Below are 54,630 nucleotides of genomic sequence, written 5' to 3' on the forward strand. Positions count from 1 at the left end.
TGTCCCGTTAGAAGAGAAGTTGGATTAGCTGCCAGTTCTGAATATGGGGCTGCGAGAATTGAGATTGAATTGCAAGTTGGGGGAACACCATATAGCCATCTACAATCTGTCGTAAACCCTATCCCGCCAGTCAATCCTTGCAACCAGAACTGTCATTTCCTTAAAATCAATTTCAATAATAAGCCTGATTTTCCTCCCCGCTTTTACTCGATAAATGTTGCCCTTAATCTTCTTTATATCCAGTGAAAATGGGTCGTCCAGCTTCTCAATCGTTTTAAAAACCCTCTCAAGGTCTTTCTTACCGAATTTTTTTAAATCTTTAACAGCTCTTTCAGAAAGCTCAACTTTAAAACTCATTCAAGACCCAGCTCCCTCTTTGCCTCCTCGAGAGTGTAAACCTTCATCTTTCCGGTTTTGCATGCCTCAATAATCTCCTCTACCTCCCTGATCTCCTCATTAGTCATCTCATCACCCAGCAATTCATCTTCAAGTCTGCTCAGCCTCTTATCCATGATTTCGAGCTTCTCTTTTATCTCTTTGAGTAGTTCAACAACACCCATGATCTTACGTATTCTCAAAAAAATAAATATCTTACCTATTGGGCTTTCAAAAACTCATCCTTTCTACATACTCCTTTATCGCCTCCATCACCCTTTCCCTCGGTAGCATATACATCAAAATCTCTCAGATCCTCTATCCCGATTTTTGGGATGCCAAAACACTCCCACTCATAAAGAAACGAAGTAATGCCACACAAAACGGCAAATTAATTATCTAAAGCTCACAGCCCTTCCAGCGCATCCTTCAGCTTTCTAACATACTCCCAGGTCTCATCTACGCCCTTCTCAGTTATTTCGACCACTGTCCTCGGCCTGTCGGCTATCACCTTTTTTATTCCAATCATCCCGGCCTTCTCCAGCGTTTTAAGGTGGGAGTCGAGGTTTCCGGGCGTCAGCTCCAGAACTCGCTGGATTTCGCTGAACGCCGCCCTCCCCCTCGAAAGAAGATACAGCATGATTCCAAGCCGTACGGGATTTCCGAGGATTTCATGTCTGAGCCCGCTGAGAGGCTCCATTCAATCACCAATTATTCTGAATGCGCTGTAAAGATAAAGCAGCATCGTAACAGAGAACGCTGTTACAATCACGAAGCCCGCCCAGACAGACAGATCCTCTGCGGACGTGAATGCGACCACTGCTCCGATTGCTGTGATCAGGAATGACGGAACCATTTCCAGCTCGAGACCTCCTGAGTATGACAGCACAGCCCACATTCCGAACAGAGAGATTGAGAGGAAGCTCAGAAGTGCAGCGCCGAAACCGGCTGACAGAGTTGCGGGAAGCACCAGGAATCCAAGTATGGCTCCAGCCACCCATGACAGAAATATGAATGCTGCCACGGTCCTGCTCCCTCTCTTTTCGCCACTCCTCTTAGCTATGCGCATGATCCGTCTGAAAAGGATTCCAGACACTGCAACACCTGCAATCATCGCCACAACCCAGTAAACTGCCGAGATCGTGCTGGATGGTCTGAAAAAAGCGAGAATGACGTAAAACACGCTCATGACCATCAGCCAGTAGGCGAAGTTAATCGCAGAGTATATTTTCCCGACAGCGACAATTTTCCTCTCGATCTTTTCCAGAATTTTCCGGAGTTCTTCTGCGTCTTCCATGGTAAACGGTGTACTTCAAACTATTTATATGATGGACAAATTCTGAAATGCAGAGGAAGTTAGGTGAACCCCCGTCAAGGGAACCCCTCCTCACCGCTCGCAAGGCTTCAAAGCTTGGAGGGGCAAGGGCAGGAATATGTGTTCATTTTTGATTAAAAAGAATTTCTAAAACGGTGTTGGTTATATCTCCGAAGCTTAAGTCGAAGGAAAGTTTGTGCAGGGTTAAACTCAGCAGAAAAGCACAGAAAGCGAATACCTAAGGTGCTGCAAAGATTGAACAATCCTCTCAGGCCATACATAGAGAGTTGAAGGTGCTGAGTCTTGTGAAACCAGAGTTGGCAGGTTTAGAGCTGCATTTTACACTGGCAGGGACAATAACCTAACTGTTTCTGGAATTGACGAGCGAGAAAGCTACGATCGCTTATGACTTCATGAGAACAAACTTGGCTACATGCTGTGAGTGCTTCGTGGTTTTATGCTGTCCAGATGACGTATTCGTCCCGGCCTGGGTAGTTCCTTGTTGGTGTGTCTGGGCCATCGGATGGCTATTTTTGGTTTTTCTGGTAGTGGCCCGCTGGTGTATCCTCCTGCTTGTTCTGCTTTTTGCCAGTCTTTTCTGGCTGCTTTTTTGGAGAGGAATGGTCCGGCGGGCCAGCCCGATGGCGAGGTCGTCTCCGTACTTGTCCCGGAGGATTCTGGCGACGTGTGGCTCTTGAGTATTTTTCAAGCATGGAAAACCACACCGGGAAAATTTTGGAAAGGTGTGGTTTGATTTTTGAAATGGTTTTCTGTTTTTTGTGAGTGAGGGTGTTCTTCACAGATTGAGGTTGAATAAAAGAGTCATCAGTCGTAGTGCCTTGCGCTCAGGGTTATCTCCTCACCTCCAAACTCCCTGTAGCCCAGGTGATCTCTTATCACTATGTATGCCATTTCAGGTGGAATTGCGCCGATCTCGGTTATTATCAGGTCTATGTAGTCCCTTGGCGTCACATCGAAAGCCGGGTTTCTGACCGTCACATTCGGATGCTCAAGCAAATCGCCATCAATGACCTCCCTCACATCCCTCTCCTCTATGACGACCAGCTCTCCGAGCAGGGTCTTGGGGCTGAACTTGTAGGTTTCAGCGGCAACCATGAACGGCACCCTCGCCTCCTTGGCTGCGAGAGCGATCTGCGATGTGCCTATCTTGTTTATGAGTGCCCCATTAACCGTGATCGTGTCAGCGCCAACGACAACCACATCCACTTCCTTCATGAAGTACCTGACGGCCGAATCAACTATCAGCGTGACATCTATACCATAATCCGCAAGCTCCCTTGTCGTCAGATAGCCCTGATGCCTCGGCCTTGACTCCGTTGCGAATACTCTGATGTCCTTCCCCTCGTCGAAGGCGTGCTTTATCACCGATAGTGCAGCTGAGGAGTTGCAGTGGGTCATTATCGTCGAACCGTCCATTATCCTCTTTGCTCCTATCCTGCCTATCTTCTCCCTCGCCGTGTCCACCCACTCGATGAACTCTTCAGCCCGCCTTATCAGACTCTCCCTCTTCTCCTGGTCGCTCTCGCCGGAATAGTTCATCACGTAGTTGATGGCGTTGAAAAGGCTCACAGCCGTGGGCCTTGTGTTCATCAGTCTTTCGCTCGCTTTCCGCATCTCCTCGTCGAAGTTTGTCTTCACGTTCTCTGCATACTCCCTGAGGGTTTCAGCAGCAAACCTCGCAATCCTCGCAGCCCCTCTAACCTCCATGCTCTCTATCTTCCTCGCCGCTTCCTCAATCAGATTCATTCTCCACCACCTGCCAGAATCGCTGCTCCCTTCGCAACTGCGAGAGCATCCTTTATAACCCTTATCTCCGGCCTGAACTCCGGAGGGAGAAAATCGTATATCTGCCGGAAATCCTCCGGCTCGAGCAATGCGGAGATTCGTCCCCCGAAGACAACAGCTTCTGGATCGAGGATGAGGACGGCCTTTGCAATTTCTGCACACAGCACCTTGAAGCCATCCAGTCTGAGAAGCTCCTCCCTGCTCAGCTCTCTGCCGAACCTCTTCTTTATCACCCATCCGCTGAAAAAGGTTTCAAGATGGCCGATCCCACCACAAACGCACCTCTCTTTCCCGCCAACAAAGGCATGCCCAATCTCGGAAGCAAGACCATTGCCCCTGTAAAGCTTCGAGTCTGCGATTATCGCGGAGCCTATCCCGGTGCCGAGCGTTACTGCAAAAATGCTGCTGAAGCCGGTAACGTGACGGGCGTAGATTGCAAAGCAGTTGGCGTCGTTCTCCACCCTCCTGCCCTCGAAAAGCTTTGCATCGAAGCCGGGGATGTTTGGCGTTCTGATAACCCTTCCTTCTCTAACCCACCCGGCTATCGCAAAGACGGCATTGCTGCATTCCCCAACCATGCAGGGATTTTTCAGAAACTCCGAGGTTTTAAGGGTCTGGACGTGGGTGAACTCCCGCCCCTCAAATGAAACGATGTCGGTGAATGTTCCTCCAACGTCTATGCCTGTGTTCATCATTCTGCATCCTGCGGGAAAAGGTATTAATGTTTCCATATTCAAGAAGTGCACCGGTTGTTTTCAGGAGATGGTTTTGCCTCTGCACGATCCCGATACCGCGACTTGGCGCACGCAAAACAATCCCTGCAGTCCTACAGGGATTTTCATCGTCAGATACTTGGCTGGCAAAAAGGAGCAAATCCTTACAAAGGAAGACATAAAGGAGTACCTGGCTTTGGCTTTAATTTCAATAACCCTGATCGTAATAGCCGCTTGGATCGAAGCGAACGTAACCCTTAAAATTGCCAAAGCCATGCTCAATTCGACAAAAGGTATTTGAATTTTCGAATCTAATTTAACACCAATGGCAAAGGTTATCGAAGTCATATATGAAGATGGTGTGTTCAGACCGGCAAGGAAGGTAACCTTACCGGAAAAGACTAAGGGAAAGGTGATAGTAGAAGAGAATGTGATGGGCGACGTTGAAGAGTTCTCGGAGAAGATCGACGAAATTTTAGAAGAAACAAAAATCGATGAGGATCCCTTAGAAGTCTTGCTCAAAATGAGGAAGAGAGCATGGGATTGACAATCGACACATCTATTTTGGTCGATTTCTTCACGAAAAGAAACGCTTAAAGGTATGAGAAATCAAAGGAGTTCCTGAAATCGACTAAAGGCAAACCGGTATACTGCCCAAGGTTAATTTTGGCTGAGATACTTGGTGTTCTCGTTAGATACAGTGTCGAATTGGCAAATCTTGGTTATGATTTCGTTCTTAAAAACTTCAATTTGATTGAGGAGGACGATATATTTGATGAGATTCTTAAGGTTTGTAAAAATACAGGGTCAAGAGCTGTTGATGGATATTTTATTGCAACTGCAAAGCTTTCAAACTCAATTCTAATCACTAATGATAAAATCATGGCAAGCAATGCCAAAAAAGCTGGTGTTGAAGCCTATTATTTGATTGAAGAGTTTGACAGAGCGGTAGAACGGTTAAAAGAAGTGAAGTAACAAGATCCGGTTTATTGCCGGCAGTGTGAATTCTTGTTCTGGAGTTTTCAAACGATCATATACGATCACAAAACTTTTGACAGATGTCTCTTCGAATTCCACAACAGTATTTCCAATTGAAACGCAAGAAAAACAATAAATCCTCTCGCCCAGATATGTATCTCAATGAGATTGCTAACCTCTGAGGAGGGTGAGAAAGCCGTTAGACTTGCAAGGAGAGCGATCGAAACGCACCTCTCGAAAAAAGAGATTATTAAGGACAGGTTTGAAGGTGTTTTTGCCGAGAAGAGGGGGGTTTTCACGACCCTGACCAAGCACGGAGAGCTCAGGGGGTGCATCGGCTTTCCGTATCCGATAAAAAGGCTGGACGAGGCGATAATCGATTCAGCCATTTCCGCTGCAACTCAGGATCCGCGCTTCCCCCCCGTCAAACTTGAGGAGATGGACGAGATCGAGGTTGAGGTCACCGTGCTGACCCCACCTGAGAAGCTCAGCGTTCCGCCAGAGGAGAGGGCAAGGGCGATAGAGGTTGGCAGGCACGGATTGATGGTCGTCTACGGACCTTACAGCGGTTTGCTTTTACCACAGGTAGCTGTTGAGTACGGGATGGACGAGGAGGAATTTTTAACCCACACCTGCCTGAAAGCTGGCCTGCCACCAGACTGCTGGCTGATGGAGGGGGTGGAGGTTTACACCTTCGAGGGACAGATTTTCAGGGAGACTGAGCCGAGGGGAAAGGTTGTTGAAGCTGACATGAGATCATGCGGTATCTGAGCTGTGCAGGTTGATCCAATGCTTGAAGACTTGGTAATTCCGTTTACTGTAGTAGGACTTGCAGAGCTGGGCGATAAGACTCAGTTATCTGTGTTGCTGTTATCTTCAAGGACTGAGAACAGGTTACGGCTGATTCTGGGGGTATTGCTTGCATTTATGGTTGTGGATGGTGCAGCCATCGTCGTGGGAGACCTGGCAGGAAACGCAATTCCTGAAAATCTGATGAGGGGCATTTCTGCTGTGCTGTTCGTGGCGTTTGGTGTCTTAATTTTACTGAAAGGAAATGAAGACGAGACTGAAGCGAAATCACTTTCGAATCCCTTCTACTCTGGATTTGCGCTCGTCTTTTTCGCTGAATGGGGTGATAAGACACAGATAGCTTCGGGGATTCTTGCAACCAGGTATGATCCCCTGCTCGTCTTTACGGGAGTTATGCTGTCTCTTGGTCTTTTGACTGTTGTTGCAGTGTATGCTGGAAAGGCAATCTCTGAAAGAGTCGAGAGGAGAATAATATCCGCGATCTCCGGAGTGATTTTTATCGCTCTTGGCATCGGCTTCGCATTCTTATGATTCAGAAAAACCTCGATGCAAATGTTTCGGGTTTTGTGTTGCATTCTTCCGAGTATTCACAGATTTCGCATCTTTGGCTTTCCTTTCTCTCTGGTAGAAAACCCTTCTCGATTTTTCTCAGTTTTTCGAGTATCCTCAGGAGGTTGTATCTGTCTTTTCTTGTCTCCTTAAACTCTGCGAGAACTCCATCGTATGCGTAGTAAACGAATCCTTCTTTTATTCCTGAAATCGCAGATATGGCGCTCATCCTCATTCTCTCTTTGAATGTGAATCTGTCGGAATTCTTTTTCAGCATAACCACAAGGAAGCGTCCACTCTCTGTTATTTCGTCCACCACACCCCTGAGTCTCAGCCTCTCTGATTCGAAGTAAACCTCCCATGCTTTGGGTCTTATCTTTTCAAGTTCCTCTGAATATCTGAACTTTGAGGCTGCGAGAGTAAAGGTCTCCTTCGAATCGGGGTACAGTGTGGAGAACCTTTCGTATGCCCATTCATAATCATAGCCCTTTCTCAGACTGAGAAATATCTCTCTTACAGCGTGATACTCGTTTGCAATCCCCTTTTCGTGATGCATTCTGAAGTAGGCAAGTCTGGGGCATGATACAAAACTTGTTATGTCACCAATTTTTATCACGAATCAGGTTTATGACTTTCAGATAAATAAATTTCGTCATTTATCAGCATCAGAAGATGTAGTGAATTTTTTGAATTGAAACGACCAAAAATTGGAGCGGGGGTGAACTTGAACGTAATTGTTCTCGGTCCAGCGGGCAGTGGAAAGAGCGTTCTAACAGAACGTTTTCTCACATATCTGAGGGATCGGGGCTACAGTAGCGTTGCCGTGAACCTGGATCCTGCGTCCCCTCCAAGGTATGAGGCTTTTCGGGACATCCGGGATTTCGTGAAAACAGAGGAGGTTATGGATAGATTTCAGCTTGGGATAAATGGTGCCCTGCTTAAATCGGTGGAAATTGCAGGCAGTTATGTGGGCAGACTTACCGTTTCTGGATACGATTTCGTTCTTTATGACACTCCCGGACAGCTTGAACTTTTTCTGTTTTCGGACTTCGGAATTGATTTAATTGAAAGGCTTGAGGGATTTACAGCGGGACTGTTCATCGTGGACTCATCAAGAATTAAGGATGCCGCAAGGTTCTCGGCAATGGTCTCTCAGTCTGCAACCGTGTCTCTGATGCTGGAAATCCCCACCCTCACGGTTTTCAACAAAGTGGACCTCCACGTCCCAGGGAGTATTGAGGAATATAGAAGCGCCCTTGAGAGTGAAGGAGTTCTCGGGGAGTTTTTTGAAAGCCTGCTGAGGTTTGTTGAGGCGACGAGTATGGTCTACCGCCCTGTTCTCATTTCAGCCAGAAACGGATACCGCTTTGATGACCTCTTTTCAGCTTTGAATGAACTTTTCTGCACATGCGGAGATTTGAGCTGAAGGTAAATGTTTAAATAATTCCACAAGAACATTTTTTGATGAACATCATTCCGGGGACCAATGGGGAGCTGGCCTTGAAGATATCCAGGTTTTTTGATGTGTCTCCTTCTTACATTCAGGTTGAAAAGCTTCCCTACGGGGAGAAATATGTGCGAATCCCGTTTGAACCTGAGGGGAAGGTATATGTTGTTAATACCTTTTTTCCGTATCCCGATGAGATTTTGTTTGAGAGCCGGTTGATCGGAGATATTTTGAGAGAGAGGGGAGCTGAGGAGCTCATTCTGATCGCCCCATATTTATCCTATTCAAGAGGCATCGCTTCGATATTTGGTGAGGCGAAAACGTTTGAAACGCTCATGAACATTCTTGATGTCTATGACAGAATAATTGCTGTGGACTTTTACGGCAACACTGAAAAAGTCGAGAGCGTTTCAGCAATGCCACTCCTTGCAGAGTACATAAGTGAGGAGTGCGACCTTGTTGATCCTGTTGTTCTCGGTCCCGATGAGATTTCTAAGGAATGGATAAGGTATTTTGCAAACATTATTGAGTCAGATTACGGATTCATTTCCAAGATCAGGGTTGATGCTCAGAATGTTGTAGTCAGCAGGGTCAATGCAGATGTGAAGGACAGAGATGTGATAATAGCGGACGATATTGTTGCGACTGGCTCGACAGTTGTACAGTCTGCAAAGAAGCTTAAGAGCCTTGGCGCGAGAAAAATCTATGTTGCTGCAACACATGCACTTTTCAGCAGGCAGGTTTATGCAGATATACTGAAAGCAGGTGTTGAAGATGTCATATCCACAGATACGGTTCTCAACTTCACTTCGAGGGTATCTGTGTCAGAAATCATGGCAGACAGGGTGAAATTCTGACCCCTTTATTTCCACTGGAAATCATAAATAAAATTTTTTCAGGTCCTTTAGTCTGATTGGACGGATTATTTAAGTTTTTCCAGCACAATTGCTGGACAGACTCTTTTTACTCCCTCGATCTTCCCTATGACATCTGAAATTATTCTGGTAAGCTCGTCTCCATCTTTTGCCCATATCTCGACCATTATCATGTGATCTCCGGTGGTGATGAACACGTTCCTTGCAAAATCGTACTCCTTCATCTTACTTGCGACATCAAGGAGTTTTTCCGGCTCTGTATCTATTCCAGTTAGAGAAACGGTATTGTACCCGAGAGCGGAGGGGTTGACCAGAGCAGTATAACCGGTGATTATGTTTTTTTCCTCAAGATTTTTCAGCCTTTTTCTTACAGCTGCCTCAGTGATTCCTAGTTTTTTTGCAATCTTTGTGAGAGGGGTTCTGGCGTCTTTTGTGAGCATGTCGACTATTACTCTGTCCTTATCGTCCATACGTTTATTTTATTGGCTTAGTATAAAATCTTTTCCCGTAGATACATTGTGAGAAAAACATTTTTAACATCTTCGAACCAGTTCTGTATGGTGGTTTATGTGAGGGGAATGACAGAGAAATTCCTGAATGATGCCTTTGCAGGTGAAAGTCAGGCCCATATGAAATACCTGATTTTTGCAAACAGAGCAAGAAAAGAGGGTTTTGAAAATGTTGCAAGACTTTTTGAAGCAATAGCTTTTGCGGAGTTCGTGCATGCAAGGAACCATTTTGAAGCGCTTGGCAATGTAAAGGATACGGCAGAAAATCTGCAGGTTGCAGTGGATGGAGAGGACTGGGAGAGTGAGGAAATGTATCCTGCATACCGGGCCGTTGCAGAGCTTCAGAATGAAAGCAGGGCAATAAGAAGTATTGATTTCGCACTCCAGGCGGAAAAAATTCACTCGGAATTTTATGCACAGGCTAAGCGAGCAGTTGAGAGTGGCAGGGACATTGAGATCGGGGAAATATACATTTGCGAGATTTGCGGCTACACAGCAGATTCGAAGGTGGAGAGGTGTCCAATTTGCGGTGCAGGCTCTGAAAGGTTCAGGAGATTCTGACTCTGGTGGTCTCATCTGTCACTCGCTGAAAGGGTTTTTATTACGCATAACTGATTTAATCTCATGCAGGATGCTCTCTATCTCTCAATTGCCAGCACAATCCTTGTAAGTCTGCTTTCACTTGTGGGAATTTTCACACTGATTCTTAAGAGAGATTCATTCTGGAACCTTGTTTTTCTTCTTGTAAGTTTTGCAGCAGGAGTTCTGATCGGGGCATCCTTTCTCCATCTGCTGCCAGAGGCGATAGAGCTTTCTGGAGTGGAAAGTGCGATAGATTATTTCCTTGTCGGGTTTGTATCTTTTTATCTTCTTGAGAGGGTGCTTAGGTGGAGGCACTGTCATGAGGATGAATGCAATGTTCATCCCATGTCCCATCTTGCCCTTTTTGGAGACAGCATTCACAATTTTATTGATGGTGTTGTTATAGCTGTGGCCTATGTTACCGATATAAATCTCGGGATACTGACCACGATTGCAGTCATATCACACGAAATACCTCAGGAACTTGGGGATTTTGGAATACTCGTTTTTGGTGGATTTTCGGTAAGAAAAGCGCTTGTTTATAATTTTCTCACGGCTCTTACAGCGGTGCTGGGAGCCATATTTGGATACTTTGCTGTGGCGGAGAAATTTCTTCCGATTGTAGTAGCTTTCGCTGCCGGGAACTTCACATACATTGCAACAAGCGATCTGATTCCTGAACTGCACAAGGAAACTGACTCTGGAAAATCTCTGCTCAGCTTTGTTATATTCATCGCAGGACTTCTGCTCGTTTATGCCATGGGAAATCTCCATGCACACTGAAAACTTTTCTGAGATCTCTGCACACTTGCCCGAATTTTTCTTTTTAATCTTCCTGGCAATTCTGGTAAAGCGAGGGTGTTATTTTATTGCTTACAAGTCTGACTGAGCAGATGCTGTTTTAAAGCATAATTTTTCCAGCAGAAGCGAGCATGTTGGAGTCCACGAGTTTTCCACTGTTCTTTAGATTTTCAGCAACTCTGATCGCTCTTTCAAGCATTTTCAGAATCCTTTCCCTGTCCTCTGGCAGTCTTCCTGAAACACCTGTGTAAAAGGGTGGTCCGTTTTCACTCCAGAGATAGTTTGATACGTGGTCTGAGAACAGCAGTGTCTCACACTCAATATTCTCGATCAGGAGCTTCACCTCTTTCAGCCTCAGTACTGGATCAAGAGGCTCGTAAATTCCTTTTTTCATTCTGTTCCAGAGGATCGTGTTGGGTATGACTGTGATGCTTCTCAATCTGACGAAATCCGGGCCTATTTTGTTGATCGCTTTGGCACTGTTCAGTGCATGCTGTTCCCATTTCCCAGTTATGCCGGACAGAATATAGAGAGATATCTCAAATCCAGCCTTTTTTGCCTTCTTTCCTCCCTCTATAGCTTCTTTCGAGCTAATGCCTTTCTTTATCATCTCGAGAGTCCCATCATCTCCGGATTCAAGGCCGAAATGGAGTCTTGTCAAACCAGAGTCCCTTATTTCTCTGAGATCCTTCAGGCTCATCGAGTTTGCCGTTTTCAGCCTTGCGTAGCTTGTAATTCTTTCCGGATTCAGCTTTTCAACAGCGAATTTTGTGATTTCAATGAGGTCGGGATGAACAAGGTTATCGGAATCCCCAAAAAATACTGTTCTCGACTTTGAAAACTCTGAAGCTACGGTTATGTCTCTTTTTATCTCCTCTGTGTCTCTTATAATGAATCTCTCGGTTTTGTACATCCCGCAGAATGCACACCTGTTCCAGGGACAGCCACGGGTAACCCTTATGAGTGTGCTGTTCGCCTCGCTGGGCGGCCTGTATGGTGGAAAGTCTATCATTGGTTGTAAGTTTTGTAATGGGAGTATTTTAATCTAAGGTGGTTTACTGTACGGGATTATCGGTCAGTTGGAAAATGAATGAGTCCCTTTATGAATCACCTTAAAACAGAAGGCTTGTTTGTTCAGTGCAAAAACAAAATTACTCAGTGCGCGGGCCGGGATTTGAACCCGGGCTAACGCCTCGGAAGGGCGTTGTCCTACCACTAGACTACCCGCGCAGCAGCAAAATCCCTTTCAGCGATTTGCTTAAAAAAAGTTTCGGTCTCAGAGTCCTGTTGTCTTTTCCCGAAATTATTTCCCACTTCAACAAACCCCCATGTGAAACTTGACGAGAAAGCGATAAAATGGATTATCAGAGAGAAAGAGAAGGGTACACCGACAAAGGAGATAGCAGAGATCGAAAACATAACACCAAGAAGAGTAAATCAGATCTACAAGCAATACAAAGATACTGGAGAAATACCAAAGCCAAAGAAACCAGGTAGACCTAAAAAAGAACTATCAGAAGAAGAAATAGAAGCCATAAAAGAAGCCTATGAAGAGTACAGGTGTAATGCAGTAGTTCTCCAAACAATCTTAAAGGAAAGAGGTTACAGAATAAGCAAGAACAAAATACACGAAGTGTTGAGAATGAACGGCTATGCTAAGGAGGAGAAGAACAAGAAAAAGCGTAAAAAGTGGATAAGGTATGAGAGAAAGCACTCTATGGAATTATGGCATGCAGACTGGTTTTTCTATAACGGGAAGTGGATAATTGCTTATCTGGACGATGCTTCCCGTCTGATTACTGGTTACGGAGTATTTGATAAAGCAACATCTGAGAATGCCATAAAAGTGCTAAAAGAAGCCATGGATGATTATGGCAGGCCGGAATCAATCCTGACGGATAGAGGTACTCAGTTCTACGCATCTGCAGGGGAGAAGAAGGCTAAAGGAGTATCTAAATTTGAGAAATTCCTTGCAGAGAATGAAATTAAGCATATTGTGGGTAGGGTGAATCACCCACAAACGAATGGAAAGATAGAGAGGTTCTATGGAACGCTGGAAGCTAAAATCAAGTATTTCGATACAGTAGATGAATTCATGGAGTGGTACAATCACAAAAGACCCCACATGAGTCTCAACTTAGATGAACTGGAGACTCCCTATAAAGCATTTTTGAGAAAGTTGACTCCTGAGAGAATATTGAGTTATTCGTGGAGGTGGTTTGATGGTGGGAAATGATTTTAGGAAACTACAGTCTCAGAGTCCTGTCCTTTTTTGATCGCAGCTGTTAGCACATGGTCGAAAGCTGCTTTATATTTGGCACCAATTAATGATTAATAGTTGCAGAAACATAGTATACCTGAGAAAGTTTGTGGGGAAGGGAAAATGAATCTGAAGAAGGTAATCTTAAGGCTCTGGCATCCAGATTGCTGGTCAATTGAATCGACAAAAGATCATCCGGGAATATGTCTGGTAACAAAGGGCGTATTCAAGCTTGAGAGAGAGGTGAGGGCAAACTTTCACCTCAGTGCGGAGAGTTATGATGTTCTGAAAAGCTACATGAAGGATATGGAGAATTACAGAAAATACGCGAAGGAGATTTACGTTATAGGTAAAAGCGATCTGGAGGCCGACATACATGCCCGTTTTCCTGCACACACCACATTCTACGACAAGGTGTTCTCTCTCGAATTCATGCCAATGCGAGTTTCGATATCTGGCGGGTTTGAGTACTGGACGATACTCATAGACGAAGAAAGGTTGAGCGACACACTCAACCGACTTCTGGAGATTGAGGGAATTAAGGTGGATGTGCTGAGCATTTCGAATCTCAAATCCTTTGAAGATGAGGAGGAAGAGGACATTGTGGGGCAAATCTCGAGAAAGCTTTCAATGAAACAGAAAAGGGTGCTTGTTGAGGCTTTCAGAAAGGGATATTTTGAGTGGCCGAGAAAAACGAGTGTTGATGAGCTGGCCAAAAGCTTCGGAATAGCAAAATCCACATGTCTTCATCATCTCAGAATTGCGGAGTCCAAAATTGTGAAAAGATTTGTGGAGGAACTCAGAGACAGGGAACCGCATCTTGCTGACAGGGCTTCTGCAGCAAAACATCTTTTTTAATATTTTTTTAAAAATAAAACCGGATATTAAAAACTATCATGATTTATTGTTATGTTATATAGGTATGGGCACAGAGATAATAATGTGATGGGATATGCAGGAAGATGATGAGGTGGTGGAAGGAGTACGGTGGGAAATCCGTTTTCATGGAAGAGGTGGTCAGGGAGCAGTAACTGCATCTCTACTCCTTGCAGAAGCTGCATTTCGGTGCGGATACTATTCTCAATCCATTCCGTTTTTCGGGGCTGAGAGAAGGGGTGCTCCGGTGCTTGCCTTTACGAGGATATCTGAAGAAGAGGTACTTGAGAGGAGCCAGATATACTCTCCTGATTGCGTCATTGTACTTGATCCGGTACTGCCAGGTACTGTGGATGTTTTCAGCGGGTTGAAGAATGGAGGGATTGCAGTAATTAACACCGCAGATGCCCCGGAGAAGTTTGAATTCCATCAAAATGCTCTGACGATATGCACCGTTGATGCCGTGGATATTGCAATTCGAAATAATCTGGTGGTTTCAGGCACGCCTGTTGTTAACATACCTCTGCTCGGCGCTTTTTTGAGGGTGTTTTCCCGGATTCCACCAGAGATTACCGAGGATGTGGTAAGAGAAAGGTTCAGAAGAAACTGGAAGGCCAATGTCAGGGCCATGTGGGAGGGATACGAAAATGCTGTAGTCAGGAAGGTGAGAGGGTCTGGAAAAATGATGGACCGGGAGAGTAAAGGCAGTATTGCAGTTCGGATTCCTGTTTCAAAACCGGTAAAAGGTGTGGCAGGCAGGACATTGATATGGAGAGATTTTGTGCCTGAGATCGACTTCAGCAGATGTACTGGTTGCCTGAACTGCTGGCTTCACTGTCCGGAAAGCGCAATTCTGAGGGATGGGAGGGAAGTGAGGATAGACTATGATTTCTGCAAAGGGTGTCTTGTGTGCAGTTCAGTCTGCCCGAAGACTGCAATAAGCGTTGCAAGGGAGGTGATAAGGTGATGGAAAGGAAACTGATTACCGGGAACCAGGCTGCAGCACTCGCTGCAAGAGATTCCGGTGTTGAGGTTGTGGCCGCATACCCAATCACTCCCTCAACACCGGTTGTGGAGGAGATTGCCAGGATGGTGGAGTCAGGGGAGATGGATGCAAGGCTGATCCTGGTTGAATCGGAACATTCGGCAATGGCAGCCTGTATAGGCGCTTCCGCTTCAGGTTCACGTGTATTCACAGCCACCTCAAGTCATGGGCTGGCATACATGCACGAACTTCTGCATTATGCAGCAAATGCCAGAACTCCCGTTGTTATGGCTGTTGCAAATCGAGCCATTGGGCCGGGATGGAATATATGGGCGGATCTTGGTGATACAATGTCCCAGAGAGATACGGGCTGGATTCAGTTCTATTGCAGTAACAACCAGGAGATATATGATACAGTAGTTATGGCCTACCGGGTGGCAGAGGACAGGCGAGTCCTTCTCCCGGCCATGGTGTGCTATGATGGCTTCGTCCTGTCCCACACCGCAATGCCTGTGGTAACGGGAATAGGCAAATTTCTGGAAGAATACAGAGCGCCCTGGAAGATGGATTTCGATGAGCCTGAAACATTCGGAAACATACTTTCTTCAGATTACTACATGGAACTCAGAAAGGACATCTTTGAATCGCACATAAGGGCGATCAAGGTCATTAAAAAAACCGAAGAGGCGTTCGAGTCTCTTACAGGGAGACACACACCTCTTCTGCTGGAAAAGTACATGCTTGATGATGCTGAGGTGGCAATAGTGGCCATCGGAGCAATAGCTTCAGAGTCAAAAATTGCGGTTAAACGATTGAGACGGGAGGGTAAGAAGGTTGGGCTGCTCAGAATCAGGTGTTTCAGGCCTTTTCCCTCGACTGATGTTGTTGAAGCCCTTGAGGGTGTTGATACAGCGGTGGTTGTTGACAGGTCAATAAGCCCGGGACATGAAGGACAGCTTTTTTCTGAAATAAAGTCTGCCCTGTACAATTCCAGGAAGCGCCCGGAGATTCTTGGAAAGGTTGCTGGCCTGGGAGGGAGAGATGTAACATTTCGGGCTATTGAAAAGGCTGTGTGTGGGGGATTCCGTGATGGGTGGATTACCGAGGTGGTGGTATGAAGATATCCGATATTCCCGAGAGAGAATATCTTCTCCCTGGAAATGCTGCGTGTCATGGATGTGCTTCCTCGATGTGCCTTCGTACGGTCTTGAAGGCTGTTGGAAAAAGAACCGTGCTTGTTGTTCCAGCAAGCTGCACATCAGTCTATCAGGGCATGTTTCCCGGGTCTGCAATTGACGTTCCTGTATTTAACACAGTCTTCGCCGCCTCAGCGTCAACCGCTTCTGGAATTAAAGCTTCTCTTGAGAAAAAAGGCGTTGATGCTACAGTGGTTGTCTGGGCTGGCGATGGCGGAACGTATGATATCGGTCTCCAGGCTCTATCTGCTGCTGCGGAGAGAAATGAGGACATCCTGTATGTGTGTTACAACAATGAGATGTATTCCAACACTGGAGTTCAGAGGAGCGGTGCCACACCTTACGGAGCCTGGACGACCACAACATGGAGCGGAAAAAGGGAGCATAGAAAAGATGTTGCCGAAATGATGGTCGCACATGATATACCCTACGTCGCAACCGCATCTGCAGGATATCTTACAGACCTCTACAAAAAAGTCAGAAAGGCAAAGAATGTGGAAGGTTTCAGGTATATTGAAATCCTGGCCCCCTGCCCTCCGGGGTGGAAATATCCGATGGACAGGACTGTCGAGATTGGTAGAATGGCTGTCGAAACGGGCATGTGGATTCTTTACGAGTACGAAAACGGGGAATTCAGGTTAACGGGATTGAGCAAAGCAATTGCAGAGGGTAAAAGGGAGCTGAGGGATGTGGAGGAATATCTGTCCGCTCAGGGCAGGTTTGCCCATCTAAGCCGGAAGGATATCGAGGCAATTAGAGAATATGTGGAAAGAAAGTGGACCAGCCTTGCAAAACTGGCAGGTGGTGTGCATGCAGCTTCAGCAGAATTCTATGTTTGAGATGATGGAGAGGGAAGATTTTGAGCAGATAGTATTTTTCCAGGACTCACATTCGGGGCTAAAGGCAATCGTCGTCATTCATGACACAACTCTCGGTCCCGCTCTCGGAGGGACGAGAATGTGGAACTACAGAAATGAGATCGAGGCGCTGAGGGATGTTATGAGACTTGCAAGAGCAATGACGTTCAAGGCTGCTGCAGCCGGACTGAATTTTGGAGGAGGAAAGGGAGTCATAATAGGCGATCCCAAACGAGACAAAAATGAAGTTCTACTGCGAAGTTACGGCAGGTTTGTGCAGTCTCTCGGGGGAAGGTACATAACAGCGGAAGATGCTGGAACGACTCTGGAAGATATGCGGGTTCTGATGAGTGAGACAGAGTATGTTACCGGTGTTAACCTGGACCCGTCTCCATTTACTGCGTATGGGGTTTACTGTGGAATTAAAGCCTGCCTGGAATATGTCTTTGGAGATGGGAATGTTGAGGGTGTTCACGTTGCAGTTCAGGGAGTGGGCAAGGTTGGCAGCGAGCTGGTCAAACTCCTGCTTGAGAACGGAGCCAAGGTAACGGTAACCGATGTGGATACTGAGAGGGTAAAGGAGGCAGTTAATCAGGGTGCAGAGTATGTAGATCCGGGGAAAATATACTCTGTAGAGTGCGATGTTTTCTCTCCCTGTGCGCTTGGAGGGATTATAAATGACAGCACAATCCGAAGGTTAAGGTGCAGCATTGTTGCCGGGGCCGCAAACAATCAGCTTGAGAACGAGAGTATGGGTGAGATGCTTTCGAGTCTCGGAATTCTATACGCTCCCGATTACATCATAAATGCAGGAGGTCTTATAACTGTGGCCCGTGAATATGAGTGTGCCAGGAGGTGTGAAACACTTAAAGAGCATGAGATATACAGGGAGGTCAGGAAAATAGGTGAACGGCTGAGAGAAATATTCAGGCTCAGCGAAGAAATCATTAACAGCTCGGGAAAGAGGGTCTCAACTGTGAAAGCAGCGGATATTTTTGCTATGCGCAGGATAGACGGGATAAGGTGTCTGAGAAGAATATATCTGCCACATTGATCGGTTCTTTTTATTTTTATCCTTAATCAATATTGTCAGAACCTCTCGAAAGCGTCGGGCATACTTTTTTAAACTTTGCCAGAATAAAAAAGAGTGGGAGGTGATGAGATGGACAGGGAGCAGCTTGAAAATCTTATAAGGTTTGATTATGAGGTTGTGAATGCTGATGACACAATATCAAAAGTATTCCCACTTCTCGATAAGCTTGACCCCGACAAGGCCAGTGCGCTTGTCGTAAAGGAAGGTGATAAGATAATCGGCGTCATAAGAGAGAGGGATCTTATCAGGGGAAGCGCAATGACCAATCCACACGAAACAAAGGTTAAGAACTTTGTCATAAGAACAGGAATAGTTAATTTTTCTGATCTGAGTGTGGAGAGGGTTGTGAGGAGATTTATCGAAGATTCCACCCCATTCGTGATAGTCCGGAAGGATGGAGATTATGGGGTGATATACATCCACGACTTTCTGATTTCCCTGAAAGATGAACTCTCCGGCGTGAAAGTGAGGGGTGTCATGAATCCGGATGTTGTTACAATTAATGCCCACGATTCTGCTGGAAAAGCACTTTCTCTGATGAGGACTCACGGCGTTGACAGGCTTATTGTGGTTGACGACAGGCACAGGGTTGTGGGTGTTGTTACCGGCAAGGACATTGTCGACAGGATAATAGCTCCCAGAAAGAGAGCCAGAATGGGGGATGCAAAGGGAGAGAAGGATAAAACTCTGGCAATAATGGTCGAAAGCATCATGAGCTATCCGCCTGTGACGTGTTTCGAAAATGATAGTGTTGCTGAGGTCATTGAACAGATGATTGAGCACAAGGTTTCGAGTGTCGTTGTTGTTGACGATGATCAGACACCCGAGGGAATCGTAACAAAGAAGGATCTGCTTGAGAAACTGTATTCTGAGGTTAAACCGAAAGGAGAATTGAGAATAGAACTGATTCTGAGAGGGATTGAGCCCGATGAGTTTGATATGACAGCTCTTCAGAAGGATATCGAGAAATTCATGAGAAAGTTCGAGAACTTCATAAGCGATGCCGTGCTGTTTGTCTATATCAAGCAGCATAAGGAGAGGTTCAGAGGGTTGCCACTGATTCATGTCAGATTGAAGATGTCAAGTGACAGAGGCACGTTCTTTGCAACCGGTGAAGGATGGGGCATAGAATTCGCAATCCACGCAACACTGAAGAAACTCGAAAGGGAAATTCTCAAGGAAAAAGAACTTCTGATGGATTCAAAGATGGTCAGGAGGTTCTATGAGGAAGTATTTGAATTTTAATTCTTTTTGAGGTGAACTTTATGGAATACAGGATTGGTGAAGCTCTGGTCGGGACGGGAAATGAGGTGGCACACATAGACCTCATGATAGGGACGAAGGACAGCCCTGTTGGTGAGGCTTTTGCAAATGCTCTGTCTCAGCTCTCAGCCGGTCACACTCCGCTGCTTGCAGTATTGAGGCCCAACCTAATAACCAAGCCACCGGCCGTAATCATACCCAAGGTTACGGTAAAGGACATGTTTCAGGCAGAACTGATTTTCGGGCCAGCGCAAATGGCTGTTGCAAAGGCCATATCCGATGCGGTTGAGGAGGGAATAATTCCGAAAGATATGGTAGAGGATTATCTTGTCATTGTGAGCGTGTTCATCCATCCGAAGGCCAGGAACAAGGAGAAGGTGTTTTACTACAATTACAGCGCAACCAAGCTTGCAATAAAAAGGGCCATGTCCAGCTTCCCTGACGTGGACACCGTGCTTTATGAAAAGGACAGGAGCTTCCACCCCTTTGCGGGAAGGAAGCTTACAAAGCTCTGGGACCCACCATATCTCCAGATTGCAATCGACATCCCAGACCTGAACGAGGTGCAGAGGGTGCTCAGGTACATTCCGGACAGCGACCACATAATCTTCGAGGTTGGAACTCCGCTGGCCAAGAGACATGGAGCCGAGGTCATCCTCAAGCTGAGGGAAGAGAGACCTGATGCGTTCTTCGTCCTTGATCTCAAGACCCTTGACACCGGCAACCTCGAGGCGAGGATGGCTGTCGATGCCACAGCAAATGCTGTTGTAATCTCAGGCCTTGCCCCAATAAACACGATAAAGAAGGCGATAAATGAAGCCCAGAAGCTCGGAATCTACTGTGTTGTGGACATGCTGAACGTGGAAGACCCCGTCAGCAGGCTTGACAGGATTGTGGAGGCAGGCGTGAAGCCGGATGTTGTTGAACTGCACAGGGCAATCGATTCAGAACATGAAGAACCACCATGGAAATTTGCTAAGCCCATAAAAGAGAGGCACAACGTGCTTGTTGCTGTCGCGGGTGGTATAAGGCCTGAGAATGTTGAAGCTGCCATAAGCGGTGGTGCTGACATACTTGTCGTGGGTAGAGCCATAACGAGAGCGAGAGATATAGAGGGGGCAGCAAGGAGATTCCTTGCAAGCATGAAGCCCGATACTGACCAGTTCAGAGTCATGACTGACTTCTGAGGGTCGGGCCATGGCGACGATAATCATCAACTTCAAGGCGTACAGAGAAGGGAGTGGTGAGAGGGCAGTAGCCCTCGCAAAAGCCGTCAGAGAGGTCGCAGAAAAGGTAGACTTTTACATGGCCATCGCCCCGAACTTTCTTGACGTCTCGAGCATTCTCAGGAATGTGGAAATTGATGTGTTCGCTCAGCACGCAGATGCTGTTGGTTATGGAAGCAACACCGGAAGGATTCCTCCAGAAATGCTGAAGGAGATTGGCGTTAGAGGCAGTCTGATTAACCACAGTGAGAGAAGATTGAAACTTGCGGACATAGAATTTCTTGTTTCAAGATTCAGAGAGCTCGGGCTTACATCGGTTGTATGCACGAACAACGTGGCAACGACACAGGCTGCAGCAGCCCTTTCTCCAGATTATGTAGCAATTGAACCCCCTGAGCTGATAGGGAGTGGAATACCTGTAAGCAAAGCTGAGCCTGAGGTCGTTGAAAACTCTGTCAAAGCAGCAAAGAAAATGGACTCCGGGATACGTGTACTTTGTGGTGCAGGAATAGCAACCTATGAGGATGTTGTGGCTGCTATGGACCTCGGAGCGGATGGGGTCCTTCTTGCAAGTGGCGTTGTTAAGGCAAAGGATCAGAAAAAGGCTTTGGAGGAGCTTGTAGGCCTGAGATGAAAATTCAGTAAACTTTATATTTTATCAAATTTACTTGATTTATGGGATGTGTGGAATGCAAGTTTTACGAGTACGATGGCAGGTACTCATGCAGGTGGTTTGAGGCGAGGATCTCGAGGATTTTTCCAAGATGGGCTGATGATTTCAGGAAAGGAGAGCTGAGGTTCAAGAAGTGCGGCTATTTCAGGAGCAAAAAGTGACTACAGGTTATTGTTTGTTAACTGTTTTTCCAGCCTACTCCCTTTTTTGGCTTTCAAACTATGAAACGTGTAAAAAACCGTAATGACTTTGGAGTTGGATAGCTTGAAGACCTCAAAAACTATTGTTAATTTCTCCGCCAAAAGGTTGATATTCTTATTTTAGAGACCTATCGTGAAACTCAGTTCGTGAATGCACAGCAAAGTAGAATAACTTCTGACGCTAATGGGGGTAATGGATGATGAAATATCAAAAACTCTGGGATAAGGATGAAGAGATGAGGTTCTTCGAAAAAGCTCTTGAGATTGCCACTCCAGAGCAGCTCTTTTACGTTACCGATGATGGCAGATATCTTGCATACTGGCCCAAGAACTATAAGGGTAGAAAAACAACACTTCAGAGCAGAAACACCTTTGTGGGCAGTTATACTGAGAAGTGGGTGACAGAACTTGTCAAACCAATTGCAGAAAAGTTTGATGCATATTCGGTGCATAAGATTGTCTGTGAGGAGATCGGGATTGGTGAGCGTTCTCCGGCAGACGTGGCCATTGTAAAGACCCCTGAGAGATATCAAAAGCCGGAAAACATCCTAATGCTTATCGAGGTCAAGATGTCTGTTGTCTGGAACTGGGAATATGACCCTGAAACCGGGGAGCTAAAATGCATTGGAGATTACAGAACTCACCAGGGCAATCCAGGACTTCTTAGGTCAGATACTATGCTTAAAGCAATTGGCAAAAGTATAAACATAAGGGTTTCAAGAAACATGGCCTCGAAAATACCCATCATCGTTATTGGCAATACACCGATAACAAAAACATACTATGAAAAGGTTGATCATCTTAAAACTGCCGGGATAGTTCAGGGATTCTATTCGGTCAACCCGGACCCATTGGATGGTGACAGCGATGAAAATATAAAAAACACTCCTGAAAGAGGATTTTTGAGGATAGACGATTTTTCAGAACTGGAGGGAATGTTGTCGGAGTTAGTTGAGGATGAAAGGGAATTTTTCTCCTCAATGCTTCCAAAAGAGAAGCTTGGAAGAATCATTGAAATTGCGAGCAGAGAGCCAACATACGTCAAAAAAGCTGAAAAATTCCTTGAGCTGCTGAGGGGTGTTTGAGGTGAGCAAAAAAAGAAGAAATGGAACAAAAACCAGTAAATTTGGTGTGCCTGGAAGAATCAGCCATGACTCAACTGAGTTTTACTCCAGCAGACTCTATGATGAGTTTCCAAAAGAAAAGAAGGTTGAGTATGTCGAAAACAGAATCACTGAAAACCATCTTGATAGAATATTCTGCAAGTCCAGCGAATGCATGGAGGAGCTCCCGGACTGCAGTGTTCATCTCATGGTGACCTCTCCCCCCTACAATGTTGGCAAGGAATATGACAGAGATATGACGTTTTCAGAATATCGGGAGTTCCTGAAACGCGTGTGGAAGGAGACGTACAGAGTACTTGTTCCAGGGGGAAGAGTGTGCATAAATATTGCAAATCTCGGAAGAAAGCCTTACATCCCTCTTCATGCATTTATCATTCAGGACATGCTCGAAATAGGATTTTTGATGAGAGGCGAAATTATATGGAACAAGGACTCCAGTGCAAGTCCATCAACTGCCTGGGGAAGCTGGCTTTCTGCCAAAAACCCAACGCTGAGGGACATTCATGAGTACATCCTGGTTTTCTCGAAAGATACCTTCAAAAGAGAGAACCCGGATAACAGAGAAAGTACAATAAAAAGGGAAGAGTTTCTTGAATTCACCAAAAGTGTATGGACGTTCCCGGCAGTTTCGGCCAGAAAAATAGGACATCCGGCACCGTTTCCGGTGGAGTTGCCGTACAGGTGCATTCAGCTTTACACGTTCAGGGGGGATGTCGTTCTTGATCCATTTATGGGGAGCGGGCAGACTGCAATTGCTGCCATAAAAACCGGGAGACATTATGTGGGATATGAGATAAGCGAAGAGTATGTTGAGCTTGCAAACAGGAGAATAAGGGAATTTATCTCAGAATTTAAGGCTCCGAAGCTTGCCGATTACTTTTGACCGAAACCTACTCCAGCACGAACCTCCTCATGTGTTCCGGCACAAAGCTTTCCGCATCTACTCCACAGGCTCTGCTGAACTGATAAACCATAACGTAGCCTGCAAGGTGGAAAGGAGCTTCTTTTATCTCAGCATCCCTTTCCATGCTCGCCAGGCAGGGGTAGGCACACTGATGCTGATGAATCTCCTTCCAGAATTCTCTCAGGTCTGATATCTCATATCCCTGCATTCTTCTGGCGACATAGTATGCATTACCGCATGGATCGCTTTTCACGACCTCCACCCTCTCGATGACATTGCCATTCATCTCAACTCTGAATTCCGGTTTTCCGAAACCCAGATTTGTCAGAGGGGTATTTGATGAACAAAAAGGTTTTGGGGTGTAAAACTTAATTCCAGCTTCCTCGCACTTTCTTCTGACCTGTTCCCTTAAGCCAACTGAAAGCCATGCTGGGTGCTCCACCGGGATGATTATTGATCGCACATCTGCAATTCCGGGAAGCTCGGCAATTATATCCGGGTGAAGGTTTATTGCTACGAGGATTTCACATTCGACTTTGCCAACGATCTCTTCCGGTTTTTCTATATAAATTCCGTAAGATGCGGGTTCATCTAATTCCCTGACAAGAACGATCCTGTCTGAAAAGTCGTAGGCCTTGCAATGGTCGCATTCATCTATTCCGCAGGCTCCAAAGTGGGGACAGCTGTCAGGATAGGCAAGGTTTGAAACAAAGCGTTTTCCGAACTCTCCAGAGTAAAGGACTCCAATCTCCATGCCATCTCAACCTTTGCTCTCAGGTTTATCTGCCATTCGTTTTCAGTTGAGTTTGCATTTATCACGATGAATGGCAAACATCCCCCCATGTCCGGAGATTATGTAGTCTGCAGCGGACTCGATCTTCCTGACACTCTCTATTGCCTCTTTCTCTGAGTAAAAGTCCTGATTGTGCCGCCACACCCTCCCAAGCAAATAGTAGCTTTCCGAAACCACTGCATCTCCAGCAATCGCAATTTTGACATTGCCTATACCCACGATCTGACCCCCGAAGCCGGCTTTTTCTGTATATCTCAATCTTTCAGTCTCGAGAATCAGTGATGCGTGATCTATGGTGTGTCCTGGTGTGTACATAACCCAAACCCCGTCAGCGATATGCTTTCCATCCCTCACTCCGGTGAGATCCAGTCCATGTCTTTCGACAGCCAGTTTTGACGTTATAATCTCGCTGCTCTCGAACAGCCTGAAGTTTCCGTAGTGATCCCGGTGCCAGTGCGTTATGAACACGATGTCTATGTCTTCTGGCTTCAAACCAAAATTTTCGAGTGCAAGAGACAGCATTTTTTCATTTTTCCTGATATTGTCTTTACTTGGATTCCACTCGCAGTCAAATCCGGTATCTACGAGAATTTTTGCATCGGATTCTATTAGTGTTACAGTCGAGCCCCCTCCAACGCCTGAAAGCTTTTTCAACGCCGGTGCTTTTTGCAGGTCTTCAAACGCCTCAACAATCACCGTTCCCTGTTTTATTATCTTCACGGTTTTTACAGCCATATATATCTCCCTCACCCGAAATACTTAAAAAACCACTTCACCGAACACGTGTTCGATGAGGGCTGTGGAATTTGCTGCAGTAATTCTGGCAATGCTGGTGCCATTTGTGGCTATAAAGAGCCACGACCTTGCAGCGTACATCTACTGGACTGCCGTCGTTTCGGTGTATCTTGCGTACATATCCTACAGGAGGTGGGAGGTTGAATAGCTTCATAGCACTTGTGCTTTTTTACGCAGCTACCGGAACAGCCATCGCCGTTTATGCAAGGAAGCGCGGATTTAAAGACGATGCTGACTACTACATAGCCGGCAGGAATGTTGGTGGAATTATATCAGCATTAACGTATGCGGCAACGACCTATTCGGCATTCATGATGGTTGGACTTGTCGGGCTGAGCTATGCGAGTGGTGTTGGAGCTTACGGTTTTGAGATGTTCTATCTCGTTGGCACCTTAATGCTTCTTTCATATTATGCTCCAAAAATATGGAGGATGTCGAGGGAATACAATGCAGTGTCACCTGCGGAACTTGTTGGAAAGAGATTCGGTGAGAAAACGGCCATGGCAATCGCCATAGTATCTCTAATCGCTCTCATCCCGTACACATCGTCTCAATTGATTGGTGTCTCCCTAATACTTGAAAAAATGGCCGGAATAAGCTTTTACACAGGTCTTGCCATCTCGGCGATATTGATTGCCCTCTGGGCATTCATAGGCGGCCTTAGAGGGGTGGCGTGGACCGACGCTCTTCAGGGGGTGATCATGCTCCTTGCGGCCTTCATGGCGATAGGTTATGTCTTTTCGCTCAATCCGGGATTTGCTGGAGAGGTGGCGGAGCTTGGCGACTTGATGCAGGTGCCGAACAAAATCTGGTCGCCCCAGCTCTTCATAAAGCTCACTGTTCCCTGGTTCTTCTTTGCCCTGACCAATCCACAGGTGTTTCAGAGGCTGTTCATACCGAAAGACGAGAGAGCTTTGAAAAGGATGGTTGTTTATTTCGGCGTCTTTGGATTGATTTACACAATTGTTGTTACGCTGATAGGCCTCAATCTGAGGGTTATGGCTGTAAAAGGCATGTTTCCGCTAATAAAAGACAGAGATATGGTGATGCCTGCCCTGCTTTCAATAATGCCTGAGTGGATGGCGCTCATAATAGCGCTGAGCATCCTTGCGGCAGCGATAACCACCGCAAACTCAATAATTCTGAGCCTCTCGTCAATGGTTTCGAGAGACATGTTCAAAAATCAATTTGCGGGCAGAGCATCAATCGTTGTGCTTACGATAGCTGTTGCCCTTTTTGCATCCACAAGGCCGAGCTACATTGTTGAGCTATCCGTGATGTCCTCCTCTCTGCTGCTGTCCACTCTCCCCCTCGTGATTGCCCTTGTGCACACAGAGTACAGGAGGGGGATTGAGGCACTGGTTGCAGGGTTCATTGTTGCAGTGGCTGCCAGCAAAGCGGGGCTGTGGTATGGTGGAGTTTTGACTCTGGTAACTGGATTTGCTGTGTTAATTGCGGTGAATAAACTAAAAAGAATTTAAACAATTTTTTCAACTTTTTTTAAGTCGTTGAGGAATGGGTACTGTTTTCTGCAATTTTCAACATCTTCAAGGTCGATTTTTGCGAAAATAAGCTCCTGCAGTTCACCGGCTTCATTCAGAACTCTCCCGTATGGATCAATTATTGCAGAATGCCCGTTGTAGTTCTTTTCGAAATCAACCGAGTTTGCTGCAAGCACGTACACCTGATTCTCTATAGCCCTTGCTCTTATGAGCGTTTTCCAGTGTTCTATTCTGGCTGAAGGAAACTCTGCGGGAACTGCAATGATTTCTGCACCCATTTTTGCGAGTTTTCTCGCAAGCTCTGGAAACCTTATCTCGTAGCACACAAGAATCCCTATTTTCCCGAAAGGCGTTTCAAAAACCTTTAGTTCTTTTCCGGGGGTGAAGTGGTCTTTCTCGTGCGTGAGGGGAAACGGGAGGATTTTTCTGTACTTTCCTGTGATCTCTCCCCTGTGTATCAGGCAGACCGAATTATAGAGCTTTCCGTTTTCCCTCTCAACCACTCCTGCTATTATCAGGATATCTTTTTTTTCTGAGAGTTTGAGAACTGTATCCAGCTCTTCCTCGGCGGTTTTGACGCCTTCGTAATTTTCCGGGAACAGTCCGGTGTTTGAAGCCTCTGGCAGCACAATGATTCTGGCGTTCACCTGCACGGCCCTCTTTATAAGGCTCAGTCCCTTTGATTTATTCGTCCTGATGTCTCTGATGATTCTTTGCTGTCCACATGCAGCTGTCAGCTCCATGGCATCACCTTTAAATGGACTTTCAGATACCTGATTATAAATCCTTTGAATTGCAGGGTGTTTAAGGTTCTGCTTCTAAAATTTAATAAATCCGGTACTAAAGACGTCGCTACTGATCAATGTACTCCACTACGCTTCCTTCTTTTGTGATCCTTATTTCTTGGGCATCTCTTTCGATGCAAAATCCCCACTCCAGAAGCTGGAGATGGTACTCGAAGTCCCTTTCATCGAGATTTAATTCAGTTCTTATTTCTTCCTGGCTTTTTCCATTATGCAACAGCTTGAGAATTTTTCTTCTCAGTGGATGGTTTACGGCTATCTGATATCGCCTGTGGAATTCTCTGCTTTTCTCGATTGAGCCGCTGTACTCACTCCAGCTTTCTTTCATAGCTCTATTGATTCGTATTCTCCGTTCTGGACTGCCAGTATCATCAGATACATGAGGTAGCTCAGCTTGTTGAGCCATTCCACGAGCAGATACTCCACCACTCCATTCCTGTAAAGCGTCACAGCTCTTCTCTCTGCCCTTCTGACAATGCTTCTTGCGATGCTCAGCAGGGCTGAAATCTCGTCTTTTTCGAGAATTATGAAGCTGTCAGGCATTTTGACGACTTTCTGGAGGTCATTTATGGTATCCAGCAGGTATTTGAGATCTCCCTCAGATATCTTAACGTCTCCTCCGACACACTGTGAACCTGCTTTGAACATCATTATCTGAACGTCCGTGAGAATTCCTCTGAGCTTTTTATCTTTGATTCTGGTCTTTGCAAGCCCGATAAACGCATTTGCCTCGTCTATGCTTCCAACCGTCTCTATTCTGAGGTCATCTTTTTCTACCAGCTCGAGATTAAAAAGATGAGTCTTGTTGGCCTTTTTCATCTGCATCCCAGCCTGAGAAGTTCCTCCACTATATCTTCTGCGGTGGAGTGTGGGTCTATTTCGCCCTTCACAACTCTTTCTATGTGGTTCCTGAAGTCGATTCTGTCATTTCCTGCCAGGATCTGTCTGATCTCGTCCATAATCAGATCAAAAACTTCTCTGCTGAGCCTCCTGACCCTTCTTTCCATGAGTTTGCCTGTGTTTTTGAGGTACTCGAAATGCCCCTCTATTGAACTGACAAGCTCCCCGATCCCCTCGCCTTTATCAGCCACCGTAACAACAACGGGCGGTATCCAGTCCTTTCCCTTTTTCATTCTCTCGAAGATTTCCCCGCTTTCCACTCTCACCTCGTCAGCATGGCTTGTTTTGCTGAGAATCTCCACTGCCTCCTGATCCATCATGATCATCGACTTCAGCCACTTCACTGTTTTCTCTGCACCGCCGAGGTCAGCTTTATTGACGACATATATGTCTCCAATCTCCAGTATTCCGGCCTTGTTGATCTGGATTTCGTCTCCCATTTCCGGCATCATTACCACGATGGTCGTATCCGCAACTTCAACAATGTCAACCTCACTCTGTCCCGCACCGACCGTCTCTACGATTATGACGTCAAAGCCAAAAGCGTCCAAAAGCCTGGTAACGTCTCCCGTTTTTGCTGCAAGTCCACCAGCCTTCCCCCTTGAACTCATGCTCCTGAAAAATACGCCCGGATCGACCCACAGGTTCTTGCTGACGTCATATCCCTCCATCCTCAGCCTGTCCCCCAGCAATGCACCGCCTGTGAATGGTGAACCAGGGTCTACAGCCACCACTCCGACTTTTTTACCCTTTTCTCTGAATTTCTGAATTAGCTTGCTCACTGTGGTTGATTTCCCCACTCCGGGGAAGCCGGTGATACCTATGACGTGTGCGTTCCCGGTTCTGTGGTAAATCTTTTTCATTATCTCTTTGCCTTCAGGGTATTCGTTTTCGACATAGGTTATCGCTCTTGCCAGTGCTCTCTTGTTCCCCTTCTCAATTCCCTTTACTATATCTTCCACGTTCATGATTATACCTTCTCTCCGGTTCTCTTCTTTTCGGGAACCTTCGCCTTGATGTAATCTATTATCTTCTCTATAGGCGTTCCCGGAATGAATACCTCATCCACTCCCATCTCCTTGAGTTTGTCAATATCGTCTGCCGGTACAATTCCTCCGACAATCACGACAAGTTCGTTCAGATCTCCGCCGAACTCCTCAATATACTTCATGACCTTGGGTACGAGGGTCAGGTGGGCGCCGCTGTGGAGTGAAATTCCCACGACATCAACGTCCTCCTGCACGGCAGCCATCGCAACCTCTTCAGGGGTTCTGTGCAGGCCGGTGTATATCACTTCAAAGCCCGCATCCCTCAGAAATCTTGCGACAACCTTTGCGCCTCTGTCATGACCGTCCAGCCCGACCTTCGCAACAAGAACCCTAATTTTTCTGTCCAAGGTTATCACCCCCGGAAAAAATTTAGATGATTATTGGCTTCCTGTAGGTTCCGTAAACCTCCTTCAGGACTCCCATTATCTCTCCCACAGATGCGTAAGCCTTCACAGCTTCAAGAATTGGCGGCATAACGTTTTCATTGTTCTCTGCAGCACTTCTCAGCCACTCAAGAGCTTCTCTGACTGCATCGTTATCTCTCTCTGCCTTTATCTTTCTCAGTCTCTCGACCTGTCTTCTTTGTGCCTCTTCATCAACCTTGAGGATCGGGATGTTGAGGTCCTCTTCTATTGCGAATTTATTAACGCCGACTATTGTCCTCCTACCTTCTTCAACGTCTCTCTGGTATTCTGCTGCTGCTCTGCTTATCTCTTTGACGAAGAATCCGTTTTCAATGCCCGTCAGTACGCCCCTCAGCATGCTACCTTCTCCCATCTTTCTTATCTGCTCAATGTATTTCCAGGCGAGTTTTTCCATCTTGTCTGTGAGCCATTCCACGTAGTATGATCCTGCGAGCGGATCAATCGTGTCCGGGATTCCGCTCTCGTATGCAATGATTTGCTGGGTTCTCAGGGCAACTCTAACAGCCTCTTCACTCGGCAGAGCCCATGCCTCGTCAAAGCTGTTGGTGTGCAGACTCTGTGTGCCTCCGAGCACTGCCGCCATTGCCTGGATGGTTGTCCTCACGATGTTGTTCAGGGGCTGCTGGGCGGTGAGGGAGCAGCCTGCCGTCTGCGTGTGGAACTTGAGCCACCAGGACCTTGGATTCTTGGCGTCATATTCTTCTCTCATTATTTTGGCCCACATTCTCCTTGCAGCCCTGAATTTGGCAATCTCCTCGAAGAAGTTGTTGTGTGAGTTGAAGAAGAAGCTGAGCTGTGGTGCGAGCCTGTCGATGTCGATTCCTCTTTCAATTGCAGCCTCAACGTAGGCCATTCCGTCTGCTATTGTAAACGCAAGCTCCTGAACGGCTGTTGAGCCAGCCTCTCTTATGTGGTATCCTGAAATACTGATCAGGTTGAATTTCGGGACGTTCTCTACACCCCACTCGAATATGTCTGTGATTACCTTGACTGACGGCTCAGGAGGAAGAACGAGTGTATTCTGGGCGTGAAATTCTTTGAGCATGTCATTTTGAATTGTTCCTCTGAGCTGTTCTCTCGGAACTCCCTGGAGATCTCCAATTGCAACGTACATCGCCAGAATTATTGCTGCAGGAGGGTTTATTGTGAATGATGTCGAAACCTTGTCAAGAGGGATGCCGTCAAACAGAACCTCAAAATCCTTGAGGGTGTCGATAGCAACACCCACCTTTCCAACCTCGCCATCAGCAAGGGGATCATCGCTGTCCACACCCATCAGCGTTGGGAAATCAAAGGCCGTGCTGAGTCCCGTCTGCCCCTCCCTCAGAAGCATCTTCCACCTTGCATTGGTGTCCTCTGCAGTCCCAAACCCTGAAAACTGCCTCATTGTCCACAGTCTCCCGCGGTACATTGTGGGATATACTCCTCTCGTATACGGATATTCGCCAGGATAGTTGAGGTCTTTCATGTAGTCCAAATGGGCAATATCTGTAGGATCATAAACTCTTTTCACTTTTATTCCCGAAAGAGTCTCGAACATTTCATCTCTTTCGCCATACTTCTCGAGGTAAGGGTTCAGGCAGGATTTCTCCCAGCCTTCTCGTTTTCTTTTCAACTCTTCAAGTTTTTTCTCGTCGAACATTCTGATCACCGTCCCTTCAGCAGGTAAAAATTTGATAAAACTGATTAGAACTTTCCTAAGAGGCCTTTGGCAACAGTATTGAGCTGAACCTCCTTTGTCCCCTCGTAGATCTCAGTAATCTTGGCATCCCTGTAATATCTCTCGACGTCGTTTTCCGCAACGTACCCATATCCTCCGTGCATCTGTATCGCTTCATCGCAGATCTGGACCGCAAGTTTGCCTGCGAGGTACTTTGCCATGCTGGTGAGTGTGGGGTCTATGCCGTTTTTGTCGTAATTCCAGGCTGCCTTGTAAATGAGAAGCCTTGTTGCTTCAAGCATGGTGCCAAGATGAGCTATTCTGTGCTGTAAAGCCTGAAAAGCACCTATTGCCTGACCAAACTGTTTTCTCTGCTTGACATAGTCGAGTGTTTTATCAAAAGCACCCTGAGCGATACCAAGAGCCTGAGCGGCAATCTCAATTCTGCTCTCGTCGAAGAACTCAAGGACCTGATAGAATCCTCTGTTGACCTGGCCGATAACATCCTCCTCGCTGACTCTGACATTCTTGAAAACGACCTCTGCGGTTGGAGATGACCTGATGCCCATCTTGCCATCTATCTTGTTTGTCTGCAACCCCTCTGCATCCTTTCTAACAAGAAACGTGCTGAATCCCCTGTATCTGGGCTGGGCGTCTGGATCTGTGACTGCAAGCACCACGTAGTAATCCGCAATGGTTCCATTCGTTATGAACGTCTTTGATCCGTTTATCACCCACTCGTTGCCATCCTTTTCGGCTCTGGTTTTTATCGCTGTGAGATCACTTCCCGCTTCAGGCTCCGTGTAGCATCCTGCGGTGATTGCCTTTCCTCCGGCCACCTTTGGAAGAACCTCTTCCTTCTGCGCCTCACTGCCGAACCTCATTATAACCTCAGATGAGAAGTCTGAAAGAATCAGGGCGCTTCCAATTGTGCTGTCTGCTCTGCAGAATTCCTCAACTATGAGAATATTTTCGAGGATTCCCAGCCCAGCTCCGCCGTATTCTTCGGGAAAATGGACACCTATAAATCCAAGTTCACATGCCTTTTTCCATAAATCAAATGGAAATTCTTCCTTCTGGTCGTAGTGTCTTCCTCTCTCAGCAGTGAACTCGTTCTGTGCGAACTCTCTCGCAGCCTTCTGAATATCCTTCTGATCCTGAGTCAGTTCAAAATTCATTTACCAACACCTCCAGTTAATGTTAAGTTTTCGAGTCATTAAGTTTAAATTGTTTTCGTAATTTATCAGAATTAATCGACTCTGCTTCAGAAAATTTTTAATTTAAGCCTGCTAAAATAAAAATTCAATGAAAGCAGTAATTCTTTCGGGTGGAAAAGGTACCAGGCTTTTTCCATTGAGCAGAGGAAAGTATCCCAAGCAGTACCTCAAAATCTTTGATTCAAGGTCTCTGTTTCAGATGACAGTTGAGAGGGCGGAGTCTTTTGCTGATGGTATTGTTGTGATTACGAATGAAGATCAGAAATTCATCGTAATGGACCAGCTTGATGAAATTGGGTGTGAAGCTGAAGTTATTGTAGAACCGGTTTCAAAAAACACTTTTGCTGCCGTGCTTATGGCGTCGGTTGTTGCTGATGGGGATTTTGTCGTGATGCCGTCAGATCACTTCATGAGGGGTGATTTTTCAAAATATGTCCGAATTGCCGAAAAATATGTTCGCGATTATGTGATTACGTTTGGCGTAAAGCCCTCAAAACCTCACACCGGCTATGGCTACATAAAACCCGGGGAACAGCATGGAGAGATTTTCAGGGTTGAGAAGTTCACGGAAAAACCCGATTACGACACAGCAAAGGAATACATCGCTCAGGGATATTTATGGAACAGCGGCATATTTGCAATGAGCAGCGAAGTCCTGAAAAGCGAGGTGGAGAGGCTGTATCCTGGCCTGTATGGGCTGTTTGAGAGTGATGCTGAAAAGGGATATGAAAAATGTCCTGAAACGAGCTTTGATTATGCGGTGATGGAGAAAACAGGTAAGGCTGGAGTTATTGAGCTTGACATCTTCTGGAACGATCTGGGAAGTTTTGACTCCATTTACGAAATTCTTGAGAAGGATGAAAATGGTAATGCTGTTAGAGGGGAGGTCTTCCAGATCGATTCAGGGAACAATCTGATAGTATCCGAAAGATTTGTGTCATCCATAGGGCTCAGGGACTACCTGGTTGTTGATACAAGGGATGCCCTGTTAATCTGCAAAAGGGGCGAGGCACAGAAGGTGAGGGACGTTGTGAAATATCTCAGGGAAAGGGGTGATGAGAGGGCAGATTTTCACACCACAGTTCACAGGCCCTGGGGTAGCTTCACTCTGCTTGAAAGAGGTGAGAATTACTGGATAAAGGTCATAACCGTTAAACCGGGAAGAAAACTCAGCTTTCAGAGGCACATGCACAGGAGTGAGCACTGGATTGTGGTGAGAGGTATGGCGAAGGTTATAAGAGACGGAGAAGAATACTTTTTAAGGCCGGGAGAAAGCACTTTCGTACCGGCTGGCGTGAAGCACAGGCTTGAAAATCCCGGTAAAATAGAGCTTGAAATGATCGAGGTTGCGATAGGAGATTATCTGGCAGAGGATGATATTGAGAGGTTTGATGATGAATACGGAAGAAATGGAGCTTAAATGTCCCGTTTGCAGAAAAACGCATGTGGTTGAGAAGAAGGTGGACGTTATTGTGTGCAGGAGTAGAATGGTTGCTGTCGTCAGGGACAGGCATGGGTGGAGGTTGATGGAAGTCAACACGATCTCGGAAAAACAGGATTCCGAGCTTGACAGGCAGTGGGGATACCATGAGGGGTGAAGTTGGCAAAATTTTTGGAGAAACCTCGGCTTACGAATTCGAATTCGTGATATTCAATCCGAGAGACGTGAGAAGGGGAGATTACATCAAGGTCTGGAATGACGTTGAGGGATGGGTTGTAGCTTACGTTACAGACATCAGGGCAAAATCCGATATGAGCGGGGAAGATGTCATCAAGGGCAGAAACGTCGATTCCGAAATTTATGTGGGGAAAGCAGTTGTCATCGGAAAGAGAGAGAACGGGGTGCTGAAAGCACCGAGAACTCCGTTTGTGCCGGGGGAGAAGGTATTTATTGCTGAGGAGGAGATTGTCTCTGAAGTTCTGGGAATGAGCAGCGATGGTGCATATCTCGGTCTTCTCGGAGATACATCAATAAAGGTAAAGCTGGACGTGAACAGTCTGGTTCAGAAACACGTATGCATTCTCGCTAAAACTGGGAGCGGGAAGAGCTACACTGCAGGAGTTATTATCGAGGAGCTTATTGAAAAGGGCGTCCCTCTGCTCATAATCGATCCCCATGGCGAGTATGCTTCGCTGAAACATCCGAATGATGTGAGGGACGAGATTGAAAAGATGGAAGAGTTCGGTATAAAACCGAAAGGTTACGGCAACATAAGGATTTACGTTCCACCGGGTTCACCCTTTGCAGACAGAGCTGATGGTATTTTCTATCTCGACGGCAGAAATCTTGAAGCGGAGGAAGTTATAGAGCTTGGCAACATAACAAGCCCTGCAGCTCAGGCTCTTCTCTACCAGGTTATACGGGAACTTGAGGGAGATTACACGATAGATGACATAATCTCCAAGGTGGAAGAGATTAAGAACAGCTCCAAACCCGTTCTGCTCGGAGCGCTCATAAAAATCCAGAAATCAGGTCTGTTTTCGGATAGCCCGACACCAATGCACATCCTTCTGCAGAAAGGCAGAGCGGTAATTCTCGACATGCGCGGCGTGGATCCGTCCTATCAGGACCTGATAGTGGCGAGAGTGTGCAGTGAGCTTTTCGAAATGAGGAAGAGGGAAGAAATCCCTCCGGGAATGATTGTTCTTGAAGAGGCGCACAACTTCATTCCTGAAAGAGGCTATGGCAAGGCAGTGTCAACCCAGGTTCTGAGAACAATAGCGAGTGAGGGCAGGAAGTTCGGTCTGGGATTGATGGTAATCAGCCAGAGACCTGCCAGAGTGGATAAGAACGTGATAAGCCAGTGCAACACCCAGATTATACTGCGGCTGACAAACCCGAACGACATCAATGCCATAAAGAAGGGTGTTGAGGGACTTACTGCAGAGATGGTAGAGGATGTTAAACGTCTCCCTCCCGGAAATGCTATTGTGGTCAGTCCGGAGCTGGAAAGACCTGTGATTGTGCGAGTAAGGGTTAGAAAAAGCAGACATGGCCATGCTGTTGAGATATTCGAGACAAAATCAGGAAAATCTGCAAAAAGGGGAAAAAAAAGAGATTCTGGTGAGAAAAAGAGCGATGGTGGTCTTTTGAAGAAAATATTTGGTGGTTGACATGCCGGACTATCTTGTTGTCCTTCAGGGCGCATGGGTTGTGAGAAAGGCGAAAAGCGTAACCGACGCCATGAACATTGCTGTTGCGGAGGCCGGAAAGAGGCTCACGCCAGATCTGGACTTTGTGGAGATTGATGTTGGGGATACCGAGTGTCCGCAGTGCAGCAGTCCGCTGAAAAGCGTTTTCATGGTGGCAGGAATGGCCCTCGTAGGGCTGATTTTTGAAATGAAGGTTTTCAATGCTCAGAGCGAAGAGCATGCTGCAAAGATTGCAAAATCCGAGATTGGAAAAAGGCTTCAGAGGGTTCCGCTGGAGGTGATTGAGGTCAGGAGGATTTAAATACTTATTTTTGAGGTCCTCCTTATTCATACATAGCATTTTACCAGATTCATGGTTTTTTCAATCAATGAAATGGCAACTCATCTCATATATCTGACAGAAACCTCAACTTTTATATATTTCTCAATTTAAATTCTGAAAAATATAGAAAAAATTCGTGAGTGCGGGGGAAACAAAATGTTTAGGAAATTTAAAAATACTATGTCAAAAAAGAAGAGTATCGATCTTGACAATCTGAAAAAATATTCAATAGCTACTGAAAAATGGCTTTACCACTATTTTAAAATCGGATTTACTATAAGCTCCAACATAAACGACGAGGAATTGCCCCAATATCTATCTAATTTGGAGAGAAAAGTGCTCGAGTTTTGTTTAGGTGTTTTGGTCTCAAAAGACGGCGCCGAAACGAAAGATGGTCTCTATTATTTTGGGAATTTAGGCAAAAATGTAAGTGTTGTTACCCGCGAATTGAACAAGAACGAATATGAAATTTTAGTAAGATTTCCCGATATGCTCGATGAAGACTATGAACGACCAAAAGGAGCTTTCGTTAGATATGCTTATCCAGACGAAAGAGAATACAAATTTTCTCCAATCCAAAGTCTAATAGCTGCAAGAATTTTACCTGAAATTGAGAAGTATTTGTGCATGCTTTTTAATGTCGAACCGCACCAAGTATACGACTATTACTATCTTGACGAGAGGGGTTTACCGTATGTAACACAATTCGATGGAGTGCAGTTTTTAGATTATTCCCTTGAAAAAAGGCTTAGATTGCACTTTGATCTTCCTGAACTCGAAAGACAAATATTTGGTTCATCATTCGAAAAATACGTTAAGCACATTTTAGACAAAAAAGAGGACGATGAGTATATGATGGAATACTGTTCAAAAGTAGAAAAACTTATCAGAAACTACATATAGCATCGTATTTATGTCCTAACGCAATCAATTATTAATTCAAAAATTTTTGATATTTTTAAGTATACTTTCTGACAACATAATGGGACTTAAAAATAAATTGAAAGTGGACTCGCCGGGATTTGAACCCGGGGCCTCCGCATTGCGAATGCGGCGCTCTGCCTCTGAGCTACGAGCCCCCCAAGAGTCTGGTATGGTTTCGGATTAATATATATTGCGGGTTTGATTTTGGTTGTGTGGAACATCTGTTATATCTGTTAGGGAGCTCATGCAAGAATCTTTACGATGATCAGGCTTATTTCGAAGAACAGGACCATTGGGACACCGACCATAAGCTGGGTAAACACATCAGGAGGCGTTATTATTGCAGCCAGCGTAAAGAAGATTACGTAGAAATGTCTTCTGTAGTACTTGAATGTGTCGAGTCTGGCAAGCCCGTTTTTAACAGTAACATACATGAAGAGGGGCATCTGAAATATCAATCCAAAGACGGCGAGCATCATGACAACAAAGCTGATAAATTCGGCAATAGAGTACATGGCAAGCACTCCCTGGCCCTGTGCACTCTCGTACAGAAACTGAAGAAAGAGCGGCAGCATCAGGACGTATCCGTAGGCGACACCTGATATGAACAGGATCACGGCAAGGGATGCGTAGATGATAACTCTTGTCCGCGAAAGCTCAATGTTTGATAAAATTTCAGTCCTCTCCTTCAGTGTCTGGTATGTCAGGTAAATTATGTAGGGCAGTGCAACCACAACGCCGAGGATTATTGAAATCTTCAGTCTGAGCATCATCACCTCAAGCGGAGCCTGATAAATCAGTTCGGCTCCTTCAGGGAGGAGGTCCATCTTTATTTTCTCTATTATCTCGTTTGAGAGTGTGGCGAAGGATATTCCCCAGACGACAGCGATGATTATGAAAATCCTCATCAGTTTTACTCTTAAATTTGCAAGAACCTCTGCAACTTCTGTTACGGTGATCTCTGACATCTGGTCTGACATCTGTCTGGCTGTTTCACTTCAGAGTATAAAAAGTGTTTGAACTGCAGTTAAAATTTAAGTATGATTAATTTCTTATCGATTATTCATGAAAGAACTTGAAGAACTTCTCTCGGAACTTGATGGTATGGACATAGACCCGCATTCGGGAAAGCTTTTCGCCTACATATATGAAACGGGTGATGAAAGACTGCGAGAACTGGCTCTTGAAGTTTTGAAAAGGTTCTACAACAAAAACATCCTCGACTTCACGGTATTCAGGAGCGCAATATTCTTTGAAAGAGAGGTGATAAACTTCTGCAAAACTCTTCTCAATGCGGATGAAAATGCGGTGGGAACGTTTACATATGGTGGAACTGAGAGCATAATGCTTGCTGTTCTCTCTGCAAGAAATTATTTCAGAAAGAGGAATGGTGACAAAACTCCCGAAATGGTTGTGCCGTTCACGATCCACCCCTCTTTTATCAAGTCTGCCCATTATTTTGGTCTGAAGGTCAGAATGGTTGACATTGATGAAAATTGCAAGGCAGACGTGGATGCTGTAAACTCTGCTGTGAATGAGAATACGGCCCTTATAGCTCTTTCAGCACCAAACTGGCCCTACGGGACTGTTGATCCGGTCAAGGCTGTGGCTGAAATTGCTGAAGATAGCAATGTGCTGCTTCATGTTGATGCCTGTCTGGGCGGATTCATACTGCCCTTCTTTGAAAAGCTTGGTGAACGGGTGGAAAAATTCGATTTCAGAGTTGAAGGGGTTACGTCGGTCTCGATAGACGCACACAAGTATGGGTACACACCCAAGGGGGCTTCGTCCGTAATTTTCAGAAATGCCGAGCTTAAAAAGCATGCCATCTTCGTCGATACCGCAAATCCCGGTTACGTTTTTGTCAACCCGGCGGTGCTGTCTTCAAGGTCTGTGGGTCCACTTGCATCTGCATTCGCCGTAATGGCGTATCTCGGGATGGAGGGCTATCTGAACCTCGCCAGAAAAATCCTTTCAGCACGGGATAAAATTTACAGGGGAATGAGAGACCTCGGTTTTGAAAGCGTTGGTCCAATCGAATCTCAGGTGCTCTCCCTTTACAGCGAGAGTGTGGACATTCTCGGTTTCATGGAGGGTATGAGAAAAAGAGGGTGGCACTTCCACCTTCAGAGGGGTGTGGAGAAATTCGGCATAAAGCCAAACATTCACCTGACAGTCTCACCCGTACACGATAGGACTGCGGAGGATTTCGTCAGAGATGCAGGGGAGGCTGTGAATGAAAGAGGTTCTATAAATGCTGAAGAGCTTTTCAAAAAGATTGCGGAAGGAAAGATTCAGGAACTTCTGAATGAGTTCCGGGAAGGAAAGATTGACTCAAGCATGGCACCGCTTCTTCTTGAGCAGTTAGACGAGGAAATGGCAAATGAAATCGTCAAGGAACTGGTGGTGGGATGGTATCGGTGAGAAAAACCTTGCTCCTTGCAGGCCTCGTGCTCATAACATTTGCCTCCCAGGCAATCTGGGTAACGTTCTCTCCGGTAACGACCCTGGTTGCCCGGAATCTCGGAGTTTCTGCTGAACTTGTTGGTTATCTGGCAGTAACATACCCTCTCTTCTTTCTGATTCTGACGGTTCCCTCGGGAATTCTCCTCGACAGAAACTTCAGGCTGTGGCTTCTGTTTGGCACAGTTATGACGTTCATCGGTGGTGCGGGAAGACTTCTGGATTACACAAATTATTTCTGGCTCCTTCTGTGCCAGCTTTTTTCTGCAACCGGCCAGCCATTCCTTCTGAATGCGTTCGTTCCCTTTGCATCCAGGATGTATGCTGAAAGGAGGTCTGTGGTTATATCAGTGCTGAGTCTTTCCATGTATCTCGGTACAGTTTTCTCTCTCCTGGTTGGATACGAGTTTTACGCAGATGGCGGTTTGTTTGCCCTTATTTCGCCTCCTGCTATGCTTTCAGCTATCGGCTTTGCATTATTTGTCTCTGGCTACAGGGTGCTTGATTCTGTCTCAGTTGATCAGCGTGCATTCAGGTTTTCTGACGTTGTCGGGAGAAAGGACCTGTGGATAATTGGAATAATCCTCGGACTTGGGGTTGCTGCATTTGACAACCTCGCAACATGGCTTCAGCCGGCTCTTGAATCCGTGAAGCTCGGTGAGATTGCAGGAGATGCCGTAGCAGTTTCGATCGTTCTCGGTCTTGTTGGTGTGGCTCTCATTCCAGGATTCATCTCCGCTAAAAATGCGAGAACCCGGTACATGAGATGTGTGGTTCCACTTATTGCCGGATTCTTTGTCATACTTGCCATCCTTCCATCGAAGCTGCTGGTCTTCGTCTTTCTGGGACTTGCAGGATTGCTTATGCTCCCGGCATATCCCCTTATAATGGACTGGATAGGTTACTTCCATGAAAAGAGAATACAGGGTAGTGCCACGGGGTTTGTAGGGCTTGTTAGCAGAGCAATATCGGTTATGCTGATGTTCATTGCTCCGTACTTTATTTACAGTGCAAGGGCTTACTTCACCTTCCTGGCTTCAGTCGTAACAATTGCTTTCGTCTTTACGATGATTCTCCCCGATGACAGAAAAATGGAAAAAAATCATTCATAAACTTTTTCAAATTCTTTATACCAGTCCATTGCGTCCTTTTCGTAGTCTCTGTCTTTTGATGGTATGTCGAGCATTTTGTATGCTTCATGCTGTATCAGGAGCTTCATGATTTCATTGCTTCCTGTCCAGATCGGGGCAAGACGCATGTCCCTGAGCATCCTCTCCACCGGATAGACCTGCGTGTATCCAATTCCTCCGAGAATCTGCATGGCGTTGTTTATGATCTCCCAGCCAAAGTCTGTTGCAATCATTTTTGCCTCACTCACAAGCCTTCTCGGATCCATGCTGCTCCTTCCAGCGTCGTATTCATCAACGGCCTTCGCTGCCGTGTAAACCAGCGATCTGGCAGAATCAAGCTTTGCCACGCTTTCAGCAACCTTGAAGCTCACACCCTGAAACTCTCTTATCTTTCTTCCGAATGCCTTTCTCTTGGCTGAATATCTCATGGCGATTTCGATACCCGCTCTCGCAAGCCCCAGAGCTCCGGCAGCAGATGTCAACCTTTCAGGAATCATCATTCTGTTGAATATCACCCTTGCGTTGTTGACCTCGCCGACCCGGTACTCATCCGGGACTTCCACATCGTTGAAGGCTATTCTTGCCGTACCCATGCCTCTGAACCCCATGAGGTTGTGCAGGTCTTCGATCTCCACGCCCATATCCCTCTCAACCAGAAAAGCGGTCATGGCCTTGTGTCCGGGGGCGTTTGGATCTGTTCTTGCGTATATGAGGTAGAAATCGGCGACCTTTCCACCGGCTATGAATCTCTTTGCTCCGTTCAGGATCCATTTGTTGCCCCTCTTTTCGGCTCTGGTTGTCGTGCCGAAGAAATCACTTCCGCCTCTCGGCTCTGTAAGTCCTTCTGCGGCGATCTTCTTCCCCTTTATGATTGGTTTGAGGAACTCCTCTTTCTGCCACTCCTGACCAAAGCGGTATATTGCCTCTCCCACAATGCTGATCATGGAGTAGGCACATCCAAGCCCCATACCGAGAACGCCAACCTCCTCGACAGCCACGCTTTCTGCAAGCCATGTCAATCCCCGTCCTCCGTACTCTTCCGGAAACCTCAATCCGAGAAGGCCTTTTTCTCCTGCATCTCTTATGAAGTCGAGGGGGTAATCCACCTCGTCCCTGTCCATCTTCCTGAGCAGTTCCGGATCAACAGAGCTTGCAAACCCCTTTACCTCCTCTCTCAGCTTTACAATCTCCTCGTCAAGGAAAAAGTTGTTCTCCAGCAACACTACCACCCCAGCCTGTTTTTAAGCTCAAGCTTGCTTATTTTACCCGTACTAGTAAGAGGCATTTCATCAACAAATACGATTTCGTCCGGAATCCACCATTTGGCTATTCTCCCCTCTTCAGCGGCCTTTTTGAGGTATTCTGTTACAGCACTTTTTTCAATTTCTTTGTAGGCTTTTATAACTGCTACTGGTCTTTCATCCCATTTTTCGTCCCTCTTACCGACAACGGCGACAAGCTCCACACCGTCAACCTCCGAAATCACGCTTTCGAGAATGCTCGTTGGAATCCACTCTCCACCACTTTTTATGGCGTCTTTAAACCTGTCGAGTATCTTGATACCACCATCCGGCATCTCAATACCTATGTCTCCGGTGATGAACCACCCGTCTTCCGTGTAGCTTTCCCTCGTCTTCTGCTCATCCCTGTAATATTCCATCGGAAGCCAGGGTGCCCTGAAGAGAATTTCCCCCATCTCTGAGTTTTCAAATTTCTTTATCTTAAACTCTGCAAATGGCACCGGGTGTGTAATCTCCCTCAGCATATCTTCGCTTTTGGTGTAGGATGTGTAAATCGAAATTGAGGCTGCAAGCATGTCTGTGGCCCCATATATCATCGAGAACCCTATGTTTCGCTCTTTCATTTTTTCTGCAAGCTTTTTCGTAACCGCACTCCCTCCGACAAGAGCCTTGATGTTGCCAAAATCCTGGCTGCTCTCAATGAGCATGTGCACCATCGTTGGAACGGCGTTTATCCATGTGGCTCCCTCGTTATTTATGGTCTCCACCACTGCACCTGGCTCAAATTTTCCTCCCAGAACCAGTTTCAGTCCCAGATATGGGGCTATGAAGACTGAACCCCATGAGACTATGTGGTACATCGGAATCTGTGGAAATATGACATCATTCCGGGTTAGCTTTGCAGGGGTTTCCTGGGTTGTAAGCTGAGTGGCGATGCTCAAAGCACCATCTATGAATTTCTCGTGGCTGTACTTTACTGCCTTGGGCAGACCGGTGGTACCGCTGGTAAACATTATAACCGCATCATCCTGCTGTTCTGTCGTATCCAGTATTTTCTCCCCTCTTCCAACCTCGTCAATGCTTATGGGTCTGCCATCAAATTTTTTGGTGAGCAATTCGAAATCCCTGGAGAATATCAGGGTCCTTGCATCTGACCTTTCAAGCGTGTACAGTATCTGTTCAGGAGGAAGCCTGATGTTTACGGGATAAACAATTCCACCTGCAATCGGGATGGCATACACAAGCTTCATGAATTCGAGGGTGTTCCAGTCCGCAACAGCAACAACTTCTCCTTTTTTCAAACCGAGTTCTTCCTTAAGCCAGCCAGCAAGTTTCAGAACATCCTCGAAAAGCTCTCTGTAATTCGTTCTGCCCTCAGGGCCTACAACCTCGACATCCGAAAAGAGTTTCGAGGCTCTTTCCAGCAGGTTACCAAAAGTTCTCATGGACGTAAAGTTATACTGCCAGTATTTAACATTTGTTATAATCAATAATTTACAACACGGAACATGCCGGAAAGCTTGGAAAATCAGCAGAATGTGCGGTCAGCCAGCCTCTTCAAGTATTTTCTCGACTATTCTCCTGCCAATGAGCTTTTCAGCAATACTTCTTTTTTCATGTAAGTCTTCTATGTTTTTAATCCCTGCATTGAGCAGTTTTCTTGCTCTCTTCCTTCCGACCCACTTCAGCCTTACAAGCTCGACGAGGTCTTCTTTCACCCCATGCTTTACCCTTTCTTCAAGCTTTGAGGTTCTTGCAGTCATCGGATTCTCCATGAATTCGAGCATTTTTGTCAGAGCGTGGAGGAGCCATTCGGCAGTCTCGACTATCCTTCTGACGTCTCCCGGAGCGATGCCGTATTTTCCGCAGATGACATCTTCATCTCTCTCGTTTATCCAGTCGTAGAGCATGAGCGCCGTTTTGAATTCTTTAAGGAACCAGTCATATTCTGAAGAGTAGTATGAGGGAAAGTATGTAAGCTCCTCCTTGAAAAATCCGGCTTCGTCTTCTATCCAGTCGTCGCTTTTTCTGAGGTAAAGCAGCTCCATATCCGGTGTTCTGCATATCAGATGAAGGATTGCCATGTCTGTGAGCTCGGAAAACCTTTTTCCAGCTTCTTTGAATATGAAGCCTGTTAATGGATCAATATACAGTCTGGATACGAGCTTTCCCATCTCTGTTGCGACAAGACTTCCATCGGCATTTACGAAGTCCCACTTAACGAGCTGGAGGATTATCCTCTTTATTTCCCACTTCATCGTGAACTCGTTTTGATGTGCAAAGAACGTTGAGGAAAAGAAACTCTCGATTTCATCCTCGCTGTTTGCAATCTCCTCTGCAATGATGCTGAGGGTGTGAAACCTAAGATGGTTTTCACTTCCAAGCTTGGAGGTGACCTTCTCAGGTTCGCCCATTACGAATCTTTTAATCAATTCAAGAGCTTCGTTTTTCGTTTTTGATATTATCAGCGCTTCACCATGGCTGTCAAGCCCCGGCCTTCCAGCTCTTCCTGCCATCTGCTTGTATTCGCTTACATTGATAAACACGTTTCCCATTCCCGATTCGTATCTTCTTATTCCCTTGATTATGACTCTCCTTGCAGGCAGATTCACTCCTGCAGCCAGTGTTGGCGTTGCGGTTACTACCTTTATCCTGCCTTTTTTGAAGCCCTCTTCAACGATCTCTCTCTGATATCCAAGCAGGCCAGCGTGGTGAAATGCAGTTCCAAATCTAACGCACCTGGCAAGCTTGTTGCTCATCTCTCCGTCATTTTCAAGCAGAATCTCCTCGGAAAGTTCAGGATTCTCGTCTGAATATTCTCTGACAACAGGGATGAGTTTTTCCGCAAGACTCTCTGCATACCTCCTCGTGGATTCGAATATGAGAACCTGACCGCCATCCGAAAGGGTTTCCTTAACAAGGCTTTCAAGGTTTTTTCCGGCCTTTATTTCTGTAACTCTACCGTCGTTTATCCTCAGAACTTTTCCGGGATAGAATACGCCCTCGTAAAGTGGAACAGGCCGCCATTCGCTGGTCAGAAGTTCGGCATCGAGCCACTCTGCGATCTCGTCAGCGTTGGGAATTGTCGCAGAAAGCGCGATGATTCTTGCAGACGGGTTAATTTTTCTCAGCTTTGCGACGAGAATCTCGATAACTGCCCCCCTTCTGGCGGAATCTATGAGGTGTGCCTCATCAATTACGAGCATGCTTATCTTTCTTATCCATCCTGCCTGGTTTCTGATGAGGGAATCTGCCTTTTCGCTCGTCGTCACAATTATGTCTGCTTCACCCAGCCAGTCGTCTTTGCTCTCGTAGTCTCCTGTGGATATTGCAACTCTGAGACCAATTTCCTCCCATTTTTTAAATTCCTTGAATTTTTCGCTTGCGAGAGCTTTCAGCGGTACGGTGTAGAGGCACTTTCCTCCTTTGATGGTTTCATGAACCATTGCAAGCTCAGCAATCAGAGTTTTACCACTCGCTGTGGGTATGGCGATGACGAAGTTTCTGTCTGAGAAAATTCCCTTCTCGACAGCTTCCTTCTGTGGAGGATACAGTTCGTTTATCCCCCTTTTCCTGAGCACATCGACTCCGAACTTCGAGATGAATGGTTCAAGCTCTTCAACGTCCATTTTCCAGCTGTTCGTTTTTTCATTTTATAGCAGTTTCGCAAAACTTTTTTAAAAATGTTAGATTAGGACTGGACATGAACAAAACCCTCTTATCCTCTGCACTCATAGTTGCAGGTCTGGCTCTCATAGCTTACGGAATTCTGCCGAATTCTGGCTCATTTGATGAGAGTGAATGGTACAGTCTCGGAAAAGCTCTGGAGCTTGCAAAAAAGGAGAATAAAATGGTCTTCGTCTTTGTAAGCTCCGACACCTGTGTTTACTGTGAAAAAATGAAGGTTGAGGTCTTCAGCGATAAGCAGCTAATGGATAAACTCAAATCCAAATACATCCCGGCAATAGTCAATGCTGAGAAAGATGTTGAGGATGTAAGGCAAATTGCAAAGCTTTTTGGAGGTGACTTTGGCTATCCTGCGTTTGTCATCTACTCTCCGGATGGTGTCCCTGTCAATGGCTGGTCAGGTTTCGTAACCAAAGAGGAGCTTGAGAAAATTCTTGACATCTGAAAAATTTTTATTTCATCGTTGCCTGATTTTATCTGGCGTTTCCGGTGACTCCTCATGAGGCTGACAAAAATTGCTGAAATACCGAGTTTTGTGGAAATCAGTGAAAGTGCGAGGAAAAAGGTCGCTCAGGTAATGGAGCTTTCAGGGCTGTCGAACACTGTATTGCTTAGCGGCAGGAGAAGCTATGAACTTGCGGGAAAGAAAATTAGGGAAAAAATAAGGGACAGTGTGCTGGATGTGTTTTTTGTTGAGACTGCGAGTATGGAGGAAGTGAGAAAGCTCGAATTCAGCATGGCTTACAGCGATATTGACTCCGTCATGGGCATAGGTGGGGGCAAGGTTCTTGACGTTGGTAAGGTTCTCGCGTCCGAATTAAATGTGCCTTTCATAAGCATCCCGACCGTTGCAAGCCATGACGGTGTGGCTTCACCGGTAGCAAGCTTTAAGGAAAAGAACAGGCCCGCATCACTCTCTGTAAACCCGCCGGCAATAATACTTGCGGATCTCACGATTCTGAGGAAAAGCCCGGTGAGGTATCTGAGGGCAGGCTTTGGTGATCTGATATCCAACATAACTGCTATCAGAGACTGGGAGCTTTCGAGGGATAAAACCGGAGAGGCATACAGCGAGGTTGCCGCATCGATGGCTGTTATGCCTGCCAGCCTGATGATAAAATCTGCCAGCTTAGACATTCAGAACCTGAAAACCCTTGAGATGCTTGTCAGGGGTCTCGTCCTCAGCGGAGTATCAATAAGCATTGCGGGGTCAAGCAGGCCGGCAAGCGGGGCGGAGCATAAATTCAGTCATGCCCTCGACTATCTCGGATACGGGCAGGGATTGCACGGAGAGCAGGTTGGTATTGGGGCAATAATCATGGAGTATCTGCATCAAAAATACTACGGGACGGGAGACTGGGAGGCCGTAAAAGATGCTCTCGAAAGCGTTCAGGCGCCAACAACTGCCAGAGAAATTGGCATAACGAAGGAACAGGTTGTCGAGGCGCTGCTATTTGCAAGACAGATACGCAAGAAGAGATACACAATTCTGGAAGACATCAACGCTGGAAAGGATGAGCTGGAGCTTGCCGTTGAAAAGACGGGGGTTGCTTAGGGATTAGAATACCTTCATATTGGCTGAGTTCTTCGCGTTTTCCCCTTTCTATCCTTTCTATTTCGAATCCCCTTAGCTTTATCAGATACCACTCTTCTGAGTTTTCGTCGTAGAGTGTTAACGCCTTTCCGGACTTCTTCCATCTCACCTCTCCGAAAAGGAGATTCTGCAGTATCTCGTTGTAGAAAAACCAGTCCTCCTCGGCAAGAATCTGGAATGGGTATGATAAAAGCTCGAGCTTTATTTCATCAGCAACTTCCTTTTTGTGGATGTAGTGGCAGTTGACACAGCTCCACACCCTATCGTCCTTGAATTCTCCTCCAGTCTCGTAAATCAGGCAGGGGTAGAACGGGCAGAAGCAGAAAGAACAGTCCTGTCCATCAAAGTGGCACGGATAGTACTCGCATTCTTTTTTCTCAATTCCCGATAGGGTCTGGAAAAGCTCCTTCAGCGTCCTCTCTCTGAGATTCATCTCAGCATCGCCACCATGTCTCCAACTTTCACGCCAATGCTCCTCGCAACGGGTTCGCACTTTGCCCTGAGCAGAAACGCCACATTGGTGTAATTGCCCTCTGAAAGACATTCGTAGTTCGCCATGCCCTTGGAAATTATTATGTCTGCATTTTCGAGCCTTTCTTTCGTATCTTCAGGCAGCTCTTCTTCTATTATGCCTATGGCACCCTTCCCGTTTGTCAGTATTTCATCGGCCACCTCACTGATTCCGGCAATCCTTGCATCCTCAATGGTTGCATCGCTCAAAATCGGTTTTCCTCTTACAACAAAGCTGACAAAGCCTCCAAGCCTTTTAACCTCCTCAACAAGCAACCTGTCGAGAATTATCTCTCCAGCATTGTCCGCAAGATACACCACATTTCCTCTCGCCAGATGTTTGATTTCATCTGTGTCGTCGATGGTAAGGCCCCGTTTAAACTCTCTTTTAAAGTACTGTTCGAATTCACCGTCATTGACCTCATGTCCGAGAACTCCGTAATCGAAGCTGTTTCCTATTATGCTCGCTATGACTGCATTCCTGAACCGGTCTCCATTCTCGATGTACTTTTTCGCTGTTGGCAGTGCCTTCATTGCCTGTTCGTTTGCTATCTTTTTCACGCCAGCATACGGGTCATGAGTGCCGAGCATTCTGTAAACTTCCCTGTGCACTCTTGTTGCGGATACTGCATTTACTCCCTTTTTTCTGTACTCCTCAAGAACGATTTCTATGGCTCTTTCCATTATTCTGCTGATCAGCTCTTCGTCATCTGTTATGTAGCGGCATTCCTGATAGACTCTGTTGAGCAGACAGCTCGGACACCTTGCGTGCATCCTCATGGTTACACATCCAGATTTCTCACTTCCTTTGAATGCTCCATGATGAACCTTCTCCTGTCCTCGACATCTTCTCCCATGAGGACTGTGATGAGTTCCTCGGCCATCGCAGCATCTTCAAGCGCAACCTTCACCAGCACTCTGTTCTGCGGATTCATTGTCGTTTCCCACAGCTGCTCCGGGTTCATCTCTCCAAGACCCTTGTATCTCTGCACCTCTGCGTTACCTATTCTCTTCATCAGGTCCTCAAGCTCGGCATCGGAATACACATAGTATGTCTTCTTGCCCTTCTTGACTCTGTAAAGCGGGGGCTGGGCAATATAGAGGTGTCCGTACTCAATCAGGGGTCGCATGTAACGGTAAAAGAACGTGAGAAGCAGGGTTCTTATGTGGGCGCCATCGACATCTGCATCCGTCATAATAATAATCTTGCCGTACCTTATCCTGTTTATGTCAAATTCATTTCCCATCCCCGCCCCTATGGCCGAAATTATTGCTTTCACTTCCTGATTTTTGAGGACCTTCACCATCCCTGCTTTTTCAACATTTATGATTTTACCCCTTATTGGCAGTATGGCCTGGAATCTCCTGTCTCTCGCCTGCTTTGCAGAACCTCCAGCAGATTCACCTTCGACGATAAATAACTCCCTCTCTTCCGGATTTCTTGATGAACAGTCTGCAAGCTTTCCCGGCAGTGTGGCCACGTCGCTCTTCCTTTTGACAAGCTCCCTTGCCCTTTTCGCAGCCTCTCTTGCCCTCCTCGTTGTCTGACACTTTTCAATTATTTTATTTGCATCGTCCGGATGTTCTTCGAGCCACTCGAGCACCCCTCTGTAGACAATACTTTCAACAATGCTCTTGACTTCACTGTTGCTGAGTTTTGTCTTTGTCTGACCTTCAAACTGTGGTTCGGGGAGCTTAACAGAGATTATTGTTGTGAGACCCTCTCTTATATCAAGCCCGGAAAGGGGAGTGTATTTTTTCACTTTCTTTTTGCCGTACTCGTTCAAAGCTCGGGTAAGTCCCGCTCGAAATCCGATTACGTGTGTTCCACCCTCGTCGTTGTGGATGTTGTTGGCGTAGGCAAGAACAACCTCATGGTCTGTATCTGTAAACTGGATGGCAATCTCAACATCTGTGCTGTTGGAACCTTCCTGAATGTAAATCGGTTCATGAAGTTTTGGTTTTGTCTTGTTCAGGACTTTGATGTAGTCAAGTATGCCGTTTTCCGAATAGAATATCTCCCGTTTGTTCTTTCTTTCATCTATAAATTCTATTCTGACACCCTTTGTCAGAAATGCAAGCTCTCTGAGTCTGTGGGCTACAATATCGTATCTGAATTCCGTTGTTTCAAAAATCTCCTCATCCGGTTTGAATCTTACAAGCGTTCCGGTTTCATCTGTCTCTCCAAGAATTTTAAGTTCTGTTACCGGTCTCCCCCTCTCGTAACGCTGAAAGTGTATTTTACCGTTTCTCTTCACGTAAACCTCAAGCCATTCTGAAAGAGCGTTGACGACAGAGATACCAACTCCGTGCAACCCTCCGGATACCTTGTAAGCCTTCTTGCTGAATTTCCCTCCAGCATGCAGCTTGGTAAGCACGATCTCCAGAGCTGACTTGCCCAGAGGGTGCATTTCTGTTGGAATTCCTCTACCATTATCCTCAACACTTGCACTCCCGTCCTCGTGCAGGACGACCTTTATGCGGTTACAGTGGCCTGCAAGCGCTTCATCTATTGAGTTGTCCACCACTTCCCACAGCAGGTGGTGGAGCCCTCTAATCCCAATGCCCCCAATATACATTCCGGGTCTTTTCCTAACAGCCTCAAGGTCGCTTAGAACCTCTATGTGCTCGGCAGAATACTCCATACGTTCACCTCGTGAGTGAGAATTATCACTGAGAAAACTGGATGGGAGTGTTTAAAAATTTATTTTGTTCAAATCTCAACTGCAGTTCTCACTGCTCTGACCGGGGTTTGTTTATGGCCGGTTTTAACATATGGCTGCTTAACTTTTGTCAGATATAAAATGTGCAATATTCTGGATGAACTTTCTGTTGTCCGAGCTGTTAATGTGCTGGTCAGTGAATGCAGCGTCATCTCCTGCGACTATGATGAATCCTTCTCCGTATTTTGCGAATCCTACGATCCCCATATCTTTCTCTGACGAGAAGCTCATGGTTTCTTTTTTCTCACCTATGATCGGGTTGCTGACTCTGAAGCACCCGTACATGGTAATTTCTTCTATTCCGGACGTGAGGGGGTGCTCGACAAGCGGGATACCCGTAACGATCTGTCTCTTTATCGGCTCCTTCTCGACATAAAATCCAAACTCTTCAAGTAGATTTTCCAGATTGGATGGCGGTATGTGTATGGCGATGAAAAGGATGCCACCGTTTTCGACGAATTTGGCGATTTCCTGTTCATCTACCTTGTGTGCCGGACCCATGAGAAGGTATGCAGAGGCACCGTCGAGGTTTTCGACGCCTCCATCGACGACATTGAAGCCACTTTCCCGAAATATCTTCTTTAGTTCAGAGTACTGGCTGAAAATGGGTCTGTGAGCAGTATCGAAAATGATGACTTTATCTCTTGGCCTATCATCCGCACAGCCGGTGAGAACGAGCGATGAAGTAATCAGAATGACGATCACAACAGTTCTGATGTGGCTCATGGACGATTTTTGATTCGGCAGGTTAAAGATTTTTTAGGTCTCTGCATCTCCAGTATCATGGTTATGTGTCAGGCTCTCAGGGGTTTTATGGGAATGCACTCTCTGCCGGATGGGGCCACACGAAGTCTGACATCGAAATTGGAAACAGATATATTTGAAGTAGTATAGATAGCATTCAGTGGTGGTATTCAGATACGTTGAGGATGGCAGGGAAATAAAGCTGGATGGTGCGGATGCTGTTGAATATGCAAGAAAACTTTATGAAAAAGGAATGGTCTTGCTTTATGATAACTCTGCGGTGAAGCCTGAAGAGGTTGAGGATAAAGGTGTTGTGGAAGTTATGGGTTTTGTATGTGACTGAGGTGAAAAAATGAAGATTGCGGTGTTGGGGGCCGGAAATCTGGGAAGTGCGATTATTAAAAACGCGTCCAGGAATGCGGAAGTTATTGCTGTTAGAAGAAGGAAGGAACTCCTGCCCGATATAGAAAACGTTACGGCTGTTTCTGAATTTGAGGAAACAAGGGAAGCGAACATCTTTCTGGTTACTCTGAAACCTGACGTTTTCAGGAAAAATCTCGAAAGAATAGGTGAAATTGTCAAGGGAAAACCTCTGATAAGCTTTGTTCCAGGCATAAAGCTTGAGGAAATGCTGAAATACATCGATAATCCGTTCAGGGCGATGACAAACATTGGAATTGAGGATGGGGGAGTAATCGCATGCTATCCTCCTGAAACTGCAGAACATCTCAGGTTTCTCGAGTCGGATTTCATTCTGTGCCGGAGTGAGGAAGAACTTGAAGCTATGACTTCCTTCATTGGCAGCGCTCCTGCGATAATAGCGAAACTGATCAATGCCTTTGTGATCTCTGCCGTTAGAGAGGGAGTGAGTTATGAACACGCTCTGAAAGCGTCAGTGAATGTTTTCGGCACTGCAGGAAGGCTCTACGAGAAATACGGATTTGACGGGATGTTGAGAAGGATTGCCACTCCCGGCGGTACGACTGCTGAGGGCCTGAGAAACGTCGTTATGGCTGAGAAATACCTCATGGATGCACTCATCTCAGCAAGCAGGAGGGTGGATGAGCTTTGAAGGAGCTTGAAGTTCTGAGAAAATATGTGAGTGATGAGAAACTTGTGAAGCACTGTCTTGCGGTCTCAGCAGTAATGAGAGGACTTGCGAGGGAGCTTGGAGAAGATGAAAACCTGTGGGCCAGAATTGGGCTTTTGCATGACATTGATTATGAAATTGTTGGGGAGGACATGGATAAACATGGTGAGATCGGTGCAGAAATCCTTGAGAGAGAGGGCTATGGGGACATTGCCGAGGTTGTCAGGAGGCACAACCACATGAGATACGGGGATTATCGAGAGCCTGTGGAAATCGCATTGCAGGCTGCAGACAGTGTTTCAGGGCTTATAATTGCATGTGCGCTTGTTAAGGGCGGCAAAATCAGTGAGGTTACACCAAAAACGGTCAAAAAGAAATTCAAGGAAAAGAGCTTTGCTGCCGGATGCGACAGGAACAGGATACGCCTTATAGAATGTTTAATGCCTCTCGATAAGCTCTATGAGGTGAGCATAGGGAGCCTAAAAGAAATAAAAGATGAGCTGGGCCTGAGCTAATTTCTGAACTCGTAGGTCAGGCCGTTTGCTTCAATGCTGTACACTGTTTCATTTTTTTCCTCGGCTTTAAGTATGGGACTATCTGTGAGCTGAAACACTTTTTTAAGGTCTTCAAGACTATCCACAATAACCTTGTTGCCTGTTTTTCTGCCACTTACCATGTATGCATTACTTTCCATCCTTTTCGCTCTGATTCTCTGGAAATAGTCTCTGTTCAGGATTGCTGCGGGTATGAGTGCTGAGAAAGTCAGCGTAGCATATATTACCCTGGCATCCTGGATCTCCATTCCGGTAAGATAGTTTTGTTTTACGTTTCTGATATTTTCAGTAATCTGTTCTGTTTTTTCAGTATCCGAGAATCTGTAAAGCTCTGATTTTTTGACCAGAGATACTGAGTGCTGGAAAACACCATTCTCATCACTTGCCCTGAAGTTAATCCTGACGTCCTGTTGCATTCTTGAGACTCCTGTTCCTTCCTTCACTCTCTCAAGGTCGCTTCTGAGTTCTGATGGGTTTATTGTGAAGTTTATTGATGCAGAATTCTTATACTCTCCGCTCTGGTAAAATTTGGTTTCGTTCCACATCTCAATTCTGTTTTTACCATCCTGGATGTAGTATGATGTATCTATTGTGAACACATAACTTCCTGTCTTTTCGGTGGTTGTGGTGAAGATGTAGTTGCCCAGGAAACTCTCCGTCATTTCTGCGGGGTAGTACTCCCTTGACACTTCATTTCCGTAAATGGACTGATTCGAAAGGATTGCGCTGTGGGTGAGCTTACCCTTCATGGCTGAAATCTGAACTGTTTTCTCCTCAACATTTTCTGGCTGAATTGTGTATGCGTAGGCTGCGATTCCTGCAGAAAGGACTGAAATGATGATAAGCGAAGCAGTAAGGATCCTTTTAATGTTTTCATTCATTTTAATCACTTCTCTCCTCGGCAATGACTGTCAGTGCATTGCTTTTAATGCCGTATTCAACAATCTCTGCACCGTTATTCATGCAATATTCTCCTGAACTCATGAATTCCTGCTTTCCTGCAGGATTCATTTTCGTCGAAATTTCAACATCTAAATATTCCACGTCTCCCGCATTTACGTTCCACAGAATTTTTGATGCGCCCATCATTCCGTGTCCATTCTGGGTTACCGTAACATTACCTGATGACTGGTTGAATCCGATAACTTCAAACTCGGCTGGAACGACATCCTTCACTGTCAGCAATTCATCACTGCCGTAATTTTTCAGGACAATTCTGTACGTCCAGTATTCCTTCTCTCCCATCCTGACACTTTTATTCCCGCTCAGAAGAACTTTTTCAATTTCAAGTGTTGGATCGGTGATGTTTATCGCGCAGGTCTCAATTCTTGCTGATCCGTTTGCCCAGACAGCATCTACTGTCAGCAGCACGGTGTATTCACCTTCTCCACCAACGTATGTCGCCTGAATGTCTGCAGAATCTCCCGCATCAATAGCCACAGGGTTGCTGAACTCAAGGACGTTCACATCTGGTGTGATGTAGAACTCTGCATTTTCATTCAGGTTGTTTGTGAGAGTCAGGACTGTTACAACGTCTCCGTTGGTGACCTTAACGGATGCTATGGGACATGAAAAGGCAATGAACGAGCTGCTGTTGTCTGTTATCTGGTAGACGGCGGTTCTCTCTCCACCGTATTCTCTAAAGTTCCCGCTTGAACCCAGCAAAACTGTCAGGCTGAAGACAAGCAGGATAATTCCATATACTATTCTCATATTCTTAACCTCCTTTTTTTCAAAACTATGAAATCTTCTCCAAATCCGGTGAGCCTGTAAACCGCTATGAGGATCGCAGACAGTGCTGAGACCTGTACTATCAGTGGCAGAAGAGGGCTGGTCTTGTAAAGACTCTCCGTTACAGAAACCGGTAACAGGGGAAGATATGCGTAAACCTCAACACCTTCTGAATAGATTCTCGTATCTTCAGGCACAGATAC

General features: G+C 46.0%; 63 protein-coding genes, 2 tRNA genes and 1 pseudogene (1 of these 66 only partly in view). 35 read left to right on the top strand and 31 right to left on the bottom strand.

Annotation, left to right across the window (positions count from 1 at the left end):
- Window positions 1-99: 99 nt before the first annotated feature.
- The 6 genes from GACE_RS10440 to GACE_RS10470 all read right to left on the bottom strand — a co-directional run bounded on the left by GACE_RS10440 (window position 100) and on the right by GACE_RS10470 (window position 4,191).
- Window positions 100-357 carry a type II toxin-antitoxin system RelE family toxin gene (locus GACE_RS10440; protein ID WP_048093270.1) on the bottom strand — a complete coding sequence of 86 codons (258 nt, stop codon included), beginning with the start codon at window positions 355-357 and terminating at the stop codon, window positions 100-102.
- Window positions 354-560 carry a hypothetical protein gene (locus GACE_RS10445; RefSeq protein ID WP_048093271.1) on the bottom strand — a complete coding sequence of 69 codons (207 nt, stop codon included), beginning with the start codon at window positions 558-560 and terminating at the stop codon, window positions 354-356. The genes GACE_RS10440 and GACE_RS10445 overlap by 4 nt, the downstream gene beginning before the upstream one ends.
- Before the next feature lie 221 nt (window positions 561-781).
- Window positions 782-1,075: a transcriptional regulator gene (locus tag GACE_RS10450; protein WP_048093272.1), complete on the bottom strand. Its 294-nt coding sequence runs from the start codon at window positions 1,073-1,075 to the stop codon at window positions 782-784.
- Window positions 1,076-1,672 carry a hypothetical protein gene (locus tag GACE_RS10455; protein ID WP_048093274.1) on the bottom strand — a complete coding sequence of 199 codons (597 nt, stop codon included), beginning with the start codon at window positions 1,670-1,672 and terminating at the stop codon, window positions 1,076-1,078. It lies immediately after the preceding gene.
- A gap of 843 nt (window positions 1,673-2,515) precedes the next feature.
- Window positions 2,516-3,457 (bottom strand): ribose 1,5-bisphosphate isomerase, encoded by a 942-nt coding sequence (locus tag GACE_RS10465; protein WP_048093277.1) that lies wholly within the window; start codon window positions 3,455-3,457, stop codon window positions 2,516-2,518.
- Window positions 3,454-4,191 (bottom strand): ROK family protein, encoded by a 738-nt coding sequence (locus GACE_RS10470; RefSeq protein ID WP_158413844.1) that lies wholly within the window; start codon window positions 4,189-4,191, stop codon window positions 3,454-3,456. The genes GACE_RS10465 and GACE_RS10470 overlap by 4 nt, the downstream gene beginning before the upstream one ends.
- A gap of 67 nt (window positions 4,192-4,258) precedes the next feature.
- On the opposite strand from GACE_RS10470, the gene GACE_RS10475 reads away from it, so the two are divergent.
- From GACE_RS10475 to GACE_RS10495, 5 genes and pseudogenes are all read left to right on the top strand, one after another.
- A complete protein-coding gene (locus GACE_RS10475) occupies window positions 4,259-4,510 on the top strand; it encodes a hypothetical protein (protein ID WP_084063730.1) in 252 nt (83 codons plus the stop codon).
- Between the two features lie 24 nt (window positions 4,511-4,534).
- Window positions 4,535-4,756 carry an antitoxin family protein gene (locus tag GACE_RS10480; protein WP_048093282.1) on the top strand — a complete coding sequence of 74 codons (222 nt, stop codon included), beginning with the start codon at window positions 4,535-4,537 and terminating at the stop codon, window positions 4,754-4,756.
- Window positions 4,757-4,824: 68 nt separating this feature from the next.
- Window positions 4,825-5,184, top strand: a pseudogene (locus tag GACE_RS10485) (PIN domain-containing protein); the annotation flags it as partial.
- Window positions 5,185-5,349: 165 nt separating this feature from the next.
- Complete coding sequence (locus GACE_RS10490; protein ID WP_048093284.1) at window positions 5,350-5,958, top strand: TIGR00296 family protein; 609 nt, start codon at window positions 5,350-5,352, stop codon at window positions 5,956-5,958.
- 18 nt (window positions 5,959-5,976) lie between these two features.
- Window positions 5,977-6,528, top strand: coding sequence for a TMEM165/GDT1 family protein (locus tag GACE_RS10495; RefSeq protein ID WP_048093902.1), 552 nt, complete (start codon window positions 5,977-5,979; stop codon window positions 6,526-6,528).
- A 1-nt stretch (window position 6,529) separates the two neighbouring features.
- Here GACE_RS10495 and GACE_RS10500 read toward each other — a convergent pair whose 3' ends face one another.
- A complete protein-coding gene (locus GACE_RS10500) occupies window positions 6,530-7,162 on the bottom strand; it encodes a CRISPR-associated protein Cas4 (protein WP_048093286.1) in 633 nt (210 codons plus the stop codon).
- 102 nt (window positions 7,163-7,264) lie between these two features.
- On the opposite strand from GACE_RS10500, the gene GACE_RS10505 reads away from it, so the two are divergent.
- Together GACE_RS10505 and prs are read left to right on the top strand one after the other, a co-directional pair.
- A complete protein-coding gene (locus GACE_RS10505; RefSeq protein ID WP_318249215.1) occupies window positions 7,265-7,972 on the top strand; it encodes an ATP/GTP-binding protein in 708 nt (235 codons plus the stop codon).
- 38 nt (window positions 7,973-8,010) lie between these two features.
- Complete coding sequence (gene prs / locus GACE_RS10510; RefSeq protein WP_048093288.1) at window positions 8,011-8,850, top strand: ribose-phosphate diphosphokinase; 840 nt, start codon at window positions 8,011-8,013, stop codon at window positions 8,848-8,850.
- 65 nt (window positions 8,851-8,915) lie between these two features.
- Here the strand turns inward: prs and GACE_RS10515 are convergent, their stop codons facing one another.
- Window positions 8,916-9,338, bottom strand: a complete 423-nt coding sequence (locus tag GACE_RS10515; protein WP_048093289.1) for an Lrp/AsnC family transcriptional regulator — start codon at window positions 9,336-9,338, stop codon at window positions 8,916-8,918.
- Between the two features lie 90 nt (window positions 9,339-9,428).
- Here GACE_RS10515 and GACE_RS10520 point away from each other — a divergent pair, with 90 nt between their 5' ends.
- Both GACE_RS10520 and GACE_RS10525 read left to right on the top strand, forming a co-directional pair.
- Window positions 9,429-9,938: a rubrerythrin family protein gene (locus GACE_RS10520; protein ID WP_048093904.1), complete on the top strand. Its 510-nt coding sequence runs from the start codon at window positions 9,429-9,431 to the stop codon at window positions 9,936-9,938.
- Window positions 9,939-10,001: 63 nt separating this feature from the next.
- Window positions 10,002-10,742, top strand: coding sequence for a ZIP family metal transporter (locus GACE_RS10525; RefSeq protein ID WP_048093291.1), 741 nt, complete (start codon window positions 10,002-10,004; stop codon window positions 10,740-10,742).
- 118 nt (window positions 10,743-10,860) lie between these two features.
- Here GACE_RS10525 and GACE_RS10530 read toward each other — a convergent pair whose 3' ends face one another.
- Window positions 10,861-11,772, bottom strand: a complete 912-nt coding sequence (locus GACE_RS10530; protein WP_048093293.1) for a B12-binding domain-containing radical SAM protein — start codon at window positions 11,770-11,772, stop codon at window positions 10,861-10,863.
- 147 nt (window positions 11,773-11,919) lie between these two features.
- A tRNA-Gly gene (locus GACE_RS10535) sits at window positions 11,920-11,990 on the bottom strand.
- A gap of 100 nt (window positions 11,991-12,090) precedes the next feature.
- Here GACE_RS10535 and GACE_RS10540 point away from each other — a divergent pair.
- The 12 genes from GACE_RS10540 (at window position 12,091) to GACE_RS10590 (ending at window position 23,396) form a co-directional block, all read left to right on the top strand.
- Window positions 12,091-12,996, top strand: a complete 906-nt coding sequence (locus GACE_RS10540) for an IS481 family transposase (protein WP_048090395.1) — start codon at window positions 12,091-12,093, stop codon at window positions 12,994-12,996.
- A 147-nt stretch (window positions 12,997-13,143) separates the two neighbouring features.
- Complete coding sequence (locus tag GACE_RS10545) at window positions 13,144-13,878, top strand: helix-turn-helix domain-containing protein (RefSeq protein ID WP_048093294.1); 735 nt, start codon at window positions 13,144-13,146, stop codon at window positions 13,876-13,878.
- Between the two features lie 115 nt (window positions 13,879-13,993).
- Entirely contained in the window at window positions 13,994-14,863 is an 870-nt protein-coding gene (locus GACE_RS10550) for a 2-oxoacid:acceptor oxidoreductase family protein (protein ID WP_158413841.1), read from the top strand.
- Window positions 14,863-15,999 (top strand): hypothetical protein, encoded by a 1,137-nt coding sequence (gene porA / locus GACE_RS10555; RefSeq protein ID WP_048093296.1) that lies wholly within the window; start codon window positions 14,863-14,865, stop codon window positions 15,997-15,999. Before GACE_RS10550 ends, porA begins: the two co-directional genes overlap by 1 nt.
- Window positions 15,996-16,916, top strand: coding sequence for a 3-methyl-2-oxobutanoate dehydrogenase subunit beta (locus tag GACE_RS10560; RefSeq protein ID WP_048093298.1), 921 nt, complete (start codon window positions 15,996-15,998; stop codon window positions 16,914-16,916). Before porA ends, GACE_RS10560 begins: the two co-directional genes overlap by 4 nt.
- Entirely contained in the window at window positions 16,888-17,988 is a 1,101-nt protein-coding gene (locus GACE_RS10565; RefSeq protein WP_202962739.1) for a Glu/Leu/Phe/Val dehydrogenase dimerization domain-containing protein, read from the top strand. The genes GACE_RS10560 and GACE_RS10565 overlap by 29 nt, the downstream gene beginning before the upstream one ends.
- A gap of 108 nt (window positions 17,989-18,096) precedes the next feature.
- On the top strand, window positions 18,097-19,272 hold the full coding sequence (locus GACE_RS10570) for a CBS domain-containing protein (RefSeq protein ID WP_048093907.1): 1,176 nt from the start codon (window positions 18,097-18,099) through the stop codon (window positions 19,270-19,272).
- 20 nt (window positions 19,273-19,292) lie between these two features.
- Entirely contained in the window at window positions 19,293-20,477 is a 1,185-nt protein-coding gene (locus tag GACE_RS10575; protein ID WP_048093300.1) for a bifunctional 5,6,7,8-tetrahydromethanopterin hydro-lyase/3-hexulose-6-phosphate synthase, read from the top strand.
- 10 nt (window positions 20,478-20,487) lie between these two features.
- A complete protein-coding gene (gene tpiA, locus GACE_RS10580) occupies window positions 20,488-21,150 on the top strand; it encodes a triose-phosphate isomerase (protein WP_048093301.1) in 663 nt (220 codons plus the stop codon).
- 41 nt (window positions 21,151-21,191) lie between these two features.
- Window positions 21,192-21,350 carry a hypothetical protein gene (locus GACE_RS11750; protein ID WP_158413842.1) on the top strand — a complete coding sequence of 53 codons (159 nt, stop codon included), beginning with the start codon at window positions 21,192-21,194 and terminating at the stop codon, window positions 21,348-21,350.
- Between the two features lie 236 nt (window positions 21,351-21,586).
- The gene (locus GACE_RS10585) at window positions 21,587-22,474 is read left to right on the top strand and encodes a hypothetical protein (RefSeq protein ID WP_048093302.1); all 888 of its coding nucleotides are present in this window, start codon (window positions 21,587-21,589) and stop codon (window positions 22,472-22,474) included.
- 1 nt (window position 22,475) lies between these two features.
- Window positions 22,476-23,396, top strand: a complete 921-nt coding sequence (locus GACE_RS10590; protein WP_048093909.1) for a DNA-methyltransferase — start codon at window positions 22,476-22,478, stop codon at window positions 23,394-23,396.
- A gap of 7 nt (window positions 23,397-23,403) precedes the next feature.
- On the opposite strand, the gene GACE_RS10595 is transcribed toward GACE_RS10590, so the two are convergent.
- Window positions 23,404-24,171, bottom strand: a complete 768-nt coding sequence (locus GACE_RS10595) for a DUF166 domain-containing protein (RefSeq protein WP_048093303.1) — start codon at window positions 24,169-24,171, stop codon at window positions 23,404-23,406.
- Between the two features lie 42 nt (window positions 24,172-24,213).
- A complete protein-coding gene (locus GACE_RS10600; RefSeq protein ID WP_048093304.1) occupies window positions 24,214-24,945 on the bottom strand; it encodes an MBL fold metallo-hydrolase in 732 nt (243 codons plus the stop codon).
- Between the two features lie 55 nt (window positions 24,946-25,000).
- On the opposite strand from GACE_RS10600, the gene GACE_RS11795 reads away from it, so the two are divergent.
- Both GACE_RS11795 and GACE_RS10605 read left to right on the top strand, forming a co-directional pair.
- Window positions 25,001-25,153, top strand: a complete 153-nt coding sequence (locus GACE_RS11795) for a hypothetical protein (protein ID WP_193363918.1) — start codon at window positions 25,001-25,003, stop codon at window positions 25,151-25,153.
- Window positions 25,146-26,486: a sodium:solute symporter family protein gene (locus GACE_RS10605; RefSeq protein WP_048093305.1), complete on the top strand. Its 1,341-nt coding sequence runs from the start codon at window positions 25,146-25,148 to the stop codon at window positions 26,484-26,486. Before GACE_RS11795 ends, GACE_RS10605 begins: the two co-directional genes overlap by 8 nt.
- Here the strand turns inward: GACE_RS10605 and GACE_RS10610 are convergent.
- The 7 genes from GACE_RS10610 to GACE_RS10640 form a co-directional block, all read right to left on the bottom strand.
- The gene (locus GACE_RS10610; protein WP_052400300.1) at window positions 26,483-27,250 is read right to left on the bottom strand and encodes a nitrilase-related carbon-nitrogen hydrolase; all 768 of its coding nucleotides are present in this window, start codon (window positions 27,248-27,250) and stop codon (window positions 26,483-26,485) included. The two genes, GACE_RS10605 and GACE_RS10610, sit on opposite strands and share 4 nt — an antisense overlap.
- A gap of 109 nt (window positions 27,251-27,359) precedes the next feature.
- Window positions 27,360-27,638, bottom strand: a complete 279-nt coding sequence (locus GACE_RS10615; protein ID WP_048093306.1) for a helix-turn-helix transcriptional regulator — start codon at window positions 27,636-27,638, stop codon at window positions 27,360-27,362.
- Window positions 27,635-28,135, bottom strand: coding sequence for a hypothetical protein (locus GACE_RS10620; protein WP_048093307.1), 501 nt, complete (start codon window positions 28,133-28,135; stop codon window positions 27,635-27,637). The genes GACE_RS10615 and GACE_RS10620 overlap by 4 nt, the downstream gene beginning before the upstream one ends.
- Window positions 28,126-29,178: a methylmalonyl Co-A mutase-associated GTPase MeaB gene (gene meaB, locus GACE_RS10625; protein WP_048093309.1), complete on the bottom strand. Its 1,053-nt coding sequence runs from the start codon at window positions 29,176-29,178 to the stop codon at window positions 28,126-28,128. The genes GACE_RS10620 and meaB overlap by 10 nt, the downstream gene beginning before the upstream one ends.
- Before the next feature lie 2 nt (window positions 29,179-29,180).
- Entirely contained in the window at window positions 29,181-29,606 is a 426-nt protein-coding gene (locus GACE_RS10630; protein ID WP_084063771.1) for a cobalamin B12-binding domain-containing protein, read from the bottom strand.
- Window positions 29,607-29,628: 22 nt separating this feature from the next.
- Window positions 29,629-31,326 carry a methylmalonyl-CoA mutase family protein gene (locus GACE_RS10635; protein WP_048093913.1) on the bottom strand — a complete coding sequence of 566 codons (1,698 nt, stop codon included), beginning with the start codon at window positions 31,324-31,326 and terminating at the stop codon, window positions 29,629-29,631.
- A gap of 44 nt (window positions 31,327-31,370) precedes the next feature.
- The gene (locus tag GACE_RS10640) at window positions 31,371-32,522 is read right to left on the bottom strand and encodes an acyl-CoA dehydrogenase family protein (RefSeq protein ID WP_048093313.1); all 1,152 of its coding nucleotides are present in this window, start codon (window positions 32,520-32,522) and stop codon (window positions 31,371-31,373) included.
- A 127-nt stretch (window positions 32,523-32,649) separates the two neighbouring features.
- Here GACE_RS10640 and GACE_RS10645 point away from each other — a divergent pair, with 127 nt between their 5' ends.
- From GACE_RS10645 to GACE_RS10665, 5 genes are all read left to right on the top strand, one after another.
- Window positions 32,650-33,981, top strand: coding sequence for a mannose-1-phosphate guanylyltransferase/mannose-6-phosphate isomerase (locus tag GACE_RS10645; RefSeq protein WP_048093315.1), 1,332 nt, complete (start codon window positions 32,650-32,652; stop codon window positions 33,979-33,981).
- The gene (locus GACE_RS10650; protein ID WP_318249217.1) at window positions 33,953-34,159 is read left to right on the top strand and encodes a hypothetical protein; all 207 of its coding nucleotides are present in this window, start codon (window positions 33,953-33,955) and stop codon (window positions 34,157-34,159) included. Before GACE_RS10645 ends, GACE_RS10650 begins: the two co-directional genes overlap by 29 nt.
- Complete coding sequence (locus GACE_RS10655; protein ID WP_048093317.1) at window positions 34,149-35,675, top strand: helicase HerA domain-containing protein; 1,527 nt, start codon at window positions 34,149-34,151, stop codon at window positions 35,673-35,675. Before GACE_RS10650 ends, GACE_RS10655 begins: the two co-directional genes overlap by 11 nt.
- Window position 35,676: 1 nt before the next feature.
- Window positions 35,677-36,015: a DUF555 domain-containing protein gene (locus tag GACE_RS10660; RefSeq protein WP_048093319.1), complete on the top strand. Its 339-nt coding sequence runs from the start codon at window positions 35,677-35,679 to the stop codon at window positions 36,013-36,015.
- A 177-nt stretch (window positions 36,016-36,192) separates the two neighbouring features.
- A complete protein-coding gene (locus GACE_RS10665) occupies window positions 36,193-36,939 on the top strand; it encodes a hypothetical protein (RefSeq protein ID WP_148305974.1) in 747 nt (248 codons plus the stop codon).
- A 104-nt stretch (window positions 36,940-37,043) separates the two neighbouring features.
- Here the strand turns inward: GACE_RS10665 and GACE_RS10670 are convergent.
- Both GACE_RS10670 and tatC read right to left on the bottom strand, forming a co-directional pair.
- Window positions 37,044-37,115: transfer RNA gene (locus tag GACE_RS10670), tRNA-Ala, on the bottom strand.
- 87 nt (window positions 37,116-37,202) lie between these two features.
- Window positions 37,203-37,940: a twin-arginine translocase subunit TatC gene (gene tatC, locus GACE_RS10675; RefSeq protein ID WP_318249218.1), complete on the bottom strand. Its 738-nt coding sequence runs from the start codon at window positions 37,938-37,940 to the stop codon at window positions 37,203-37,205.
- Window positions 37,941-38,025: 85 nt separating this feature from the next.
- Here tatC and GACE_RS10680 point away from each other — a divergent pair, with 85 nt between their 5' ends.
- Together GACE_RS10680 and GACE_RS10685 are read left to right on the top strand one after the other, a co-directional pair.
- Window positions 38,026-39,384, top strand: a complete 1,359-nt coding sequence (locus GACE_RS10680; RefSeq protein ID WP_048093323.1) for a pyridoxal phosphate-dependent decarboxylase family protein — start codon at window positions 38,026-38,028, stop codon at window positions 39,382-39,384.
- The gene (locus GACE_RS10685) at window positions 39,372-40,535 is read left to right on the top strand and encodes an MFS transporter (protein WP_048093325.1); all 1,164 of its coding nucleotides are present in this window, start codon (window positions 39,372-39,374) and stop codon (window positions 40,533-40,535) included. The genes GACE_RS10680 and GACE_RS10685 overlap by 13 nt, the downstream gene beginning before the upstream one ends.
- On the opposite strand, the gene GACE_RS10690 is transcribed toward GACE_RS10685, so the two are convergent.
- The 3 genes from GACE_RS10690 to GACE_RS10700 form a co-directional block, all read right to left on the bottom strand.
- The gene (locus tag GACE_RS10690) at window positions 40,526-41,773 is read right to left on the bottom strand and encodes an acyl-CoA dehydrogenase family protein (RefSeq protein WP_048093327.1); all 1,248 of its coding nucleotides are present in this window, start codon (window positions 41,771-41,773) and stop codon (window positions 40,526-40,528) included. The genes GACE_RS10685 and GACE_RS10690 overlap by 10 nt on opposite strands.
- Window positions 41,774-41,775: 2 nt before the next feature.
- On the bottom strand, window positions 41,776-43,239 hold the full coding sequence (locus GACE_RS10695) for an AMP-binding protein (protein ID WP_048093329.1): 1,464 nt from the start codon (window positions 43,237-43,239) through the stop codon (window positions 41,776-41,778).
- Window positions 43,240-43,338: 99 nt separating this feature from the next.
- Entirely contained in the window at window positions 43,339-45,423 is a 2,085-nt protein-coding gene (locus GACE_RS10700; RefSeq protein ID WP_048093331.1) for a DEAD/DEAH box helicase, read from the bottom strand.
- Window positions 45,424-45,497: 74 nt separating this feature from the next.
- Between GACE_RS10700 and GACE_RS11305 the strand changes: the two genes are divergently transcribed.
- On the top strand, window positions 45,498-45,926 hold the full coding sequence (locus GACE_RS11305; protein ID WP_052400301.1) for a thioredoxin family protein: 429 nt from the start codon (window positions 45,498-45,500) through the stop codon (window positions 45,924-45,926).
- 54 nt (window positions 45,927-45,980) lie between these two features.
- Window positions 45,981-47,036 carry a sn-glycerol-1-phosphate dehydrogenase gene (locus GACE_RS10710; protein WP_048093333.1) on the top strand — a complete coding sequence of 352 codons (1,056 nt, stop codon included), beginning with the start codon at window positions 45,981-45,983 and terminating at the stop codon, window positions 47,034-47,036.
- Here the strand turns inward: GACE_RS10710 and GACE_RS10715 are convergent.
- The 4 genes from GACE_RS10715 to GACE_RS10730 all read right to left on the bottom strand — a co-directional run bounded on the left by GACE_RS10715 (window position 46,981) and on the right by GACE_RS10730 (window position 51,034).
- Window positions 46,981-47,508, bottom strand: a complete 528-nt coding sequence (locus GACE_RS10715) for a cysteine-rich small domain-containing protein (protein WP_048093335.1) — start codon at window positions 47,506-47,508, stop codon at window positions 46,981-46,983. The genes GACE_RS10710 and GACE_RS10715 overlap by 56 nt on opposite strands.
- Window positions 47,505-48,365 (bottom strand): damage-control phosphatase ARMT1 family protein, encoded by an 861-nt coding sequence (locus GACE_RS10720; RefSeq protein WP_048093337.1) that lies wholly within the window; start codon window positions 48,363-48,365, stop codon window positions 47,505-47,507. Before GACE_RS10720 ends, GACE_RS10715 begins: the two co-directional genes overlap by 4 nt.
- Before the next feature lie 2 nt (window positions 48,366-48,367).
- A complete protein-coding gene (gene gyrB, locus GACE_RS10725; protein ID WP_048093339.1) occupies window positions 48,368-50,230 on the bottom strand; it encodes a DNA topoisomerase (ATP-hydrolyzing) subunit B in 1,863 nt (620 codons plus the stop codon).
- Window positions 50,231-50,368: 138 nt separating this feature from the next.
- Window positions 50,369-51,034 carry a DUF4350 domain-containing protein gene (locus tag GACE_RS10730; RefSeq protein WP_048093341.1) on the bottom strand — a complete coding sequence of 222 codons (666 nt, stop codon included), beginning with the start codon at window positions 51,032-51,034 and terminating at the stop codon, window positions 50,369-50,371.
- 178 nt (window positions 51,035-51,212) lie between these two features.
- Between GACE_RS10730 and GACE_RS10735 the strand changes: the two genes are divergently transcribed.
- Genes GACE_RS10735 through GACE_RS10745 form a run of 3 tightly spaced genes read left to right on the top strand, consistent with a single transcriptional unit; the run spans window position 51,213 to window position 52,657 of the window.
- Window positions 51,213-51,395 (top strand): hypothetical protein, encoded by a 183-nt coding sequence (locus tag GACE_RS10735; protein WP_048093344.1) that lies wholly within the window; start codon window positions 51,213-51,215, stop codon window positions 51,393-51,395.
- Between the two features lie 9 nt (window positions 51,396-51,404).
- Window positions 51,405-52,124, top strand: a complete 720-nt coding sequence (locus tag GACE_RS11310; RefSeq protein ID WP_052400302.1) for a pyrroline-5-carboxylate reductase family protein — start codon at window positions 51,405-51,407, stop codon at window positions 52,122-52,124.
- Window positions 52,121-52,657, top strand: a complete 537-nt coding sequence (locus tag GACE_RS10745) for an HD domain-containing protein (protein ID WP_048093346.1) — start codon at window positions 52,121-52,123, stop codon at window positions 52,655-52,657. The genes GACE_RS11310 and GACE_RS10745 overlap by 4 nt, the downstream gene beginning before the upstream one ends.
- Here GACE_RS10745 and GACE_RS10750 read toward each other — a convergent pair.
- The 3 genes in view from GACE_RS10750 to GACE_RS11475 are tightly spaced (at most 1 nt apart) and all read right to left on the bottom strand, a layout consistent with a single transcriptional unit that may run on beyond the window.
- Complete coding sequence (locus GACE_RS10750) at window positions 52,654-53,577, bottom strand: hypothetical protein (RefSeq protein ID WP_148305976.1); 924 nt, start codon at window positions 53,575-53,577, stop codon at window positions 52,654-52,656. The two genes, GACE_RS10745 and GACE_RS10750, sit on opposite strands and share 4 nt — an antisense overlap.
- Window position 53,578: 1 nt before the next feature.
- Window positions 53,579-54,409, bottom strand: a complete 831-nt coding sequence (locus GACE_RS10755; RefSeq protein WP_048093348.1) for a hypothetical protein — start codon at window positions 54,407-54,409, stop codon at window positions 53,579-53,581.
- A protein-coding gene (locus tag GACE_RS11475) for a hypothetical protein (RefSeq protein ID WP_084063734.1) crosses the window boundary here: on the bottom strand, window positions 54,406-54,630 show its 3' portion. 90 nt of this gene lie beyond the right edge of the window; only the last 225 of its 315 coding nucleotides appear in the window; the start codon falls outside the window, past its right edge — the gene reads right to left on this strand; the stop codon is at window positions 54,406-54,408. Before GACE_RS11475 ends, GACE_RS10755 begins: the two co-directional genes overlap by 4 nt.

It is taken from the genome of Geoglobus acetivorans, assembly GCF_000789255.1.
GTDB classification, from domain to species: Archaea; Halobacteriota; Archaeoglobi; order Archaeoglobales; family Archaeoglobaceae; genus Geoglobus; species Geoglobus acetivorans_B.

What these genes read in the sequence shown, in the direction of transcription:
- GACE_RS10440 (WP_048093270.1), bottom strand. Translation starts at nt 357, where the DNA reads ATGAGTTTTAAAGTTGAGCTTTCTGAAAGAGCTGTTAAAGATTTAAAA.
- GACE_RS10445 (WP_048093271.1), bottom strand. Translation starts at nt 560, where the DNA reads ATGGGTGTTGTTGAACTACTCAAAGAGATAAAAGAGAAGCTCGAAATC.
- GACE_RS10450 (WP_048093272.1), bottom strand. Translation starts at nt 1,075, where the DNA reads ATGGAGCCTCTCAGCGGGCTCAGACATGAAATCCTCGGAAATCCCGTA.
- GACE_RS10455 (WP_048093274.1), bottom strand. Translation starts at nt 1,672, where the DNA reads ATGGAAGACGCAGAAGAACTCCGGAAAATTCTGGAAAAGATCGAGAGG.
- GACE_RS10465 (WP_048093277.1), bottom strand. Translation starts at nt 3,457, where the DNA reads ATGAATCTGATTGAGGAAGCGGCGAGGAAGATAGAGAGCATGGAGGTT.
- GACE_RS10470 (WP_158413844.1), bottom strand. Translation starts at nt 4,191, where the DNA reads ATGATGAACACAGGCATAGACGTTGGAGGAACATTCACCGACATCGTT.
- GACE_RS10475 (WP_084063730.1), top strand. Translation starts at nt 4,259, where the DNA reads ATGGTTTTGCCTCTGCACGATCCCGATACCGCGACTTGGCGCACGCAA.
- GACE_RS10480 (WP_048093282.1), top strand. Translation starts at nt 4,535, where the DNA reads ATGGCAAAGGTTATCGAAGTCATATATGAAGATGGTGTGTTCAGACCG.
- GACE_RS10490 (WP_048093284.1), top strand. Translation starts at nt 5,350, where the DNA reads ATGAGATTGCTAACCTCTGAGGAGGGTGAGAAAGCCGTTAGACTTGCA.
- GACE_RS10495 (WP_048093902.1), top strand. Translation starts at nt 5,977, where the DNA reads ATGCTTGAAGACTTGGTAATTCCGTTTACTGTAGTAGGACTTGCAGAG.
- prs (WP_048093288.1), top strand. Translation starts at nt 8,011, where the DNA reads ATGAACATCATTCCGGGGACCAATGGGGAGCTGGCCTTGAAGATATCC.
- GACE_RS10515 (WP_048093289.1), bottom strand. Translation starts at nt 9,338, where the DNA reads ATGGACGATAAGGACAGAGTAATAGTCGACATGCTCACAAAAGACGCC.
- GACE_RS10525 (WP_048093291.1), top strand. Translation starts at nt 10,002, where the DNA reads ATGCAGGATGCTCTCTATCTCTCAATTGCCAGCACAATCCTTGTAAGT.
- GACE_RS10530 (WP_048093293.1), bottom strand. Translation starts at nt 11,772, where the DNA reads ATGATAGACTTTCCACCATACAGGCCGCCCAGCGAGGCGAACAGCACA.
- GACE_RS10545 (WP_048093294.1), top strand. Translation starts at nt 13,144, where the DNA reads ATGAATCTGAAGAAGGTAATCTTAAGGCTCTGGCATCCAGATTGCTGG.
- porA (WP_048093296.1), top strand. Translation starts at nt 14,863, where the DNA reads ATGGAAAGGAAACTGATTACCGGGAACCAGGCTGCAGCACTCGCTGCA.
- GACE_RS10560 (WP_048093298.1), top strand. Translation starts at nt 15,996, where the DNA reads ATGAAGATATCCGATATTCCCGAGAGAGAATATCTTCTCCCTGGAAAT.
- GACE_RS10565 (WP_202962739.1), top strand. Translation starts at nt 16,888, where the DNA reads ATGCAGCTTCAGCAGAATTCTATGTTTGAGATGATGGAGAGGGAAGAT.
- GACE_RS10570 (WP_048093907.1), top strand. Translation starts at nt 18,097, where the DNA reads ATGGACAGGGAGCAGCTTGAAAATCTTATAAGGTTTGATTATGAGGTT.
- GACE_RS10575 (WP_048093300.1), top strand. Translation starts at nt 19,293, where the DNA reads ATGGAATACAGGATTGGTGAAGCTCTGGTCGGGACGGGAAATGAGGTG.
- tpiA (WP_048093301.1), top strand. Translation starts at nt 20,488, where the DNA reads ATGGCGACGATAATCATCAACTTCAAGGCGTACAGAGAAGGGAGTGGT.
- GACE_RS11750 (WP_158413842.1), top strand. Translation starts at nt 21,192, where the DNA reads ATGGGATGTGTGGAATGCAAGTTTTACGAGTACGATGGCAGGTACTCA.
- GACE_RS10585 (WP_048093302.1), top strand. Translation starts at nt 21,587, where the DNA reads ATGATGAAATATCAAAAACTCTGGGATAAGGATGAAGAGATGAGGTTC.
- GACE_RS10595 (WP_048093303.1), bottom strand. Translation starts at nt 24,171, where the DNA reads ATGGAGATTGGAGTCCTTTACTCTGGAGAGTTCGGAAAACGCTTTGTT.
- GACE_RS10600 (WP_048093304.1), bottom strand. Translation starts at nt 24,945, where the DNA reads ATGGCTGTAAAAACCGTGAAGATAATAAAACAGGGAACGGTGATTGTT.
- GACE_RS11795 (WP_193363918.1), top strand. Translation starts at nt 25,001, where the DNA reads ATGAGGGCTGTGGAATTTGCTGCAGTAATTCTGGCAATGCTGGTGCCA.
- GACE_RS10610 (WP_052400300.1), bottom strand. Translation starts at nt 27,250, where the DNA reads ATGGAGCTGACAGCTGCATGTGGACAGCAAAGAATCATCAGAGACATC.
- GACE_RS10615 (WP_048093306.1), bottom strand. Translation starts at nt 27,638, where the DNA reads ATGAAAGAAAGCTGGAGTGAGTACAGCGGCTCAATCGAGAAAAGCAGA.
- GACE_RS10620 (WP_048093307.1), bottom strand. Translation starts at nt 28,135, where the DNA reads ATGCAGATGAAAAAGGCCAACAAGACTCATCTTTTTAATCTCGAGCTG.
- meaB (WP_048093309.1), bottom strand. Translation starts at nt 29,178, where the DNA reads ATGAACGTGGAAGATATAGTAAAGGGAATTGAGAAGGGGAACAAGAGA.
- GACE_RS10635 (WP_048093913.1), bottom strand. Translation starts at nt 31,326, where the DNA reads ATGTTCGACGAGAAAAAACTTGAAGAGTTGAAAAGAAAACGAGAAGGC.
- GACE_RS10640 (WP_048093313.1), bottom strand. Translation starts at nt 32,522, where the DNA reads ATGAATTTTGAACTGACTCAGGATCAGAAGGATATTCAGAAGGCTGCG.
- GACE_RS10645 (WP_048093315.1), top strand. Translation starts at nt 32,650, where the DNA reads ATGAAAGCAGTAATTCTTTCGGGTGGAAAAGGTACCAGGCTTTTTCCA.
- GACE_RS10650 (WP_318249217.1), top strand. Translation starts at nt 33,953, where the DNA reads ATGATGAATACGGAAGAAATGGAGCTTAAATGTCCCGTTTGCAGAAAA.
- GACE_RS10655 (WP_048093317.1), top strand. Translation starts at nt 34,149, where the DNA reads ATGAGGGGTGAAGTTGGCAAAATTTTTGGAGAAACCTCGGCTTACGAA.
- GACE_RS10660 (WP_048093319.1), top strand. Translation starts at nt 35,677, where the DNA reads ATGCCGGACTATCTTGTTGTCCTTCAGGGCGCATGGGTTGTGAGAAAG.
- GACE_RS10665 (WP_148305974.1), top strand. Translation starts at nt 36,193, where the DNA reads ATGTTTAGGAAATTTAAAAATACTATGTCAAAAAAGAAGAGTATCGAT.
- tatC (WP_318249218.1), bottom strand. Translation starts at nt 37,940, where the DNA reads ATGTCAGACCAGATGTCAGAGATCACCGTAACAGAAGTTGCAGAGGTT.
- GACE_RS10680 (WP_048093323.1), top strand. Translation starts at nt 38,026, where the DNA reads ATGAAAGAACTTGAAGAACTTCTCTCGGAACTTGATGGTATGGACATA.
- GACE_RS10685 (WP_048093325.1), top strand. Translation starts at nt 39,372, where the DNA reads ATGGTATCGGTGAGAAAAACCTTGCTCCTTGCAGGCCTCGTGCTCATA.
- GACE_RS10695 (WP_048093329.1), bottom strand. Translation starts at nt 43,239, where the DNA reads ATGAGAACTTTTGGTAACCTGCTGGAAAGAGCCTCGAAACTCTTTTCG.
- GACE_RS10700 (WP_048093331.1), bottom strand. Translation starts at nt 45,423, where the DNA reads ATGGACGTTGAAGAGCTTGAACCATTCATCTCGAAGTTCGGAGTCGAT.
- GACE_RS11305 (WP_052400301.1), top strand. Translation starts at nt 45,498, where the DNA reads ATGAACAAAACCCTCTTATCCTCTGCACTCATAGTTGCAGGTCTGGCT.
- GACE_RS10710 (WP_048093333.1), top strand. Translation starts at nt 45,981, where the DNA reads ATGAGGCTGACAAAAATTGCTGAAATACCGAGTTTTGTGGAAATCAGT.
- GACE_RS10715 (WP_048093335.1), bottom strand. Translation starts at nt 47,508, where the DNA reads ATGAATCTCAGAGAGAGGACGCTGAAGGAGCTTTTCCAGACCCTATCG.
- GACE_RS10720 (WP_048093337.1), bottom strand. Translation starts at nt 48,365, where the DNA reads ATGAGGATGCACGCAAGGTGTCCGAGCTGTCTGCTCAACAGAGTCTAT.
- gyrB (WP_048093339.1), bottom strand. Translation starts at nt 50,230, where the DNA reads ATGGAGTATTCTGCCGAGCACATAGAGGTTCTAAGCGACCTTGAGGCT.
- GACE_RS10730 (WP_048093341.1), bottom strand. Translation starts at nt 51,034, where the DNA reads ATGAGCCACATCAGAACTGTTGTGATCGTCATTCTGATTACTTCATCG.
- GACE_RS11310 (WP_052400302.1), top strand. Translation starts at nt 51,405, where the DNA reads ATGAAGATTGCGGTGTTGGGGGCCGGAAATCTGGGAAGTGCGATTATT.
- GACE_RS10750 (WP_148305976.1), bottom strand. Translation starts at nt 53,577, where the DNA reads ATGAATGAAAACATTAAAAGGATCCTTACTGCTTCGCTTATCATCATT.
- GACE_RS10755 (WP_048093348.1), bottom strand. Translation starts at nt 54,409, where the DNA reads ATGAGAATAGTATATGGAATTATCCTGCTTGTCTTCAGCCTGACAGTT.